Annotated in this window: 48 protein-coding genes, 3 tRNA genes and 1 pseudogene (2 of these 52 cut by a window edge); 18 read left to right on the top strand and 34 right to left on the bottom strand. The window is 56.9% G+C overall.

What is annotated here, in order from left to right; translation table 11 throughout:
* The 8 genes and pseudogenes from QP990_RS05825 to QP990_RS05790 form a co-directional block, all read right to left on the bottom strand.
* A pseudogene (locus tag QP990_RS05825) lies at positions 1–560 on the bottom strand (sulfite exporter TauE/SafE family protein); it reaches 183 nt to the left of the window's first position.
* Entirely contained in the window at positions 557–1030 is a 474-nt protein-coding gene (coaD, locus tag QP990_RS05820; RefSeq protein WP_023021668.1) for a pantetheine-phosphate adenylyltransferase, read from the bottom strand. The pseudogene QP990_RS05825 and the gene coaD overlap by 4 nt, the downstream one beginning before the upstream one ends.
* A gap of 29 nt (positions 1031–1059) precedes the next feature.
* Positions 1060–1641 (bottom strand): 16S rRNA (guanine(966)-N(2))-methyltransferase RsmD, encoded by a 582-nt coding sequence (gene rsmD / locus QP990_RS05815; RefSeq protein WP_200287598.1) that lies wholly within the window; start codon positions 1639–1641, stop codon positions 1060–1062.
* The gene (locus QP990_RS05810; RefSeq protein ID WP_200287600.1) at positions 1642–1854 is read right to left on the bottom strand and encodes an acetyl-CoA carboxylase biotin carboxyl carrier protein subunit; all 213 of its coding nucleotides are present in this window, start codon (positions 1852–1854) and stop codon (positions 1642–1644) included. It abuts the gene before it with no gap.
* A 19-nt stretch (positions 1855–1873) separates the two neighbouring features.
* Positions 1874–4006, bottom strand: coding sequence for an ATP-dependent DNA helicase RecG (locus tag QP990_RS05805; protein WP_239208466.1), 2133 nt, complete (start codon positions 4004–4006; stop codon positions 1874–1876).
* A 2-nt stretch (positions 4007–4008) separates the two neighbouring features.
* The gene (locus QP990_RS05800; RefSeq protein ID WP_284798697.1) at positions 4009–5340 is read right to left on the bottom strand and encodes a DAK2 domain-containing protein; all 1332 of its coding nucleotides are present in this window, start codon (positions 5338–5340) and stop codon (positions 4009–4011) included.
* 10 nt (positions 5341–5350) lie between these two features.
* The gene (locus QP990_RS05795) at positions 5351–5989 is read right to left on the bottom strand and encodes a uracil-DNA glycosylase (protein ID WP_023021673.1); all 639 of its coding nucleotides are present in this window, start codon (positions 5987–5989) and stop codon (positions 5351–5353) included.
* Between the two features lie 2 nt (positions 5990–5991).
* The gene (locus QP990_RS05790; RefSeq protein WP_284798696.1) at positions 5992–7029 is read right to left on the bottom strand and encodes a thiamine-phosphate kinase; all 1038 of its coding nucleotides are present in this window, start codon (positions 7027–7029) and stop codon (positions 5992–5994) included.
* On the opposite strand from QP990_RS05790, the gene QP990_RS05785 reads away from it, so the two are divergent.
* Entirely contained in the window at positions 6977–7876 is a 900-nt protein-coding gene (locus QP990_RS05785) for a DUF3515 domain-containing protein (RefSeq protein ID WP_239208460.1), read from the top strand. The genes QP990_RS05790 and QP990_RS05785 overlap by 53 nt on opposite strands.
* Positions 7877–7890: 14 nt before the next feature.
* On the opposite strand, the gene QP990_RS05780 is transcribed toward QP990_RS05785, so the two are convergent.
* Together QP990_RS05780 and QP990_RS05775 are read right to left on the bottom strand one after the other, a co-directional pair.
* A complete protein-coding gene (locus QP990_RS05780) occupies positions 7891–8952 on the bottom strand; it encodes a D-alanine--D-alanine ligase family protein (protein WP_200287609.1) in 1062 nt (353 codons plus the stop codon).
* A 22-nt stretch (positions 8953–8974) separates the two neighbouring features.
* Complete coding sequence (locus QP990_RS05775; protein ID WP_023021677.1) at positions 8975–9973, bottom strand: NAD(P)H-dependent glycerol-3-phosphate dehydrogenase; 999 nt, start codon at positions 9971–9973, stop codon at positions 8975–8977.
* A gap of 162 nt (positions 9974–10135) precedes the next feature.
* Here QP990_RS05775 and QP990_RS05770 point away from each other — a divergent pair, with 162 nt between their 5' ends.
* Complete coding sequence (locus QP990_RS05770) at positions 10136–11134, top strand: bifunctional NUDIX hydrolase/histidine phosphatase family protein (RefSeq protein WP_239208458.1); 999 nt, start codon at positions 10136–10138, stop codon at positions 11132–11134.
* Positions 11135–11238: 104 nt separating this feature from the next.
* Here QP990_RS05770 and QP990_RS05765 read toward each other — a convergent pair whose 3' ends face one another.
* From QP990_RS05765 to leuC, 3 genes are all read right to left on the bottom strand, one after another.
* On the bottom strand, positions 11239–12117 hold the full coding sequence (locus tag QP990_RS05765) for a hypothetical protein (RefSeq protein ID WP_239208456.1): 879 nt from the start codon (positions 12115–12117) through the stop codon (positions 11239–11241).
* 201 nt (positions 12118–12318) lie between these two features.
* Positions 12319–12909, bottom strand: coding sequence for a 3-isopropylmalate dehydratase small subunit (leuD, locus tag QP990_RS05760; RefSeq protein WP_239208454.1), 591 nt, complete (start codon positions 12907–12909; stop codon positions 12319–12321).
* A 21-nt stretch (positions 12910–12930) separates the two neighbouring features.
* Positions 12931–14352 carry a 3-isopropylmalate dehydratase large subunit gene (gene leuC, locus QP990_RS05755; RefSeq protein WP_239208452.1) on the bottom strand — a complete coding sequence of 474 codons (1422 nt, stop codon included), beginning with the start codon at positions 14350–14352 and terminating at the stop codon, positions 12931–12933.
* 52 nt (positions 14353–14404) lie between these two features.
* On the opposite strand from leuC, the gene QP990_RS05750 reads away from it, so the two are divergent.
* The 4 genes from QP990_RS05750 (at position 14405) to QP990_RS05735 (ending at position 20653) form a co-directional block, all read left to right on the top strand.
* On the top strand, positions 14405–15088 hold the full coding sequence (locus QP990_RS05750) for an IclR family transcriptional regulator (RefSeq protein WP_239208450.1): 684 nt from the start codon (positions 14405–14407) through the stop codon (positions 15086–15088).
* A gap of 192 nt (positions 15089–15280) precedes the next feature.
* Positions 15281–15574, top strand: a complete 294-nt coding sequence (locus QP990_RS05745) for a hypothetical protein (protein WP_023021683.1) — start codon at positions 15281–15283, stop codon at positions 15572–15574.
* A 216-nt stretch (positions 15575–15790) separates the two neighbouring features.
* Positions 15791–18442: a YhgE/Pip domain-containing protein gene (locus tag QP990_RS05740; RefSeq protein WP_284798691.1), complete on the top strand. Its 2652-nt coding sequence runs from the start codon at positions 15791–15793 to the stop codon at positions 18440–18442.
* A 3-nt stretch (positions 18443–18445) separates the two neighbouring features.
* On the top strand, positions 18446–20653 hold the full coding sequence (locus QP990_RS05735) for a YhgE/Pip domain-containing protein (protein ID WP_239208446.1): 2208 nt from the start codon (positions 18446–18448) through the stop codon (positions 20651–20653).
* 287 nt (positions 20654–20940) lie between these two features.
* Here the strand turns inward: QP990_RS05735 and QP990_RS05730 are convergent.
* The 4 genes from QP990_RS05730 to gltX form a co-directional block, all read right to left on the bottom strand.
* Positions 20941–21016 (bottom strand) — tRNA-Glu (locus QP990_RS05730).
* A 690-nt stretch (positions 21017–21706) separates the two neighbouring features.
* A tRNA-Glu gene (locus tag QP990_RS05725) sits at positions 21707–21779 on the bottom strand.
* Positions 21780–21818: 39 nt separating this feature from the next.
* Positions 21819–21890: transfer RNA gene (locus QP990_RS05720), tRNA-Gln, on the bottom strand.
* 246 nt (positions 21891–22136) lie between these two features.
* A complete protein-coding gene (gene gltX, locus QP990_RS05715) occupies positions 22137–23630 on the bottom strand; it encodes a glutamate--tRNA ligase (protein WP_284798709.1) in 1494 nt (497 codons plus the stop codon).
* 232 nt (positions 23631–23862) lie between these two features.
* Here gltX and QP990_RS05710 point away from each other — a divergent pair, with 232 nt between their 5' ends.
* Genes QP990_RS05710 through QP990_RS05680 form a run of 7 tightly spaced genes read left to right on the top strand, consistent with a single transcriptional unit; the run spans position 23863 to position 33428 of the window.
* The gene (locus QP990_RS05710; RefSeq protein WP_239208444.1) at positions 23863–26304 is read left to right on the top strand and encodes a choice-of-anchor M domain-containing protein; all 2442 of its coding nucleotides are present in this window, start codon (positions 23863–23865) and stop codon (positions 26302–26304) included.
* Positions 26305–26340: 36 nt separating this feature from the next.
* The gene (locus tag QP990_RS05705; protein WP_239208442.1) at positions 26341–27942 is read left to right on the top strand and encodes a choice-of-anchor M domain-containing protein; all 1602 of its coding nucleotides are present in this window, start codon (positions 26341–26343) and stop codon (positions 27940–27942) included.
* A complete protein-coding gene (locus QP990_RS05700) occupies positions 27942–29453 on the top strand; it encodes an anchored repeat ABC transporter, substrate-binding protein (protein ID WP_239208440.1) in 1512 nt (503 codons plus the stop codon). The genes QP990_RS05705 and QP990_RS05700 overlap by 1 nt, the downstream gene beginning before the upstream one ends.
* Positions 29446–30324: a choice-of-anchor M domain-containing protein gene (locus QP990_RS05695; RefSeq protein WP_284798687.1), complete on the top strand. Its 879-nt coding sequence runs from the start codon at positions 29446–29448 to the stop codon at positions 30322–30324. Before QP990_RS05700 ends, QP990_RS05695 begins: the two co-directional genes overlap by 8 nt.
* A complete protein-coding gene (locus QP990_RS05690) occupies positions 30317–31045 on the top strand; it encodes an anchored repeat-type ABC transporter ATP-binding subunit (protein WP_239208436.1) in 729 nt (242 codons plus the stop codon). Before QP990_RS05695 ends, QP990_RS05690 begins: the two co-directional genes overlap by 8 nt.
* Positions 31042–31950, top strand: a complete 909-nt coding sequence (locus QP990_RS05685; protein ID WP_239208435.1) for an anchored repeat-type ABC transporter permease subunit — start codon at positions 31042–31044, stop codon at positions 31948–31950. Before QP990_RS05690 ends, QP990_RS05685 begins: the two co-directional genes overlap by 4 nt.
* A complete protein-coding gene (locus QP990_RS05680; RefSeq protein WP_239208434.1) occupies positions 31947–33428 on the top strand; it encodes a choice-of-anchor M domain-containing protein in 1482 nt (493 codons plus the stop codon). The genes QP990_RS05685 and QP990_RS05680 overlap by 4 nt, the downstream gene beginning before the upstream one ends.
* Positions 33429–33513: 85 nt before the next feature.
* On the opposite strand, the gene QP990_RS05675 is transcribed toward QP990_RS05680, so the two are convergent.
* Positions 33514–34677: a PHB depolymerase family esterase gene (locus tag QP990_RS05675; RefSeq protein WP_284798685.1), complete on the bottom strand. Its 1164-nt coding sequence runs from the start codon at positions 34675–34677 to the stop codon at positions 33514–33516.
* A gap of 100 nt (positions 34678–34777) precedes the next feature.
* Here QP990_RS05675 and QP990_RS05670 point away from each other — a divergent pair, with 100 nt between their 5' ends.
* Positions 34778–35881, top strand: coding sequence for an isochorismate synthase MenF (locus tag QP990_RS05670; RefSeq protein WP_239208432.1), 1104 nt, complete (start codon positions 34778–34780; stop codon positions 35879–35881).
* On the opposite strand, the gene QP990_RS05665 is transcribed toward QP990_RS05670, so the two are convergent.
* From QP990_RS05665 to QP990_RS05625, 9 genes are all read right to left on the bottom strand, one after another.
* A complete protein-coding gene (locus tag QP990_RS05665; protein ID WP_396127275.1) occupies positions 35878–36243 on the bottom strand; it encodes a hypothetical protein in 366 nt (121 codons plus the stop codon). The genes QP990_RS05670 and QP990_RS05665 overlap by 4 nt on opposite strands.
* 201 nt (positions 36244–36444) lie before the next feature.
* Positions 36445–37254, bottom strand: coding sequence for a fumarylacetoacetate hydrolase family protein (locus QP990_RS05660; protein WP_284798684.1), 810 nt, complete (start codon positions 37252–37254; stop codon positions 36445–36447).
* Between the two features lie 181 nt (positions 37255–37435).
* Complete coding sequence (locus QP990_RS05655) at positions 37436–38455, bottom strand: 3-isopropylmalate dehydrogenase (protein WP_239208431.1); 1020 nt, start codon at positions 38453–38455, stop codon at positions 37436–37438.
* 120 nt (positions 38456–38575) lie between these two features.
* Positions 38576–40162, bottom strand: a complete 1587-nt coding sequence (gene serA, locus QP990_RS05650; protein ID WP_239208430.1) for a phosphoglycerate dehydrogenase — start codon at positions 40160–40162, stop codon at positions 38576–38578.
* 63 nt (positions 40163–40225) lie between these two features.
* The gene (locus QP990_RS05645; RefSeq protein WP_239208429.1) at positions 40226–41026 is read right to left on the bottom strand and encodes a hypothetical protein; all 801 of its coding nucleotides are present in this window, start codon (positions 41024–41026) and stop codon (positions 40226–40228) included.
* Between the two features lie 94 nt (positions 41027–41120).
* Positions 41121–42911 carry a DUF262 domain-containing protein gene (locus tag QP990_RS05640; protein ID WP_284798682.1) on the bottom strand — a complete coding sequence of 597 codons (1791 nt, stop codon included), beginning with the start codon at positions 42909–42911 and terminating at the stop codon, positions 41121–41123.
* A gap of 112 nt (positions 42912–43023) precedes the next feature.
* Positions 43024–44037 carry a ketol-acid reductoisomerase gene (gene ilvC, locus QP990_RS05635; protein WP_200287638.1) on the bottom strand — a complete coding sequence of 338 codons (1014 nt, stop codon included), beginning with the start codon at positions 44035–44037 and terminating at the stop codon, positions 43024–43026.
* Positions 44038–44137: 100 nt separating this feature from the next.
* Positions 44138–44656 (bottom strand): acetolactate synthase small subunit, encoded by a 519-nt coding sequence (ilvN, locus tag QP990_RS05630; RefSeq protein ID WP_086589129.1) that lies wholly within the window; start codon positions 44654–44656, stop codon positions 44138–44140.
* A gap of 2 nt (positions 44657–44658) precedes the next feature.
* Entirely contained in the window at positions 44659–46509 is a 1851-nt protein-coding gene (locus tag QP990_RS05625; protein WP_284798679.1) for an acetolactate synthase large subunit, read from the bottom strand.
* Positions 46510–46815: 306 nt separating this feature from the next.
* Between QP990_RS05625 and QP990_RS05620 the strand changes: the two genes are divergently transcribed.
* From QP990_RS05620 to QP990_RS05610, 3 genes are all read left to right on the top strand, one after another.
* Entirely contained in the window at positions 46816–47358 is a 543-nt protein-coding gene (locus tag QP990_RS05620) for a PH domain-containing protein (protein WP_239208426.1), read from the top strand.
* A gap of 54 nt (positions 47359–47412) precedes the next feature.
* Positions 47413–49266: a dihydroxy-acid dehydratase gene (gene ilvD / locus QP990_RS05615; protein ID WP_239208425.1), complete on the top strand. Its 1854-nt coding sequence runs from the start codon at positions 47413–47415 to the stop codon at positions 49264–49266.
* Positions 49267–49343: 77 nt separating this feature from the next.
* On the top strand, positions 49344–50615 hold the full coding sequence (locus QP990_RS05610) for a glycosyltransferase family 87 protein (RefSeq protein WP_239208424.1): 1272 nt from the start codon (positions 49344–49346) through the stop codon (positions 50613–50615).
* On the opposite strand, the gene QP990_RS05605 is transcribed toward QP990_RS05610, so the two are convergent.
* The 4 genes from QP990_RS05605 to QP990_RS05590 all read right to left on the bottom strand — a co-directional run bounded on the left by QP990_RS05605 (position 50590) and on the right by QP990_RS05590 (position 53378).
* Positions 50590–50904 (bottom strand): transcriptional regulator, encoded by a 315-nt coding sequence (locus tag QP990_RS05605; RefSeq protein WP_239208423.1) that lies wholly within the window; start codon positions 50902–50904, stop codon positions 50590–50592. The two genes, QP990_RS05610 and QP990_RS05605, sit on opposite strands and share 26 nt — an antisense overlap.
* Positions 50897–51361 (bottom strand): hypothetical protein, encoded by a 465-nt coding sequence (locus QP990_RS05600; RefSeq protein WP_239208422.1) that lies wholly within the window; start codon positions 51359–51361, stop codon positions 50897–50899. Before QP990_RS05600 ends, QP990_RS05605 begins: the two co-directional genes overlap by 8 nt.
* A 127-nt stretch (positions 51362–51488) precedes the next feature.
* On the bottom strand, positions 51489–52436 hold the full coding sequence (locus tag QP990_RS05595; RefSeq protein WP_239208421.1) for a DoxX family membrane protein: 948 nt from the start codon (positions 52434–52436) through the stop codon (positions 51489–51491).
* Positions 52437–52505: 69 nt separating this feature from the next.
* Complete coding sequence (locus QP990_RS05590; protein WP_239208420.1) at positions 52506–53378, bottom strand: LysR family transcriptional regulator ArgP; 873 nt, start codon at positions 53376–53378, stop codon at positions 52506–52508.
* 70 nt (positions 53379–53448) lie between these two features.
* Here QP990_RS05590 and QP990_RS05585 point away from each other — a divergent pair, with 70 nt between their 5' ends.
* Complete coding sequence (locus tag QP990_RS05585) at positions 53449–54141, top strand: LysE/ArgO family amino acid transporter (RefSeq protein ID WP_239208419.1); 693 nt, start codon at positions 53449–53451, stop codon at positions 54139–54141.
* Positions 54142–54162: 21 nt separating this feature from the next.
* Here the strand turns inward: QP990_RS05585 and QP990_RS05580 are convergent, their stop codons facing one another.
* From QP990_RS05580 to QP990_RS05570, 3 genes are all read right to left on the bottom strand, one after another.
* Positions 54163–55233: an aldo/keto reductase gene (locus QP990_RS05580; protein ID WP_239208418.1), complete on the bottom strand. Its 1071-nt coding sequence runs from the start codon at positions 55231–55233 to the stop codon at positions 54163–54165.
* Between the two features lie 16 nt (positions 55234–55249).
* Positions 55250–56677, bottom strand: coding sequence for a hypothetical protein (locus tag QP990_RS05575; protein WP_239208417.1), 1428 nt, complete (start codon positions 56675–56677; stop codon positions 55250–55252).
* Between the two features lie 203 nt (positions 56678–56880).
* A protein-coding gene (locus QP990_RS05570) for an NAD(P)-dependent alcohol dehydrogenase (RefSeq protein WP_284798674.1) crosses the window boundary here: on the bottom strand, positions 56881–57671 show its 3' portion. It continues 262 nt past the right edge of the window; only the last 791 of its 1053 coding nucleotides appear in the window; its start codon lies off the right edge, out of view; it ends in the stop codon at positions 56881–56883.

Here is a 57671-nt window from a genome sequence, read left to right as displayed (position 1 = left end):
TGCCGCCCCCGTAAGCGTCTTTGTCATGACAGAAAAGAATCCGCCTACGACAAAAATGGGTTGCAGCGTAGCTGCGTACACTTGCTGAGGCCACTTTGCCGCTTGCGCGTAGACGGTAATAACTGGGCCTGCCACACCGGCCAAGGTATTGTAAAGCCGCCGAGGATGCCCGCGGAAATAGCTGGGCCTTTGCCTTCCATTGCCGGGACAAACTTCTTGCCAAAGGTCACTACCGTCAGCGCGGCCAGAAGCGCAAGGCCCACAACGATCATAAGACCTGCTGTATCCATGCGCCTAATGAGCAGCGCCGCGGCCAAGGAACCAATCACCATGACCGGGGCTATGAGTCCAAATTTCTTCCAGCTCACATTCTCGCGCACGGAATAAGTGGTCAGCACCGCATTAATGCAGGCTAAAACGTTGATGACCAAGATTCCTTCTACCGGCCCCATAATCAGCATGAGAATAGGACCGCCGATGAGACCGAGGCCCATTCCAGATACTCGCTGGAGGGTCGAACCTACGACCACAACGAGAAAAATGACCAGTGCTAGGCTCACTTTCGGTATTTCTCCTTTACCGCACGGCCTACGGCTTCAGGAAACATGCCGGTCACGTCCCCGCCAAACTTCGCCACCTGCTTACACAGTGAGGAACTGATATAGCCGTATTTTTCGTCCGTGAGCAAAAAGACGGTATCAATGCCGGAAAGGCGCCGATTCATCTGCGCCATAGGCAGCTCATATTCATAATCTAGGGAGCTGCGCAGCCCTTTCACCAAAACATCCACCCCATGCTCAGTGGTGTAGTCCACCAAAAGCCCAGAGCAGTAGTCCACCTTGATGGAAGAATCCACGCTCTGGCGAATTAGTTCCATACGCTCATCCACGCTAAAGAGCCCGGAGGGTTTGTCAGGATTACCGGTTACCAATACGGTGACCTCATCAAACATTTGCTTAGCGCGGTTAATGATGTCGACGTGACCTAAGGTCACGGGGTCGAATGATCCTGGGCACACGGCCTTAGTCATGCTTTTGTCGCTTCCTTTTCTTCAGGGGTTTAGTCTTCGGTTTCCTCGCTGCCAGGGCGGGTATAGACCGCCATATCCATGCGCGCGATGCCAAAGGTACGCTTCTTCAGTTTCTGACCAGTGGGCTCAAAACCTGCAGGCCACGCAGTTGCTGCGGAATCAACGTGGCGCTCAATGACTACCATGGCGTTATCACTTAACACCGGTTCAATGGCGGCGATGAGTTCATCTACCTCATCAAAAGCATAGGGCGGGTCCGCCAACACCAGATCGAAGTGCCGCCGCGGGGCACTTGCCAGGTAGGTGCCTACCTTCATCTCTTGCACGCGCACGCCGGGGTGCTTGACGACGCCCATGTTATGCCGAATGATCTTCACCGCATCCGCCGAAGATTCCACTAGTACAATTTCTTCTGCTCCACGGCTAGCTGCCTCAAGGCCGAGTGCACCGGAACCAGCAAATAGGTCGAGAACCGAAGAACCGGCAAAGCCCCACCGTGCCGCGAGGGATGAAAAAAGCCCTTCACGGGCACGGTCTGCAGTAGGCCGGGTTCCTTCGGCAGGCACCTTAATGGTGCGGCCGCGGGCCTCGCCGGCAATAATGCGCGTCATTTATATTTCTCCAATCTCCATCAAAAGGTCTCCGGCTACCACGTCCCTCAAGCCAGCGACTACAATGCGGTATGCCTTGCTTAGTCTTGGGCTCGCTACGGAAGCGACTAGTTCCGTGGCGTCGACGATCGCGGGCGCGACGCCGATATCAACGGTGCCTCCCCCATTCACCTGGCAGCGGAAGATGCCTGCAAAGGGGACAAGGACGTTCATGCTTCTAGGTTAACCTGTCTTAGTTCTTCTCCAAGTATTCCTGTTCGCTTTCACTCAAGTTGCGCGTGAGTTCCTCGGCCAACTCGGGATTGCGCATCACCATTGCGCGGGCATCCGTATGGGTGCGTTCCACAATGTCTTGGTCATCCGCCAGATTTAATAGCCGCAGCGTACGGTGTGTTCCGGACTGCATGGTGCCCAAAATGTCTCCCTCTTGGCGCTGACGCAAGTCGAGCTCGGCCAGCTCAAATCCGGACGAGGTTTGGGCAATCTGATTGATGCGGCGGAAGGACGGAGTGTTATCGCCTGCCATAGTGTGCAGAAGACAAATAGAGGCATTGCCGCCTCGTCCCACACGCCCACGCAGCTGATGCAACTGGGAGACGCCGAAATGCTCGGCCTCACGGATGAGCATCACCGTAGCATTGGGAACATCCACACCCACCTCGATGACCGTGGTAGAGACCAAGACATCGATCTCTCCCCTAGCAAATGACGTCATAACCTCGTCTTTATTGGGCATCTTTCCATGCAAGATTGCTATGCGCAGCCCTTTAAACGGCCCGTTTTCTAGCTGCTCCGCAAGCTCTAGCACTCCGCCTTTTCCTTCAATGCGCGGGCAGACGATATAGGCTTGGTGGCCGTGGGCCACTTCCTCGCGAATCCGCTCAAGGGCGCGCAATACCCAGGTAGGGCGCCACTCAGCTACCACCGCTGACTGAATAGGTTTGCGGCCACCAGGCAGCTCAGTAAGGGTCGATACGGCAAGGTCGCCGAAGACGGTCATCGCGATGGTGCGAGGAATCGGCGTAGCCGTCATCACCAGTACGTGAGGACTTAGCCCCTCGTTAGCCTTCAGTCTCAGGCTATCGCGCTGCTCTACGCCGAACCGGTGCTGCTCATCTACTACCACTAGTCCAAGGTTGAAGAACTCCACTGTGTCTTGGATGATGGCATGGGTTCCAATAATGATGTCCGCATCTCCGGAAACGATATCCAGCAATGCCTGCCGTTTATCCGCAGTGCGCATCGAGCCGGTGAGAAGTACCACCGTGACGCCTTCAGGAACAGCGGTTCCGATGGAGGCAGCGTGCTGGGAAGCCAGCACCTCAGTAGGCGCTAGAAACGCCGCCTGAGTTCCTGCGTCAACAGCCTGCAGCATAGCGCAGGTAGCCACCATGGTTTTGCCCGAGCCGACCTCGCCTTGCAGCAAACGCATCATGGGCAATGGGCGGGCTAGGTCATCTTCAATCTCACTGATAACACGCCGCTGCCCTTGGGTGAGCTCGAAAGGCAAATGGCTTAGCAGTTCTTCGCGGAAGCCGCCTAAGGTTGCCGGCATGGTCGGAGCGGTTCGAGCTTCCGCATCGCGCTGGCGCAATGCCATCACCAAGCCAATTGACAAAGCCTCGTTATATTTAAGCCTTTGGATAGCACGATAAGGCCCTGCCTTACCAGGCTCGTGAATTTCCCGCACCGCGTTATCCAGGCTGATTATCATTTGATAATCCAGTGGCTCTTCGATGGGCGGGGTCTTAGATAGGACGTAGTGAATAGCCCCCATGATGTACCAGGAGGTCACCTTGGACGTGGCTGGGTACACCGGGATCCATTCTCGTTCCAAAAGGAGCTGGTCGAGCCTCCCAAACTGCGAGAGGTTCCGCAATGAGCCGGTGGCCTTGGGCCGATTCTTCTTTCCAGATTCGGCCGCCGGCTGGCGGTAGTCATCCACTTCACCATCGGGACGGCCGAACGCATCGATTTCCACAAAGTCTGGCTGTTGCAGCTGCGGTTGGTTGCGGAAGAATTTGAGCTTGCCGCTCATCATGACGCGCTGTCCGCGATGCAGCATGCGCATGACGTAATTGGCATTGAAAAAAGTCGCCATAATGCTGTCATCGAGCTGGACATTGATGATGGTGGTCTTGCCCCTGTCATGCCGGTTGAAGCCGGTAATAGTCCCGGTAACGGTGACGATATCGCCCTCCGCAGCGTCTCCTAGGCCCACGTCCTTGTTGTGGCGAATATAGTCTCGCGGATAGTGAGCCAAAAGCTCACCGCAGGTCTCATACCCCAACGCCTTGGTAATCTTCGCGGCGTCTTTCGCCGCAAGAACCTCCGTCAACGGTCGGTTGTCCTGCCAGCCGAGCATTGCTACTCCACTCCGATTTCGGTTGCAATATCCGGAACGTTAAGCGCCACCACATCCACATGTAGCTGTTGGCCCAAATCCTCCTCATCTACGTCAAGGGCGCTTAAGATGGTGACCTGCTCCCCGCCTTCTGCCAAGAGATCGCGACAGGTGGCGCTGATTGACGCAAGGGTTTCCTGGCTGGGATAAGCTACGCGCATGGAATTGGCTGCATCGCGCATAGCAGCGACCACAGCACCGGTATCTGGGTTATTAGGTTCATTGACAGAGATAGCGGCCAAGGCAGCAACTAGCGACTGTGCAGGCACTACTCGCCCGGCACCAGTCTGCGAGCTCAGCCCCGTAACTAGGACAATATCCTCCTCTTCGGCCGCAATGGGTTTCTCCGGTGGCACAACGGTAACGCCCGCAGATTCCAAAAGATCGGTAATAGGCCCGGCCGGCGCGGCTGCGTATACCCGGCGAACAACTGATTCTTCGGCGGCGGGTTCGGTGGGAGCCGGCAGCACCTCAAGGTGCAAGTTGGTCACTTTTCCCTTAGCAAAAGCTGTCTCAATGACGGCGCCCGCCTGCGGAGAGTGGATATGCACATTAGCCCTGTCCTCGGTAGCGCGAGCGATGACCAAGCTATCTCCCATCGGTGCAATTGCCGCCTGCAGCGCGTCGATATCTCCTTCATAGAAAAAGACCACTTCCAGCACGGTGACCTCCTCTGGGGCGGGTAGACCTGCATGCCCAGTAGAGCCCTCAATCTCCGCGAGAAGGGACTCTAAGAGAATCACGAGGCCGGCTCCGCCAGCATCCACTACTCCAGCCTCCTGCAGGGCTGGCAATTGCGATGGGGTGCGCTCTAGAGCAGTCCGAGCGGCCGAGATTGCGCCGCTGACGATGCCGTGCAAGGTCGCGCCAGGACGCGCTGCGGAGTCGTCGGCGGCTTCCGCTGCTGCACGCAAAACCGTAATAACCGTGCCTTCCACTGGCTCGGCGATGGCTCGGTCCACCAACTCCACGGCCTGCTGCAAAGAACGGGCAAAAACGGAACCGTCAATAACTGAGTCCACCGTGGACTCCGCTACGCCGCGCAGAACCTGAGACAACACCATGCCCGAATTTCCGCGTGCCCCACGCGCGAGGGAATCAGCTACATCGCCACCTTTGTCGAGCTCCGCAACCGCTGCTTCCATGGTGTGCGCCATATTTGAACCAGTATCCGAATCCGGTACGGGAAACACATTGAGGGCGTTAATTTCCTCGCGGCGATGGGCTAATTCCCCCACGGCGCGGGTAGCCCAATTGCGCAGACCGCAGGAATCCAGCGTGCTGGGATATGACATGCGCAATAGTTTACAAGCGCCAGTCTATTTCCTGCGCGCCTTGGTCCCGCAAAAGGGCGTTTGCCCGGGAAAAGGGCCTAGAACCGAAAAAGCCACGGCTGGCAGAAAGCGGTGAGGGGTGTGGAGACTTGATGCACGGGACGTCGGGAAGAAAGCGCTCACACGCTTGCGCATCGCGGCCCCAGAGGATCGCCACCATGGGGCTGCGGTTGAGCGCGCGGATGGCAGCCTCGGTGATTTCTTCCCATCCGATGCGACGGTGCGAGCCTGCTTGGCCTGGGGCTACGGTCAGCACCCTGTTAAGTAGCAATACGCCTTGGTCAGCCCAAGCACTCAAATCGCCGTCCTCTCGGCCGTTGATCCCCACATCATCGTGAAGTTCACGGTAAATATTGACCAAAGAACGCGGGGGCTTCACGCCGGGGCGAGTAGAAAAGGCCATGCCCATGGCATGCCCTGGGGTGGGATACGGGTCTTGGCCCACGATGAGCACACGGACCTCATCCAGTGGCATGCGCAGCGCGCGACAAACATCCTCAGCTGGGGGCAGATATTCCTGGCCCTCAAGGGCGTGAGAAATCCGTGGCCATTGCTCTTCTATTACCGGCGCCAGCACCGGCTCCCATGAAGGGTGATAGGTGGGGTGCATATTTAAAAGCTTCGCCAGCCTTTCTGATAGCTCGGTGTCTTTCCTCCCACCGTAACCCCGCAGCCCCGAGTTACGGTGCCAATTTTCCGGAATCCGGAGGGGGTGTCTTTCGCGGTCGTGCCTATTAATGTGTGGTCTTCACCGCCGCTTAGCACCCATTCCCACGGGTCACGGTCCACAAGGTCTGCGGCCTGGCACAGCAAATCTTCCGGCTGCAAAGCCTGCGGATCCAAATCCATATGTACGCAAGAGTGTTCAGACATCGTGGTGCAGTCTTGGATCAAGCCGTCGGAGTTATCCGTCATGGCGGTAACCCCAGCGGCGCGGGCAATGACACCGCGGCCGGGATTGAGCCAGGGTGCGCAATGGGCGTCAATAAGCGGCTGGAGGTGCTCGTACCCAGCGGGGAGCTGTCGGCCGAAGCGCTCTAACAAGGCCAAGCCGGCGGCCGAGTGGCCAATCTTGCCATGCGCTACCACGTGCTGGCCTGCCCGCGCACCCTCCAAGGTCAGGGCAGGAAGGCTGCCGCCGAGGAAACCCACGGCCGAAATGTTGATGACCAAAAGATCAGACTTCGTGAGGTCACCGCCCACCAACTCGGCATTATAGAAAGAGCTATGCTCCGCAATGCCCTCAGCGATGCCCCGCACGAAGGACACTGGGGTATCACCTGGCGCGGCGATGGCTAAAAGGGCAGCAACGGGTCGCGCCCCCATGGCTTCAACATCGGCGAAGTTGCGCAAGATAGCTTTCTTACCAATCTCGCGCGGGGTAGACCACTCGCGCAGGAAATGACGCCCCTCCACCATCAAATCCGTGGCTGCCACGGTGCGGGAATTCGGTGGTGTGCTAGGCAATACCGCCGCGTCATCTCCGTTGAGCCTGCTCGAGGCCACAGAGGTAATTTCCCGAATGGCGTTGCGTTCTCCCACCTCTGCGAGAGTCTGAGTTAAGTTCACCAGCGTCCTTTCGATACTATGAGCCCTTATGACATCCCAATTTAACCGCACCGCGATCTTCATTTCACTTGGGTTGTCCATAGTGATGGTTCTGGCGGTCCTCTTCGGCGCAAAGTACGTATTCAATAACATCGCCAAAGCACCCGTGGCGGTCTCCCCCGTGGAATCCAAGGAAGCAGATTCACAAGCCTGCCATAGCTTTATCGACTCCCTGCCGGATGAGGTCATGGATAAGCCGCGCGCAGACATTGCCGAGCCTGTGCCCTCCGGTGTCGCTGCGTGGGCAGCTAACTCTGAGGATAAGGTCACCGTGCGCTGCGGCGTGGACATGCCTTTCCAGTACACCGAGTATGCCCAGACCCAAGACCTAGAGGGAGAAAAGTGGTACAAGGTGCGCGATGCCACGCCGGGATCCAACCTAACCACCTGGTATGCGGCGCAGCGCTTCCCTATCGTCGCCGTTACTGCCCCCACCGACGCCGAGCCGGGCGAGCTTAACGACGCCCTCTCAGAACTCAAAGAAAAGCCTGCCCCCGCTCATAAGGCCCCGCTCAAGGAGCTCAAGGCGGGCGATGAGCAAAGGTGCGCCGATATCGCAAAGGCCCTGCCTGATTCGGTGGCCGAGGGCTACCACCGCCGCGAGGTTGCGGAGAAGAATACCTTTGTGTGGAGCGCCGATGGCCGCGAAGACATCGTGGCCCGTTGCGGTGTGGCCAAGCCCGAAAACTATCGTGCTGGGGTAAAGCTGCAGCAAGTCAACGAGATTCCGTGGTTCGAGGACACCACCTTGGCCCACGGCACCACAGCCGGCACGTGGTTCGCCTTCGGCCGCGAAAACTACCTAGCCCTGCACGCCCCACAGGATGCCGCGCAAGCGGCACTGGTGGAGATTGGCGATGTACTCGCCAAGCACACCGCTGAAAAGTAGAAAGTACTCCGTCCCTACTTTGCTAGCGCCTGCTCAATGAGGGCCTCAAGCAAAGCGGGGTACTCCACACCCGAAGCGGCGAGCACCTGGGGATACATCGAAATCGGGGTAAAGCCCGGCAGAGTATTGATTTCATTGATGTACACGGAATCTTCGGTAACGAAGAAATCCACCCGGGATAGGCCCTCACAATTTAGGGCCTCGAATGCGCGAACAGCCATGTCGCGCAGCTTCTCGGTCAACTCAGGCGTGAAAGGCGCAGGGATTTCCGCGGTAACCACATTATCGAGGTACTTTGTGTCAAAGCCATAAAAGCCCTCGTCAGAATCATCAATGCCCGCCAGCAGTGCTGGAACAGACGCCAACAGTGTGCCGTCGGCATAGTGCAAAACACCGATTTCTACCTCTTGGCCTACGATTTCTGGCTCCACCAGGATTTTCTCGTCGTCTTCTAGAGCAAGGTCAACGGCTGCGGGGAATTCTTCCCAGCTATTCACTTTGGATACGCCGATTGATGATCCGCCCCGGGCGGGCTTTACAAAGACGGGCAACCCTAGGTGCTGCTTTTCTTCCTCGCTGAGCTCGGTGCGACCTTTGGGGATTACCTCGGGCGCGACCGGCAGGCCTGCCGCTGCCAGCACCTTCTTGGTAAATTCCTTATCCATCCCCACCGAGGAAGCCAATACGCCCGGCCCGACATAGGGCAGGCCGGAGAGCTCAAAGAGACCTTGGACGGTGCCGTCTTCACCAAAGGGCCCGTGCAGGATGGGAAATACCACATCAACCTCAGCAAAGAGCGTGCCATCGGTGACGTTATGGAACTGGCCCCTGGCATTAGGATCCAGGGAAAGCGTTAGTTCCGCCCCTCGCCTGACTTCTGGCATGACACCATTGACAATCTCTAGTCCCTCAGTGGTGCCGGGCGTCCACGTGCCCTCGCGGGTGATGCCGATAGGCACCACCTCGAATTTTTCAGGATCGAGGTGATTCATGATCGCACCTGCAGAGACGCAGGATACGGAGTGCTCGGTGCTACGGCCGCCATAGATAACGGCCACGCGGGTCTTTTCAGTCATGCCCGCAGATTTTACCCTTGACCTACTCCGACTTCTTGGACCGACCCATCAGAGCGATGATCATATCTTCCACCGCCATGCCCTCGTAGCAGACACCATAAACCGCGTGGGTAATCGGCATCTCTACGTCTGCCTGCTGGGCTAGGCGGTAGATAGAATCACAGGAGTAGACGCCCTCCGCAACCTGCCCGTTGGTGGCGGCCTTGGCCTCTTCAATGGTGCCGCCTTGGCCCAGGCGATAGCCAAAAGTACGGTTGCGCGACAATGTCGAGGTACATGTTGCCACCAAGTCACCCAAGCCAGCCAAGCCGGAGAAGGTAAATGGATCCGCCCCCAACTCCACGCCGAGGCGGGTAATTTCTGCCAAACCGCGGGTAATGATGGTGGCCATGGTGTTATTGCCTAGTCCCTTGCCAGAGGCTATACCGCAGGCTAATGCGATGACGTTTTTGCAGGCGCCGCCGATTTCCGCACCAATAACATCGGTGTTGGTATACGGGCGCAAGTACGGCGCGGCCACCGCCGCCTGGACGCGCTTTGCGCGTTCCTCATCTGGGCAGGCGATTACTGTGGCGGCCACTTGGCCTGCGGCAATCTCTTTAGCCAGGTTCGGGCCAGAAAGTACCGCCACGCGGTCTGCTGGCACTCCCGCCGCATCCATGATGACCTCGCTCATGCGCTTGAGCGTGGTGGTCTCCACACCCTTGGAAATGGAGACCAAGGTTGCGTTTTGAGGCAGATGCGGGGCCCACTTTTCCACGTTGCCGCGCAAGGTTTGGGAGGGAACGCCGAATACGACGACCTCGGCACATGACAATGCTTCCACTTCATCATGAGTCGCCCGCACAGCCGCCGGTAGGCGGGTATCCGGCAAGTAGTCCGGATTAGTGTGGGTCTCGTTGATAGCTTGTGCCAACTCTGCGCGGCGGGCCCACAGGCGAACGTCATTTCCGGCATCCGCAAAGACCTTGGCCAAGGTAGTGCCCCAAGAACCGGCACCCATCACCGCAACATTAACCATGGTGTCTCCTCCAAACGTGCAAAGCAATAACCTCAACTTTAAAGCATGTCTGTCCGACCGTGTGGCAGGGATGCACACCGCGCCTAACCCGTGGGACAATGGGCGCTTAGACGTTGTTTAAATGAAGCCAGTTACTGTGGAAAGGCCCCGTGGAGGCAGACGATGCCCAATATTAAAAAGATGCACGAAACCGACAAGGATCAACAGCACGAGGAATTCATTTCCGGTCGCCATCAAGAAATCCCGGTGGATCCAGGCAAAGAATTCCACCGCACTACCCTTGCCGCCGGCGCCGTTATCTGGCGTGGTTCTCCGCAGGAACCGGAAATCGCGCTAATCCACCGTCCCCATTACGATGATTGGTCCCTGCCCAAAGGCAAGGTCGATCCCGGCGAGTCACTGCCCACCACAGCAGCACGGGAAATCCTGGAAGAGACCGGATTCAGCGTCCGGCTAGGCAAACTCATTGGCAAGGTAACCTATCCGGTCCAGGGGCGGACCAAGGTCGTCTACTACTGGGTCGCTAAGTATTTGGGCGGCACCTATTCCGCCAATAGTGAGACCGATGAGTTGCGCTGGCTGCCTATCGACGAGGCGCAAAATCTCTTGTCCTACGACGTAGATACCGCAGTGGTGGCTAAAGCCGCCAAACGCCTGCGCATCGCGCCGGCCACGCGCGTTCTTTATGTCCGCCACGCCCACGCGCATGAAAGCGGCAGCTGGGAAGGCGATGATAACCTGCGGCCGCTTGATAAGAAGGGGCGTCGCCAAGCGGAAATGCTGGTCCCGATGCTCAGCGCTTATCAGCCCACTGCCATTTACTCTGCGCTGCCCCAACGTTGCCAGCAGACAGCTGCCCCGCTTGCCGACGAACTGGGCAAGGACATCTCCATCAATAAGAACTTTGGCGACGAGGCTTGGGAAAACGACCCAGAAGCAGCCAAGAAAGCCTTCCGCCGCGTGGTAAACGAAGGCGGGGTGCCCGTTATTGTCAGCCAAGGCGGCACCATCCCCGGCATCATCGAGGACCTCGCCCCAAAGTTCCTTAAAAAGCCGGTGGACAAGCTGAAGTTCAAGAAGTCTTCTGTGTGGGTCTTGTCTTTCAACAACGGCGAGCTCACCGGCGCCGATTACCTGGCTAGCCCACTGCCGGTGCGCTAGTTTCCTAGTTCCTCCCCGACCAACAATTAAGGCCCTGCCTTCCATCTCATGCGGTGGACGAGCAGGGCCTTACTTGCGCAATTATCGTGCGGCTGCGGGGTTTTCTAACCGCGCAAGCCGAGCGTGCGACGGACGAAGAGGACCAAAATGAGGGTGTTCAGTGCTGGGAACAGAAGCATGCCGACGAAGGTAAAGCTCAACACTGCGTACAGGACGGCAATCAAGACGGCTACTAGGATGGTCACTCCGACATTCTTCTTCGCTACTTCGATGGAAGCCCCGAAAGTTTCGCCAACGGATAGCTCAGGGCGTGCGGCCTTAACAGCCGGCATCCAAGTAAAGAAGAAGGTGGCGAAAAGTCCCGGAATAATCAGGAGAACGAAGCCCAGGGAAATAACCAGCCACGAAAGCACATTCACCGCCATGAGACCGGCGACATTTTTAAAGCTCAGAAAGTCCATTATTTCCAGCGTCCCGGTATCAACCTGTTTATTAGCAGCCTTGTACCAGGTGCTAATGGACCAAATAAACACTAGGAACATGGCGATAATAGCTAAGAACATTACCGCAATTAACCCACCAGTAAGTGCGGCATCGGAACCCGAGCCACTATTGGCTAGGGCATCAATGGATGTACCGCTGCCTGCTAGGACGAGGGTCAACAGCAAATAGAGAATGGAGACAATTACGATCTGCACCAGTGGACCGAAAATCCACTGCGCCCAATTGCGGCCGAAGTAGCGGAAGCTATCCGCGATGACCTGAATGGCGTCTACGTCACGACCAATAGGGGAATCTTCTCCTTGGTAGGTGCTTCCAGCGTATCCGGGTTGCCCGAACTGTTGCTGACCGTACTGCTGCCCGTAGCCTGGTTGGCCGTTCGCGCCGTTTCCGTAGGGCGCAGATTCACTCGCAGGTCCGGGAGTACCTGGACCATTGTTTCCTGAATTAAAGGAATCATTATTCGAATAGGGATTGCTCATAGATTTAAAGCTAGGGGCATACTTTGTTATAGGAAACTGGAGCAGGTGATTGTTACCCTTACGTTACCAATTTTTACCCCCGCAGCTCCCCCAAGGTTTGTACTCAAGACTCATAGCCAAAAGCAAAGCACCCCCACCGCCCCTTCTTTAGAGAGGACTTTAGGGGTGTTGGCGCAAGTTCATCCCCAACCGCGCTCCCATCTATGGGGCGATAACAGAGGGCTTAAAGCCGGGGCGTCGCTTTTCATAGTCAGCGATATCGCCCTCGTTACGGAGGGTGATATCAATGTCATCGAGGCCCTCCACCAACCGCCAACGGGTGTAATCATCGATGTCAAAGCGGTAGGTATTTTCTCCCACCGTGACCGTTCGCGCTTCCAAGTCAACGGTGACCTGGGCTTCTCCTGATTCCAGCTGCTTCCAGATAAGCTCGATGTCCTCTTGTTCCATCAAACCGGTAAGAAGGCCGGACTTTCCTGCGTTACCGCGGAAGATATCTGCAAAGCGGGAAGAAAACACGGCACGGAACCCGTATTCACTCAACGCCCATACTGCATGCTCCCGGGAGGAACCGGTGCCAAAGTCTCTTCCTGCAAAAAGCACCGACCCATTTTTAAATTGCTCTTGGTTAAGCACGAAGCTTTCTTCGGGGCGCCAATTAGAAAACAGCCCTTCAGAAAAGCCTGTACGCTTAACCGACTTCAGGTAGCGCGCCGGAATGATTTGATCAGTATCCACGTTAGTAACGCGCAGCGGTACGCCAGTTCCGGTATGGGTTATAAATTTCTCCATTATCAATGCCTTTCTAAGCGCTTAATTCAGGTCAGCAGGACTAGACAGGTATCCGGTCACGGCTGTAGCGGCAGCCACCTGGGGCGAGACTAGGTGTGTGCGCCCACCTGGGCCTTGTCGGCCTTCGAAATTGCGGTTGGAGGTTGAAGCTGAGCGCTCTCCCGGCGCTAGTTGGTCTGGATTCATTCCTAGGCACATCGAGCAACCAGCGGTACGCCATTCGGCTCCAAACTGGCGGAAGATCTCATCTAAGCCTTCTTCCTCTGCTTGGGCCTTGACAGCTGCTGAAGACGGCACTACCAGCATCCGCGTATCTTCGGCGATGGTGCGGCCCTTGACCACACCGGCAGCGGCGCGCAAATCTTCAATGCGAGCGTTGGTGCATGAGCCGACGAATACGGTATCTATTTTGATATCGCGCAGCGGAGTCCCCGGCTGCAGGTCCATATATTGGAGGGCCTTTTCTACAGTGGCCGTTTCATTGTCGTCACCGCAGTCTTCTGGATCTGGAACACTCTCCCCTAATGGCAGACCTTGTCCAGGATTGGTTCCCCACGTAACAAACGGGGTCAAGGCAGAACCATCAATCTCAACGACGGTATCGAATTCCGCCCCCTCGTCGGTGGGAAGCGTCTTCCAATAGTCAACCGCAGCATCCCAGTCCGCCCCGCTGGGAGCAAACTCGCGTCCCTTCACATATTCAAAGGTGGTCTCATCTGGGGCGACCATGCCGGCGCGGGCTCCTGCCTCAATAGACATATTGCAGATAGTCATGCGCTCTTCCATGGACATCCTGCGGATCGCCTCACCACGGTACTCAATGATGTGACCTTGTCCGCCGCCGGTACCGATTTTGGCGATTATGGCCAGGATGAGATCTTTGGCGGAGACTCCCTCTTGCAATTCGCCCGTCACCTCAATCGCCATCGTTTTAAAAGGCTTCAAGGAAAGCGTCTGCGTGGCCATGACGTGCTCCACCTCAGAGGTGCCGATGCCCATTGCGATTGAGCCAAAGGCACCATGGGTGGAGGTATGCGAGTCGCCGCAGACAATGGTCATACCTGGCTGGGTGATACCCAATTGTGGGCCAACTGTATGGACAATGCCTTGCTGTGCATCTCCCATGGAATGCAAGCGCACACCAAATTCCTCGCAGTTCTTACGCAGGGTCGATACCTGGGTGCGAGAAACCTCATCCTTGATTTCCAAGAGGTTGCCAGACTTAATGCCTTGCGTGGGAACGTTATGGTCCTCGGTTGCCAAGTGCAGTTCAGGGTGGCGCAGTGTGCGCCCAGCCAGCCGCAGACCATCAAAGGCCTGTGGACTGGTAACTTCATGTAGTAGCTGAAAGTCAATAAAGATGAGGTCTGGTGCCCCAGCATCACCGGGTTGGACGACGTGATCGCGCCACACTTTTTCCGCCAATGTCAGCTTCTGGTTCATAAACATCTCTCCACACTTGAAATCTCATAATTTGGGACGTAGATTTCATTGTATGGGAGAGTATAGCGCAGTTTCCGGAATTAAAGTGTTGGATCGAGCAATGGCCATCATGATGGCCGCCGCCAACCACCCCTCCACCCTCAACGAACTATGTGAAACCACGGGCCTACCTCGGGCGACGGCACACCGGCTAGCCACCGCACTGGAAGCGCACCGCATCCTCGTTCGCACCCCCGAAGGAAAGTGGAAGGCCGGTCCAGCCCTCCCTGGCAACCGTGACCACCTACTGGAAGTGGCGGGTCCAATTATGGAGAAGCTGCGCGAAAACACCGGCGAGTCCATCCAGCTTTACGAGGTCACTGGAAATACCCGCACCTGTATTGCCACTAGGGAACCCGAGTCTGGCCTTCATAATGTCGTCCCCGTCGGACGCCAGCTACCACTTAGCTCCGGATCCGCAGCGCGCATCATTGCCGCCTATGTAGAGGTCAATATCGAAGACGCCTCGTTTACTCTCCAGGACATCGAAGCGGCAAGGAGCCAAGGGTATTCGGAGTCCATTGAAGAACGCGAAGCCGGGCTAGCCTCTATTTCTGCACCGGTTTTCGACGAAGCCGGAACTTTCCTGGCAGTCTTGTCCATTTCCGGATCTGTCGAGCGCTTCCAGCCATCACCCGCCCAAAAGTACGCGGATACCCTCACGGCAGCCGCTCGCGAATTGAGCAGCCAGCTTTAAGCTTCCCCTCGCCCCCCCACCATGCCCGTCTCTGCCCAATCCTTGCAGAGACGGGCAATGCCTTTTTCTACTCATTTAAAAAAAATTTGAGGAAACTCGCCGCCAGCTATTGAAACCAAACTGAAAATACGATTTAATGAAAATACGTTGAAAACAACGGGGACTAATCCCCGCCAGAAAGGACCAGTCATCATGACCCACACCACCCACGAGAACCACACCCACACCCACGGCACCGATTGCGGCCACGTATCCTTCCCACACGGCGACCACACCGACTACCTCCACGAAGGTCATATCCACCGTGAGCACGATGGCCACTGGGACGAGTGCGAGACCACCGAGCACGTAGAAGCCGAGGCTCACACCGACCACACTCATGGTGAAGGCTGCGGCCACGTAGCTATCCCGCACGGCGACCATGTGGACTATCTGCACGACGGCCACCGCCACGCCGCACACGGCGATCACTACGACGAGCACTAGTTGCAGCTCGGGGCTTAGCCCCTCATTATGCGCCGCCTCGGCCCTTCACCTTGTGGGTCCCGGCGGCCATTTCTATGTCTACCCTTCCGCTAAAGAGCGCCCCGAAATTCACACCAGAAACATATCTGCGAGCTCGACAGGACACACTCTCTCATTTCTGTTAAAACTGACAGTCAGACTATTAGTTCTTTCCGGTTGGGTGCTACGGTTCTTCGAGTGATTACTAGTTGGAAGATTTTTCTCCAAGATTTTGTCCGCTTGTGGCGGACCCCGCAGGTCTGGGTGATCCTTATTGGTTTGATGATCACCCCAGCCCTGTATTCCTGGGTAAACATCTCCGGTTTCTGGGATCCCTACGGAAACACAGAACACCTCAAGGTCGCCGTTGTAAATGAGGACAAGGGCGCCACCTCGGAGATGACCGGCCACTTAGACGTCGGCGGACAAATGATTGACAAGCTGCATGATAACGACAGGCTTGGCTGGCAATTCATGGACAGGCAAGAAGCCGAGGACGCCGTTAAGAAGGGCGACGTGTTCGCCTCGGTAATAGTGCCCGAGGACTTCTCGGCCGATTTCGTCAGCCTGTTTAAAGGTACGTATTCTCAGCCCACGCTCGAATACCACGTTAACGAAAAGCTCAATGCAATCGCGCCGAAGATTACTGATACCGGCGCTTCGACTCTGGATACCACTATTAGCACTACTTTCAATGAGCAGGTGGCAGATTCAGTGGCGACGGAGCTTAAAAATTCCGGTGGTGATTTAAGCCAGAAGATTAACCGTTCCGCGGGCGATACCGCGGATTCTTTTTCGGAAACCGCAGACACTGTAGCCAACTCGCGCAGCCAGTTGGCCGACGTTCACGCCACCATCGATGACGCACGCCCGACTATCGCGCAAGCCCGCGAATCACTCGGTACGGTCCAACAGACCGTCGATGACGCGCAGGCCGCGTTGAACGAAGTTAATTCCATTACCGCTGAGGTCCAGCGCGAGGTCACTTCTTTCTCCGATGACGCCACGGCCGCTTATGTGGAAGGAACGACCGCGTTGGCAGACGGCACTGCTTCTGCCAACGCTACCGTGGGCTCGGTATCTGGCAAGCTACGCGGTGCCCTCACTCGCGTCGATGCCGCTTCTGCTGGCGCAGCAGGCATCGTTGGTGAAGCGGATCGGGCTATTGACCAGCTCGATAAGCTCGCCTCATCTCCAGCCCTGCCCCCGCAGGTTTCCCAGCAGATTAAAGATCAGGTGGGAGATTTGCGTGAACGCAATAATCAGAACCGCGCAGTCCTCGGTGACCTGGACTCTCTCAACGGCGATACCAACGACACCATCGATTCGCTCAATAAGACAACGAGCTTGCTGGATAAGATGGCTGCCCAAACGCGCGATGACTCCCACGCGCTGCGCGATAATGTGGCCGAAGGCTTGCCCAAGCTCAATGCCGCGCTTTCCGACGTCACAGCTACCACCGGAAAACTTTCCGCCTCGCTCGAAAGCCAAAAGGCACTGGTGGGCCAGACCGATGGGCTCTTAGGCGGCGTCGACAAGCAGCTCAACCAAGCCCAACAGGTGGTCGAGCGCTTTTCTGTAGACCTCGATGGCATTGAACAGGGACTCCGGGCCTCCCGCAGCGATGTGCTGGCGTTGAGTAATACCGCCAATAACAATTCCATCCTGCAGTCAGTCAAGGGCCTCAATACCGACGAGGTTTCCTCCTTCCTTGCCTCCCCTGCGGAGATGGAAAGCCACGCCGTCTTCCCGGTGAAGCACTATGGCTCGGGCATGTCCTCCCTATTTATCAACCTCACGTTGTGGATCGGCGCTTTCATGCTGCTCATCATCTTCCGCGCTGAGGTAGACCCGCAGGGCCGCAAGAACCTCACCATCACCAAGGCGTACCTTGCCCGCTTCCTTCTACTCTCCTTCTTTGCCATCGCCCAGGCGCTCATCGTGTCCATCGGCAACCTTGCCATTGGAGTGGAGCATGCCAATGCAGTGGCTTATGTCGGTACCGCAGTCATCGTCGGCCTGTGCTATCTGAGCATTACCTATAGCTTGGTGTCTACGTTTGGCCACGTGGGCCGAGGCATCGCGGTGGTCTTTGCCTTCATCCAGATTCCTGGCGCTTCCGGCCTCTACCCGATTGAGATGACGCCAGATTTCTTCCGTGCGGTACACCCGTTCCTCCCCTTTACCTACGGCATTGACGCCATGCGAGAAACCGTCGGAGGTTTCTACGGTAACCATTACGCACGTGATCTCTGCGCCCTCATCGGCATGGCGGCGATTGCTTACCTCATCGGTTCGGTGATGCGCCGTGGCTTGTCCAACGTCAATATGTTGGTCAACGACGAACTGCGCAAGGGTGGATTGGTTATCAATGAACAGGTCCACCTTGTAGGAAGCCGCTACCGTTTCACCGATCTCCTCTATGCCTTGAACGACCGCGAGGCTTATCAACAAAGCCTTGAGAATAAGTGGGGCATGGCGCGCAGGAACTACTCTCAGTTGATGAAAATCACCGTGGCGGTGGGCATGGCGCTGGTTGTCGCTTTGGGTATCTACTCACGCATTAACCCTGGAGAAAAGGCCATCATCTTCGGCCTGGCCTGCCTGGTTACGCTCATCGCGGTGGGTGTTATCTGTTCCCTCGAGTACGTCAAGCAGAGCATCGCACATGATAACCGCCTGGCGGATCTTAGCGACGAGGAAATCCAGGAGCACCTCGAGCACCAGCAGGAACATCCAAACCGCTACCTCCTGGAAGATTTGGACGAGGAATCCGCACCTGCTGATACCACCGAGACCAAAGAAATACCCGCCGTTGAAGGCGATGACTCCGGAAAGGGCGGCGAGTAAGTCATGAAAAACATTCTGACCATCCTCCGCGATGACCTCCACGCCATTCGCACCAATGTAATGACCGCAGTCATTATCTTCGGTCTTGCTATCATTCCGTTGCTTTTTACCTCCTTCAACGTGCTGGCCAGCTGGGATCCTTTTGCCAATACCAACCAGCTCAAGATTGCTGTTGCCAGCGAAGATGAGGGACACGAAAGCGACCTAGCCTCATTGAAGCTTAATTTGGGCGATGAGGTGCTCTCGCAGCTCAGCCGCAATCACGATATTGATTGGGTCATTACCGACAGCGCCGATGCGGTCGAGGGAACAAAATCCGGTGAATACTATGCTGGCATCGTCCTGCCAAAGGACTTCAGCGCAGATCTGCTTACCTTTTATGTAGAAGGAACCGAGCCCAGCAAGCTCAATCTCTATACCAATGAGAAGAAGAACGCGCTGTCTACCAACATCACACAAAAGAGTGCGGACGGCGTCATTCAAAAAATCGACGAGTCCTTCACCCGCGTGGTATCTAACGTTGGTCTCGGCGTCGTATCCGATTTAGATAAATACCTCAACGAGGACGACACCCAGACGGCACTCAATAACCTTCACAACCGCATCAATAACGTCAGCACTCGCCTCGATGCGGCTTCAGGCACTGTAGGTGCCCTAAGCAATCTTGTCGATTCCACCCTCCCGCTTACGCAGGCAGCGGATAATATCCTCGCCGAGGCCGGCCGCCAGGCCACGGAGACGGACAATGCCCAAGGCGAGAACCCCATCGACATTCTGCGCTCCACCCTCAATGACTCTGCAGGTTCACTAGACGCTTCCTTGGCGGCTACAACACAAAGCTACGATGCGCTTTCTGCCCAGGTGGATGAGTTGCTCAATAACGCAAGTAACGCCACCGCACAAACGGCGCAGACCTACCGCAGCGCAGCTGAACGTGTAGATGAGCAAACGAGCGCCTTTGAGGGCGTACGCGCTTCCATCAAGGAGCAAGCCGATAAAGCGGCGCTGCCGGCTCCAGTCGCTGGCGGCTATAAGGCGTTGATGGGCCAGATTGATGCTTCTATCGCCCAGAGCAACGCGCTACATGATTCGTTGGTTTCGACCGCCGATGATATTGAGCAGGGCCGTGGTACCTCGCAAGAATCGCGCCAGCGCACCAAGGATGCCATCGCCAATGCGAAGCACGCCGCAGAGAAGGCGCGCACTTCCTATAACGAGAACCTCAAGCCCCAGCTGGATCAGCTCAACCAAAGCGTCTCTGTAGTGGCCGGCGATATTGATGCTGTTAAGCAGGACATAGCTGGTATTCGCGACTCGGTTTCTCAAGATAACGAGTCCCCACAGCAAAGCCTAGCCCGCGCCCGCGATACTACTGCTAGCCTTGCCGGCACCCTGCGAGAGCAAAGCGGCCGTTTCGCGGACATGGGACGCAAGATCGACGAGGTTCGCCATGGCGGCGACCTAAGCAAACTGGCCGATATCGTTGGCTCTGACCCAGAGCTACTCGCCTCCCGCATTGCTGCTCCTGTGGCTGTGGACCGTGAACCGGTCTATCCTGTGGCCGCCTTCGGCGTAGGCATGACACCGTTCTACCTCACCTTGTCGCTGTGGGTAGGTGCCCTCCTAGCGTGCGTGCTGGTCCATACCAACGCCGAACGCAAGTACTTGCGAAAAGACGAGAACGGCAAGTACGACGAAAGCGATTTCACCCGTGGCCAGGCATTCTTCGGTCGCTTTGCCACGCTCGCGTTGGTCGGTCTGGCTCAAGCCACCTTGGTGGTGCTTAGCCTCATTTTCTTCGTCCAAATCGAGCCTGCACACCCGTTCATGCTCATGTTCGCAGCATGGGTAGTCTCGCTAGTATTCATGTTGATCATTTACTCACTGGTCATCACACTCGATAGTGCCGGCAAGGCCTTGGCGGTATTGTTGCTTGTGATACAAGTGTCTGGTTCCGGCGGCGCCTACCCGTTGCCATTGCTGACTGAATGGTTCCAGAACGTCAGCCCTTGGCTGCCAGCTACTTATGCTATCGATGCCTTCCGCAGCGCCATTGCGGGCATCTACCATGGCGATATTTGGCGTGAGCTGGGCATGCTGCTGCTGTTTACCATCCCGGCATTGCTCGTCGGGCTCCTTATCCGCCGCGCCATGGACGCCTATCATAAGCGCCTACAAAAGGCGATTAAGAAGACGAAGGTGATGGCATAGCCAGCGCTTGGCGACGCCCTCCTTACACAGCCCAGCGAGCCGTTTCACGGCCCGTTGGGCTTCTTCCTTGCTGCGGTCTAGCGCAGGGCGCAGCTGACCACTCAGAACTCACTGTAGGGAGGTGCAACGCCGCCTGCTGCACTGTTTAGGGCGCTCGACGAGAATCGAGCGAGAATTGAAGAATACAGGCGCCTGAGGGCCGAGAGATTTATGGGCCACCAACCGCAAAAAATGCGCCTGGAACTAAAAACAAAAAGCTGCGAGCCATTAAGCTCGCAGCTTGCTATTGGTACCCCGTACGGGATTTGAACCCGTGTTACCGGCGTGAGAGGCCGGCGTCCTAGGCCGCTAGACGAACGGGGCGCGTTCGCAGCAAGCACACACTGTGCGTTGCGGACTCGTTAAGAGTAAACGATGGGTTAACTGAGCACAAATCGCACGCTTAGGGGCGGTTTTGAGGGCGGAGGCTAGGAAAACGAAAAGGGTCCCGAGTCTTCTACTGCAGTGAGGTTTCTTCATGGCCGAGGTGCGGATCGAATCAGTGGTTATTCCGCATGCAATCTGTGGATAGTCCGTGGCCGAGAACGCTGTGCTAGTAGGACTCGGGATGGCGCTGTGCGTCGAAGTGCATATACTGCAGGCTCCTATACTTCGTACAAATGTTGGTGGGAAGGAAGTTGTGGATTATAGCGTTACTACCTGGCTATGCTTTCGGCCTGTGCGCCTTCGCTGTGGTGCGTTTCGATTTCTGTCACCCGCTCTCCTTTCTGTCTGTTTTCTGCTGTACTTGCAGTCTATGCCTGTACTTGCAGGACTGGAAGGGGTTTGCACAACTTCGCGGTGGTCTTAACCCTGGTCTTATCGGCGGCGCGTCGCTGCCTGCGCGAAAGCTACCAATGGTCCGGGGTTAGGTTATAACCAGTCCCCCATGCTTGACCACATCTCCACGTGGCCTTTAGACGACACCTCACAATCGATACCTTCCCCTTTAAGCCCCGAAAGGATACCGACTCGGATATGAAAAATCCTCCAGCGCTAAGCTGGAGGTCTTTGTACCCCGTACGGGATTTGAACCCGTGTTACCGGCGTGAGAGGCCGGCGTCCTAGGCCGCTAGACGAACGGGGCATAGAACTAGTGAGCCTGCCGTTTAAAGCATTTTCACTGCTGGCCTACCAGGACTCGAACCTAGAATGGCGGTACCAGAAACCGCTGTGTTGCCAATTACACCATAGGCCATTTGCTAACTCGCTAGGGAAGCTAACTGCCTTTCAGCCGTTCTCCCTTGCTCGCTGCAACGTGTAATAACTATAATGATCTTCGCGTAAACTGCCAAATCGCCAGCGCATAACGCTTTTTCAGCCCATAAAGACGGCATTAAAAATGCGGTGAATGACAGTGCTGTAGTTCAGCCGTCATCCACCGCGCTAACGCGAGAGGAGTTCTTAATCCCAGCGTTGACTGCAGCGCTTGCCGCAGCGTTACCTACTGCACCGCCGGGACGTAGGGAGTCACCTCGCGTGCGGCACGCAGGCGGGCCAAGGTAGATTCCTTACCCAGCAGCTCCATGGACTCAAAGAGCGGTGGGGAAACCTGGGCACCAGAAATAGCTACGCGCAGCGCACCATAAGCCTTACGAGGCTTCAGCTCTAGGTCTTCAATAAGCGCCTGGGAAAGGGCCGCCTCGATATTCTCGGTCTTCCACTCGGCAACGCCTTCGAGGGTTTCAATACCTACCTCCAGAGGCTGCACGGCCTCTTCCTTGAGGTTCTTCTTCGCTGCCTTCTCATCGAGTTGAAGTTCCGCATCTGGGGTAACCAAGAAGCTCATGAGGCCATAAGCATCGGAAAGCGTCTTGATACGGGTCTGTACCAGATCTGCCGCGAAGGCAAATTTCTCGCCGTCATAGTCGGCCGGAAAGTCGGTGTATTCCGTCAGGTAGTTGCGCAGACGGAAGGCAAACTCTTCTGGTTCCAGCTGGCGGATATGGTCGGCATTGATAGCCTCGAGCTTCTTCTGATCAAAGCGGGCCGGATTCCCCAGCACATCGTGGACATCAAAGTTCTTCACCAAATCTTCCATGCTGAAAATATCCTGGTCTGCAGACAGCGACCACCCTAGCAGGGAGAGATAGTTAAGCATGCCCTCCGGGATAATGCCATTATCACGGTGGTTGAACAGGTTGGACTGCGGATCACGCTTAGAGAGCTTCTTATTACCCTCGCCCATCACGAACGGTAGGTGACCAAACTCTGGAGTGAACTCGGCAATGCCGATCTTCTGCAGGGCGTCGTAAAGCGCGAGCTGCCGCGGAGTAGAAGACAGCAGATCTTCACCGCGCAGCACATGGGTGATGCGCATTAGGGCATCATCCACCGGGTTAACCAGGGTGTAGAGCGGCGCACCGTTGGAACGAGCAACCACGTAATCCGGCTGGGTTTCAGACTTGAAGGTCATTTCCCCGCGGACCAAGTCAATCCAGGTCCAGTCCTGATCCGGCATGCGTAGGCGCCACACCGGCTTGCGGCCTTCGGCCTCAAAAGCGTCGATCTGCTCCTGGGTGAGATCACGGTCAAAGTTGTCATAGCCCAACTTCGGGTCACGGCCAGCCGCCTTGTGGCGCTCCTCTACCTCTTGGGCGGTGGAATATGCCGGGTAGACAAAGCCACCTTCGATGAGCTTGTCTAGGACTTCCTTGTAGATGTCCATGCGCTGGGACTGACGGTAAGGCTCGTGCGGGCCACCGACATTGATGCCCTCATCCCAGCCCAGCCCAAGCCAGGTCAGGGAATCAATGATGGCCTGGTAGGACTCTTCAGAGTCACGGGCGGCATCGGTGTCCTCGATGCGAAATACCAGCTTTCCGCCGGTATGACGGGCGTAGGCCCAGTTGAATAGTGCGGTGCGCACCATGCCTACGTGCGGTGTGCCGGTTGGGGATGGACAGAATCTAACGCGTACTTCAGTCATGCCCACCATCGTAGTGGAGCCGCCGATTCCAGTCCGCACCAGCCCAGGCGCCCCTGAAACCTGCCCGGCGCGTAGCGGTTTGCAGTTTATTCCTACACGCAAATTGGGGTAATTGGAAACAGGTTTCACTACAAAACCACAGGTCAATGAAACTGACTTCCATTAGGGCTAACAGGTTATGGGAATCATTTTCTATAGTTTCTGGTGAACTTGTGAGAACTGTAGAAAGGCCTTCCCAACTGTGGCTTCCCCACGCACCCGTTTCCTTGCCACGCTGAGCACGTTGGCGCTAATCACTCCCGCCACGGCTGTCGCGGGCCCGGATGATGGCAAGCACATCGCTACCAATACCCACGTTGACTCCCCCAAGTCTTTCTGGGAGAACAACGATTTCGTCCTGAAATCCGAGTTTGGCGGTCAAGAGCCCCCGATAGCCGACACCGTTGCCTGGGTGGGCAAGGGCTACAGCGCCACGGATAACAGCAACCAGTATCTCTATACGCTTCCGGCAAACGGGACCCAAGACTACATTGGGGCACCTGGTACAACCTACTACACAGCGCCGCACCAAGTATCCGGCAATACTTCACCCATTTGGCTGGGCTTTGGCGCCGATACCTCCTTGCCCACGGACAAATTCCGTGACGGGGTCGCGTTCCTTGATTTGCTCAGCGTCGATGGCCCCGGCGAGGTAGAGCTTTTTACCAATAAAGATGATGAGGCCGGCACCCAGCTGCACCGCATGCTCGGTTCCTTCCCGGATTCGCCGCACTCTGCTTACCTTGTTGCCGGCACGCATACGCACAACTCCACGCTGTTTACCAAGCCCGGACGATACCGCCTGACCTACCGCACTAGTGCGCGCGGAAAGGACGGCCAGCTCATAGCCAATGAGCCACAGACCACCACCATCCAAGTGGGCGGGCAGAAACCCAAAGAAGAAAAGACGCCGAGCCTCAAGGAACGCTTCGCACAGTCCGCAGCCGGTAACGCCGCTGCTGCAGGCTACAGCCTGCGCATGGCGCCCAAGTCCAAACCCGAAAAAGACGGTGATGACAAGCTCACCACCATCTCCTTCGATGCCAAGAACAAGGCGCAAGGCACCCTTACGCTGCTTATCGACGGCTACTTCCTCACCGACCTTCCCGTTAAGGATGGGCATGCTCAGTGGGACGAATACATGGGCCCCGACCCTTCCCAAGTACAGGCCGTATTTACCCCAGAGGGCGATGCCCCACGCTGGATATCCCAACCCCTTGACTTCCAACCCGGTAAATCCAGCCACACCGATTCTTCTGCCGCCGCAGATACGTGGCAGGAAACCTCCCAACCACGCCAGCTTGCCCCCACCCAGGAAACCGAGCTAAAGGAGTTGGGCTACACCATCCGCATGCGCAAGCAGGGCGATGGCGGCACCAAGATCGTGGTGGATACCGAGGATAAAAACTTCAACGGCCTACTCACCGGCGGGCTCTATGACACCAAAGGGGCGAAATACCCCACCGTGGATCTGGAAACCCCTATTACTAATGGCCACGGCGAGGTCTCCTTTGATGAGGGCGAGTACTTCAAGGGCTATTTTGCCAAGGTTAACCTCTTCCCCCATTCCACTCTGAAGGCCGGACATGCCAGCAGCGTAATCACCGAGTCCTTTGCTTTCGGCGAAAATTATGAAGTCAATGGGAAATTTTCTACTTCCACTGACGAACCGGAGACTACTCCCGGCGAGCAAGATACTCCGTCTTCAGCGCCGCAGCCAGGCACCGAAAAACCGCAAACCGGCAATGCACAATGCAGCGACAAGTACCTATTAGACCGTGGGCATGTAGATATCAAGGCCCAGCCTGCCGAGGGAGGCTTTGCAACGGTTCTGCGCGATGACACGGCGCAGGTAGACAAGAAATCTGTTGACCGCAAACTCGATGATGTTGTACTCGGCGTACACGATAATGCTCTTACCCCACGCAATAAGAAGCTCGCGGGCAAAGAGTTCGACTTCCTAGGAAAGCCCGGTGAGCGCTTCTATCACCTGCCGCAAACCCAGGACCAAAACATCATTTGGCCCGGCTATAACACCCAGGATCTGGACTATTCCTTAACCAAGGACAATGCCGTCAACCTCAACTTGAAGCCCACCTCCACGCCGGACGGCGCCGAGTGGGGCGCATTCATCGATGGCACCCATGGCAAGGGCTTTTCGGTCCTCGCCAATTCTGCGGCTAAAGACTACACCATCGAAACCAACTTTTCGGCCCATACCCATACGCACTGGGCCTTTTCCAAGCCTGGCTTGTACACCTTTGAGGCCACCTATACGGCCACGGGCACAGACGGCAAGGAGCTAAAGTCCGCGCCCCAAACCCTCACCTTTGCCGTGGGCGATAAGACGTTGGATTCCTGTTCCTTCCGCGCGCCGGGCACGGCCGGAAGCGGAGAGCCCAGCGAAAATCCAACGGATAAGCCTTCCGCGGAGCCTTCCCAGAAGCCTTCCACCCAACCATCCACCCCAGATACGCCGGACAAGCCAGCTCACCCCGGTAGGCCAGAAGAGCCCACAGGGTCCTCGTTTAGCCCGTGGAGCCTGGTCCTCCCAGCGGTTCTCGTGGTGGTTTTCAAGGCCTTTTATAACTTCTTCCGCGATAACGAGGACCTCATCCGCAAACGCTTCGGCCTCAACTTCTAAGCCTCTTCTACCCCACCAACTAGACGGGAAACCACAATGCATCATTCACCATCCTTTGCCCCTCGGCGCGTCCCGCTGCGGCGCCGATTCATTCACGTATTCGCCGCCGTCTTTGCCACAGCATTGGCCTTCTTCTCCCCTGCCGCGGCACTTGCCTTTGATGAGGTCTTCGACTCTGGCCACGTAGACGCCTTTTATGTCACAGCCCCAGATGGTCAGCTCCACCTATCGATGAAGGAAGACATCACTGGATCGGGCGTTCCACGCTCCGGCGATGATGTGGCGCTCAAGGTTGTGGAGGACGCTTGGTCCGATGCCACCGAGGCCGTGCCGGAGATCGGCCAGCCCACCTATTTCCTGCCGCAGACCCAGGATCAACGCATCATTTGGCCCGGCTGGGATACCCAGCCTGCACGCGATGGCGGCTTTGACAACGTTGACCTAGAATTCGCCGAAGTCTCTGGACCTGGTTCAGTGTATGTTTTTGAAACGAGCGGCTTTGGCGATGTGAAGACGGTGACCGATTCCGGCTCAATGGAGCTCACCAGCGGCGAGGTCATCAACCAGCCCAATCCTGCTCACCGGCACGTCAACTGGGCCTTTAGCGAGGCCGGCACGTACACCATGACGGTGCAAGCCCATTCCAACGGTGAATCCAGCAATGCTGTGACCTACACCTGGGAGGTGGGCGACGGCGGCGATGCATCCGCAGCGGATCGATCGGCTGATACTGGCGAGGTTAGCAATGACCAAGAAGCTACGAGCACCCCGCGTTCAGCAGACAAGGGCGGCGCTGCAGCCGCAGATAAATCCGGTGCAGCTACGGATAAAGAGTGCACCCCGGGTATGACGCCGCAAATCAAGGACGATACTGTCTCTCCTTCCCAGTGGCGCGATGCTGATGACGCTACCTTTTATCTCTCCGATAAATCCAGCGTCGATCTGCCCCAAGAGGTAGGCCCAGTGCCAGCTGGTCAGGCGTGGATGATTGGTTCTACCCAGGTCGATGGCGTGCCGTGGCTCGGTGCTAATACCCAAAGTCCAACCATGCGCGAGAATATCCCTGGCGATGTCACCTGGGAGTTAGCAGGCTTCAAGGGCCCTGGCCCGATGATGGTCTACTCCCAGGGCGGACTGGGAAAGATTGTGGGCGATGAGTGGTTCCGAGGCAATGCCGATGCGGCGGAGGGCACCTATTCGATTGCCCCCAATACGCACGTGCACCCCAACTGGGTCTTTGGTGCGCAGGGCACCTACGACGTCACCATCCGCCAGGTGGCCAAGACCGGTGAGGGCAAGCAAGTCGCCGGCGAAGCGACACTTCACTTCGTGGTCGGCGGCGACAAGCCGGCGGAAGCCTTTGACAACGGGCACTTCGACCTAGGCGCTGCGGTAAATCCGGAGGGCGGAGACTGCGGGGATGGTGCTGCGGCAGGTGGGGCGTCGGCAAGCGCTGGTGGCTCTACCACAAGCACCGGAACAAGCACTGGCCAGGCCGCGCAGGCCCCTAGCAAGGGCGGTTCTTTAGCCAATACGGGGACTCCCATTGTTCCCTTTGGCATCGGAGCACTGGGCTTGGGCATGCTTTTCCTCGGCCTAGGCATTGCCCGCCTAGCTGTAGCTAAGGCAGCGGACTAATGGCGCGTGCGCTTTCCCATAGAGGCAGGCTTCGGACCATAGGCGCGCTGCTGGGCTCCTGCCTGCTAGCCACTGGTTGTGCCCCCTCGGCCGCGTTGGATGCTGGAGACGGAGAGAAATTCACCGTGGTGGCCACCACCCCGATCCTCGCGGATCTCGCGCGCAACATTGCGGGAGAAGATGCCCGCGTACAAAACCTTATCCCCAGTGGAAAAGATCCGCATACCTTTGAGCCAACGCTGCGCACGGTCCGCGATGTTGCCAATGCCGATTTGGCGCTGAGCAATGGCTACTTGCTGGAGCCGCAGTCTCTCATCGATACACTGCACGAATCCACCGATGCCCCCGTGGTGGAAGTCGCCGATGCTGCCTCCACCCGCGGTGCCACTCTCGTGCCGCTGGTAGAAGATGTCTCGCTCGAGGCAATTTGGCTGGGCCTGCGTATCAGCGGCGCACAACAGCGCTCTTCCGGAGTGGACTTCCGCATGGTCTCTGCCGACGGACCAGGTAACGTCGCCGCCTATGTGGTCTCTACCTTCGGCACCCCGGAGGTCCTTTTTAACTCGGCCGATGGCATCGATGAAAAAGAAGACTCAGTGACCCTGCCGGCCAACGCTCACACGCATGTCTCTTGGGGATTTTCCCAGCCAGGGATCTATCACCTCGGGTTCCAAGCAGAGGGCACCGACGTCCAACACCTCACTGTGGCCGTCGGAGTAAACCCACCTAAAGGCATGCAAGTGATAGATTCCGGACACCTGGATATTGCAGGTGACCTAGCCAAACACAGCATTGACTTGCGCGATCAGGACAAGCGTTTCGACCCTGCCACCACCGTGATGTCCATCCCCTCTTCAGTGCTGCAGCCCATTCCGCCTGATCCTGCCTACCGCTTCCTGGGCAGGCCGGGCGCGGATACCTACCTATTGCCGCAAGCGGTCCTAGGAAAACACATCCACGGCGAGGTGGACCCGCACCTATGGCACAACGTGGACAACGCCATCGCCTACGTCGATGTCATTGCCGAGGAAATGGCGCAAGCAGATCCTTCTCACGGGGCGTCCTACCGCCAACGGGCGGAGGCCTACACCCAGCGCCTGCGGAATACGGATACCTATGTTGACCGCGCCATTTCTTCTATCCCTAAAGAAAACCGGCACCTCGTGACCACCCACCACGGCTACGCCTATCTGGAGCAAGGATATGACATGTCGGTGGCCGGCTTCGTCACTCCCAATCCGGCCATCGAGCCTTCCCCGCGCGAGGTCATTTCCTTGCGTCGCACGCTGGAGAACCTACATCTGCCAGCCGTGTTTGTAGAACCCGTGCAGCAGGCAAGCGCCGAGACATTGAAGCAGGCTGCAGCGGAGCAAGGCGTGGAGCTGTGCCCCATCTACGGCGACACGTTCGATGACACCGTCAGCTCCTACATCGACCTTATGAAATTTAACGCTGATTCCCTTCAGCGCTGCCTCACCCCCAACCCCACCGATGGAGATAAAAATGCTTAAATTCGCTACTCGTACCGCCACCCGCACCGCCGCCTGCGTCCTTACTGCAGGCCTGGCATTTTCTACCAGTCCTGCTTGGGCGGGCGACCTCGCCCAGGTGGTCGGCGCCGATGAACACGTTGCCCCACAGGGCGAGGAAAAGGTCATCGATACCGGTCACGTAGACGTTGGTGCCCTGCTTAATGGCACGGATTCTGAGCTTATGGCCCGCGATGATGCCGGCGATAAGCCAGTCTGGCGTCACCTGGATGACCTCGTGTTTTCCGTGGGCGATAAGGCACAGCAAACCCTTCCCGATACAGATGACTTTGGCTTCGTTGGCGCTGAATCCGGCGATAAGGTCTGGGTAGTTCCCCAAACCGAACAAGTCGGTGTTCCCTGGCTGGGGTGGAATACCCAGGCTCCCTCACTTGTCGACGCCGCCGATCGTGGAGTCACCATGGAATTCCTCGGCCATTCCGGGCCAGGCGATTTCTCCCTCTTCCTGCAAAACGGCGGCTTCGAAGCGCCACAGCTCTTGTGGTCCACCGCGCAGAATAGCGACGAGGACTTCTGGGTAGACCTCAATACCCACACCCACGCCAACTGGACGTTTACGGAGCCAGGCACCCATCAGGTAGGCATCAGGGTAAAGGGCAAGACCAAGGACGGTGCTGATTTCAGCACCGATGGCGTACTCACCTTCGCCGTGGGTGATGATGCCGACGTCCAAGCGGCCCAGGACACCACCTGGAATCCAGACGATGCCCAGACCGCGGGCTCCTCTATTCCCACCTGGGTTTTTGTCCTCGCCGGTGTCGGCGCCGTAGTACTGCTACTGGCCCTGGGACTCGCCCTGCGTTCAGCCAAGCGGGGCGATAACCGTGGCTAAACCGCTTATTTCCGTTGCTGATCTCAACGTCTCGCTCTCGCATCGCAGCGTCATCACCGATGCCAACCTCACCGTCTGCCCGGGCGAATTCATCGGGCTCCTCGGGCCCAATGGTGCTGGTAAGACCACTCTCATGCGCGCGATTTTAAGGCTTATTCCTTCCTCCGGAACTCGCAGCATCTCCGGCACTGTGGGGTATGTTCCCCAGCGCCACGAGGTGGAATGGGGCTTTCCCATCAATGTCTATCGCACCGTTCTCAGCGGCCGCACCGGCCTTATCGGCTGGCTCAAGCGACCGCGCGCCACGGACCACGCCGCGGCGGCAGAGGCGCTTCGTTTGGTTCACATGGAAGAATTTTCTACCCGCCCCATCGAAGAACTCTCCGGTGGTCAACGCCAGCGCGTGCTCATCGCCCGGGCCCTCGCCACACAACCACACGTGCTGCTGCTCGATGAGCCCTTTACCGGGCTAGATGCGCCCAATACCGAATCGCTTCTCGAGCTTTTTGAAGAGCTTTCCCACCGCGGCACCTCCATCATTATGTCCACTCATAACCTTTCTGAAGCCGCACATTCCTGCCACCGCCTCATTCTTTTTAACGGCACCGTGGTAGCCGATGATTCCGCTTCGCGCCTTCTTCGCCAGACGGATCCGTGGACGCACACCTTTGGCGTGCGTGCCGGTTCGCCTTTGCTTTCTGCCATTGGAGTCTCCGCATGATAGAAATTTCCTTCCTCGATTTCCTGCGCGACCTGGTCAATCCCCACCTTGACTTCCTCGCTCGCGCGGTAGGCATCTCCTTGCTGGCGGCCATCGTGTGCGGCGTCATCGGCTGCTATGTCGTGCTGCGCGGCATGGCCTTTATTGGCGATGCCGTCTCCCACGCGGTATTTCCTGGCCTAGCCATTGCCTTCTCCCTGCAAGCCTCGGTGCTCGTGGGTGGCGCAGTCGCCGGTGCGGTTGTGGCCTTGCTCATCGCCGCCTTTTCGCAGCGTCGCCACGTACGAGCGGATTCCATCATCGGTATCTTCTTCGCCGCGGCCTTCGCCTTGGGCATGGTGATCATCTCGCGCACCGATGGCTATAGTGCCTCGTTGACAAACTTCCTCTTCGGCTCACTCACCGGCGTATCCCGCACCGATATCATCATCGCGGCCTGCGTATGTGCCGTGGTTATCGCCATCGTTATAGCCTTTGGCCCCCAGCTCAACGCCACGTGCTTGGACCGGGAAACCGCTCGCGCGATGGGCTTGCCCGTCTTTGTGCTGGATATCATTTTGTACCTGTGCGTCACGGCCGCAGTGGTCATTTCCGTAAGCACGATCGGCAATATCTTGGTCCTCGCACTGCTTATCACTCCGGCCGCGACGGCACGCCTACTTAGCGCAAACCTCACGACCATGATGTGGCTATCCGCCCTCATTGGCGCGCTATCTAGCTTCCTCGGTATCTACCTAGCATGGGCCATTGACCTGCCAGCCGGCGCCTCCATCGTGCTCACCCTTACCGTAATTTTCTTGGGCGTTTGGGCCATCCACCCACTGCTCGGCGCCCGCAAGCACGCAGGTGCCTCGCTTTCCGACGCCCCACACCCCACCCCACGAAAGGAATCCGTCTCCTCATGAAACCTGTCTGCCGCACCGCGGTGGCCCTTGGCGCCGCCGGACTTATTAGCCTCGGCGCCCTTCCGGGAGCGGGAGTAGAACCCTTCGAGCCCGCCACCGCATATGCCGAAGAATCCACCGAGGAATGCTCTTCCAGCGACTTCGACCTCATCACCAAGGGCCACCAGGACATGGCGCTCAGCGGCGATTCCGGTGATCTCAGCTTCACGGTGAAAGATGATGACAAGGGCGTCGAGCATGACTCTGAGTCCTTCGCCATTGAGGTATCTGATGACCTTAAACAACCGCTATCAGAGCTCGGTGATTCTTCCCTGCCCGATGAAGGTTGGATTCTGCCGCAAACGCAAGACCCCGATGCTCCTTGGCTAGGTTTTAATACCCAAGAGCTGTCTCAGGATCTCCTCGCCACTGGAGACACCGCTAACTTGAGCATGGCTATCGCACAGGGCCCCGAAGATGGCCGCATCCTGGCCTACCAGGTGAATCTTGGTGACCCCAAGGTGCTTATGGACACTGCCGATGGCTCTGCCTGGGACTACCCCGGCAACTCCCATTCCCACCCGGCCTTTGCCTTTACCGAGCCGGGTACTTACGCGGTGAGTTTTACCTTCGAGCTTCCCGACGGCACCCGACACCACTTGCATGCTGGCTTCCTCGTCGGAAAGCAGGCAGATGCGAAAGATCTATGCGGCGTGGACTATACCGATGCGGACGCTGCTACCGGCAACGGTGGCGACTCAAATAGCCGCCCCAAGCAACTGGAAAAAGACGTCAAAGACGTAGACAAAGCCATCGCCGGGCTAGACAAAGAACTCGACAATACCCTGCAGGAGGGCCAGAAATTCCTAGACGGTGGCAAGCCACAAGAAGACAAGAAGGGTTCTGACGAGGACAGCGCGGGCAAGCGCAAGCAGCCCTCCCGCACCAAGGAAAAAGACGCTGGGAAGGATGGAGCGCCACATAAGACGCCGTCCACGGGTTCGGCTCACGCCTCTGGTACTACGCGAAAGTCTGGTGCTGGTTCTGGGGCTACGACCCACCATTCGACTAGCCGTGTCAATGATTCTGCCTCCACTGCGAAATCCGGAAAAAGCGGAGGCGCTGGCACGGGCTCGCACCGTTCTGCTTCCACCAGCGGTTCTTCCCACTCGACGGCCAAAAAGTCCACCGGCTCTCGGGACGCAAAGTCCGCAAAGCGTACCAAGGGCAAGGCCGCAGGCACCGCTGGTGCAGAGAGGGTGCCGGATGCCGGCGCTGCGGAAGGCAAAAACACTGGAAATGTACTGACTAATGCCGCTGCGTATACCGCCACCCTGGCTAAAAGCAGCTTCTGGGCGGGCCTTTTAGCCGGACTAGGCGCATTCGCTCTGGTGCTCGGAATCGGCCTGTTGGTCTATGTCCAGTTCTTCCGCAAGAAGAAGGCCCCAGCCCAGCAGCCGGCCGATAATGCCACGGCTCACTTGCCGCGCGTCGACTAGCGCAGTGCTGATTGTCGGCCAACAATAGAACGAGGCCCAGAGGATCTCTCCTCTGGGCCTCATCCGTGGCTAAGCGCCGCTGTTTTTATACCCTGGTCTTGGACGAGAGGAAGTCCCAGACCACCTTTGGAGTATCTGGCTGCCAGAACCAGGTGTGGTCTTCTGGAACCTTGACCAGCTGTACGTCCTTTTGGCAACCGTTGAAGTTCAGGCGTTCGGAACCGCCAGCCTCTGGAGTCGCCTGGAAGGTCATATCGCATCGATTGCGTTTCAGGTAGCCGCCAAGCACGGTGCGCACCGGCAAGTAGCCAGCCTCGTGCCGGTCACCGCCTTCATAGGTCATCATCTTGTCATTGACGCCATGCATGATGAGGGTACTCATCGGCGCATCGGCACAGTTGACCTCGACCGGGTTATAAAAAGCACCCGAGACCATGGCTACAGCGGCGAAGGTATCTTGGGCGTGGCAGCCCAGCACTGAGGTAAAGCCGCCGCCATTGGACATACCCATGGCGTACACGCGGTTGCGGTCAACGTGGTAGTCCTTGTCCACAGAGTCAAGAATGCGTTTGATGAAGCGGATGTCCTCACCATCGCGCGTCTTGGCATAAGGTGCTGCCTCCCAAGCACGCTCAAAACCCTCCGGGTAGACGATGATTGCCTCGTTATTGGCTTCAGTGGTCTGCATGCGTGCGTAGCTGGAATAGTTTTCCGGGGAATCTCCCCATCCACCGAAGCCGAAAAGTACAGGCGCAGCCTTTTCCGGCGAATAGTTATTGGGAATGCGCAATAGATACCTGCGGGTCTTTCCCTCGTGCTCCATAGTGAGCGACTGTATGGAGCCCGGCTTAAATGGCGGGTTGGGGTTGATGCTGGCATCTACCATCGCTGGCCGCGGCGCCGGCTCCGGAAGCGATGATCCCTCTAGAGCAGGTGCCGGGTTGTCTTGGTCAGCACCTTTATCTGCTGGTGCCGGGGTGGATTCTTTCACGCCTTCTGGAACGAGGTGGGATCCATCTGGCTGCGGGATAACCGGCTTCGCGTTTTCGGGTGCCGGCCCCGGTGCCGGTGCTGGTGCCGGTGCTGGTGCCGGTGCTGGCTGTGGTGCGTTTGCTGGGGCCGGCGCAGGTGCAGGTGCAGGCGCTTCTTGCGCGTGGGCAGGAGACACGCTCAGCAGCGCCCCGCAAGCCAGCACACCAACAACAATCAGGTAAAGGAAATAGCGAAGAAAATTAGTAACATTAGCCACAAGGTTAAAACTAACCACATTTTTCACTAGAGACACTGTTTACACGCCCAGTGCACACTCAATTCTGTAAGAAAAGCCCAAGGCATTAAGCTATATTTTCATGCACGAAGACAGACCAAGCACCGCCCCCGATTTTTTGCTCTCACGGGCAACGGGGTCTGTCCGTACCCAAGGGGCGCGCCACACTTTTAATGACGCCGATGCGGCAATTTCCGCTCTCCGCAGCAAGGATGTAGAGATGGTCGTCGGTGCGATCCCCTTCGATTCGGACACCCCCGCGGCACTAACCGTACCGGAGGCCATCATCCGCGAAGAGGGCCCGCTGGAACCGCACGCTTATTATCGCAACCAGAGTTTAAGCTCCCGCGTAGTTGGCTTCGATCCAGAGCCTGAGGAACACCTTCGCCGCGTGGAGGCAGCCATCGGCACGATTGAAACCTCCAAACTAGAAAAGGTAGTTCTAGCCCGCGCGGTAGACATCGAATTCCCTGAAGCCATCGATCCGCGCCTCGTAGCGGCGCGCCTTATCGATCTCTCCGCCAACCGTGACGGGTTCATTGCTGATCTCTCTCCCGCTGGAAGGCCGGGCGCGATGCTTGTCGGCTCCTCCCCGGAGGTTCTAGTCAAGCGTCAAGGCTCGACTGTGTCAGCCTTTCCCTTGGCGGGTTCGTCTCCGCGCCGCGCCTCGGCGGCCGAGGATCACCTCGCAGGACAGGACCTCTTGCATTCTTCCAAGGATCTCCACGAACACGCTTTTGTGGTCGACCACCTGCGCCGGGCGCTCACCCCATTGTGCGAGCGACTAGATATTCCGGACGTCCCACAACTGATAAGCACAAATGAAATGTGGCACCTTGGCACGCCGATTTCCGGAACGCTCAAGGATAAAGACTTGACTGCGCTCGAGCTTGCCCTAGCGGTCCATCCCACACCGGCTATCTGTGGCACCCCGGCCGAAGCCGCCCAAGCCCTTATTGAGACTGCGGAGACTGACCGTGGTTTCTATGCCGGCGCGGTCGGCTGGTGCGATAGTTCAGGTGACGGCGAATTTATGGTAGCCATTCGCTGCGCAGAGGTTGCCGGCGATGGACTCTCCGCACGCGCTTGGGCTGGTGGAGGCATCGTCGGCGATTCTGATGCCCAAGCGGAGTTGGAAGAAACCACCGCTAAGCTGCGCACCATTTTGAAGGCGCTAAGCCTCTAGCCCACGCGCTTGGCGACGAGCACGACGTCGGTGCGGTGGTGCGCACCTGCACCTTCAGCCAGGTGGCGCTCCTGGCGAGTTAGGGTAATAGTTTTTAATTCCTGCAGGTTGTGCGCCAACCATTCCGGCATCGCCAGTTCTGTGGACTCCATATCGTGGTGAACAAAAAGCAGTGTTCCCCCTGGAGCTACCAAGTGCTCAAGCTTTTCGACCTCTTCCGACGTTGCGCGTATCCCACCGTAGTGGACGCTTACCAAGTCAAAGGGCTCATGGCTAAAGCCACTAAACATAGCAACCTGTGCGGCAACGCCGAGGGCGCGAGTGCGGGCTACGGCCGTCGGGGCGAAGTCAATGCCCAACACATCCTAGCCGTGGTTTTAAGCCAGAGCGCGTCCGCGCCTTCTCCGCAGCCAATGTCCAGGGCAGAGCCAGGCGCAAGCTCCGCAGCATAATCGACAAGGGTGGAGTTCGGCTTTCCTGACCACACGCGATCAGTGCTGCGGTACCGCTCCTCCATTTCCGCGGGAGTGGGAACGTAGGGGCGATGCTCGCTCTGGTGGGAGTTATGCACGGTCGATGGAATTGCGTAGGGTACCCAGGCCTGGGATCTCGATTTCGATGGTATCCCCCGGGACCATCGGAGCGGTGCCCGCCGGTGAACCAGTAGTAATGACATCGCCGGGAAGCAAGGTATAGGCGGCGGAAATCTCTTCTAAGATGCCGCCCATCTTCACAATCATCTGGTCCGAATTGGAATCCTGCTTTTGCTCACGAGAGCCCTCGTGTGTCAGGTAGGCATTAATCTTCTGGTCATCCAGATTCAAGCTGTCCAGATCCGTCTCAATCCATGGGCCGAGCGGGCAGAAAGTGTCGATCCCCTTGGCACGAGCCCATTGTCCGTCCTTGAACTGCAGGTCACGGGAGGAAACATCATTGCAAATGGTGTAGCCCAGTACGTGGTCTTGCCAGTTCTCGGCCTTGATATTCTTCGACGGTTTGGAAATGACTACGGCAAGCTCGCCCTCAAACTCTACATTGGTGGCATAGTCTGGGATCTTGATCGCGGCATCCGGGCCGATGACCGCGGTGGACGGCTTGATAAAGATGGTGGGCGGCAAGCTATCGGCAGACTTCTTGAAGACTTCCGCAACATGGTCCGCATAGTTGCGGCCCAGCGCCACAACCTTGGTAGGCAGGGTCGGTGCCAAGAGGCGAACCTCGTTAAGCTTCCACTCGCGTCCGGTTGGCTCCGGCGGAGTGAAAGGCGTGCCAGCAATTTCTTTTGCTACTAGCTCTTGCATCGGGGCGTCTTTCGGCCCATCGATAATGGCGAAACAGATTCCTTCTGGGTGTGCAATTCGTCCTAAACGCATAGCGGTAATCCTACTCAATCGCTCCCTTTACATGTGTGCAAAGGTTACGGTGTTAATTAGTTAATTTGAGTAAATTGCGGTGTCCTTGCAAACGCCATTGCAAGCCCCTGGAAGAGGGGATGAAAGCAACCGTTCGGATCCGGGGGCGTCGGCAAGCGCATCGTGCAGGGCAGGTTTGCTCCTATGTAGCTAGGGCGCGCGAAATTCGGTCGCCGACGTCAGTGGTCTTCACCGGCCCATCGCCGCGTTGGGCAACGTCTTGCGCTACCGCATCCTCTACCCTTTGCGCATTGGCTTCATCGCCTACGTGTCGAAGGAGCATGGCCGCCGACAAAATAGCAGCCGTCGGATCCGCGATCCCCTTCCCAGCGATATCCGGTGCAGAACCATGGACCGGCTCGAACATCGAGGGATTCGCTCCTGAAGCATCAATATTTCCGGAGGCAGCAAGGCCAATGCCACCCACTACGGCACCGGCAAGATCGGTAAGAATGTCTCCAAAAAGGTTATCGGTAACTATTACGTCATATCGCGCCGGATCCGAAACCATATAAATGGTCGCAGCATCGATATGTTGGTAGTCCACCTGAACCTCTGGAAACTCAGCGGCGATGTCATCGACAGTGCGCTGCCACAGCCCACCCGCATTGACCAATACATTGGTTTTGTGCACCAAGGTCAGGTGCTTGCGGCGCTGCTCAGCCCGCGCAAAGGCATCGCGCACTACGCGCTCCACGCCAAAGCGGGTGTTTTGTGATACCTCACTAGCCACCTCATGCTCAGTGCCCTCGCGCAAGGTACCACCGTTTCCGCAGTACAGCCCCTCGGTGCCCTCGCGCACCACCACAAAATCAATGTCTCCAGGATCGGCCAACGGCGAAGAAGCAGTGGGATACAGCTTGGAAGGACGGAGGTTTACGTAGTGATCCAGCGCAAATCGCATCTTGAGCAATAGCCCTCGCTCCAATACGCCTGGAGGCACTTTACCCGGGGCACCAATAGCCCCCAATAAGATGGCATCGTGTTCGCGGAGACTAGCTAAATCCGCATCCGTGAGAAGCTCCCCGTTGCGTAGGTAGCGCCGGGCACCAAGGTCATACTCGGTGGTGTCAATATCGGAGCGAACGGCATGCAGCACCTTGAGAGCCTCAGCCGTTACCTCGGGCCCAATACCATCCCCACCAATTACCGCAAGTTTCATTATGTAGGATTCCTTTCTCATAGAGTGGATTTAACCAACTCTATCAAAAAGGACCCGCGCAGCGCAGGAAGTTACCTGTCACTACGCGGGATATGCTCCACGGATTCTGCACCAGCAGCTTTATGCGTCCATATCCAGCTGTTCACACTGCGCACCTAATGCCGCATTGACCTCAGCAATGAGAGACTCCGGAACCTCGGCTTCCACACGCAGAATAAGAACCGCATCAGATTCCTGCTTGCCATACGTAAGCGCCGCCGCCACGATATTGATTCCAGCAGCACCTAGCTTGGTACCCACCGTTCCCAACGCGCCCGGAGCATCTGCATAGCGGAAGAAAAGATTGCGACCAGTAGCGCGCATATCGACGCCGCGGCCGTTAATACGAATAAACTTCTCGGTTCCATCGATGCCAATAAGCGCACCGGTCAGCGAGGAAGTTTCTCCATCAGCACCGATAACTTTCACCTGCAAGGAGGAGCGGTGCCCCTTGGATTCCGCGTTGGTAGATACCTCCACCTCTACCCCACGGCTCTGCGCAATCTGCATGGCATTAACAAATGTCACCGGCTCCGATGTCACGCCACTAAACAGACCCCGGACAGCAGAAAGACCTAAAACTTCTACATCCTCGGTAGACAGCTCACCGCAAGCTTCTACTTCAACGGCAACGGGTGCCTGCCCCAGCAGACGTCCAGCCGTAAGTCCTAGCTTGCGCGCGAGATCCAACCAACCAGCAACTTCTTCTCCTACAGCACCACCGGAGACATTTACCGCATCCGGGACAAACTCACCAGCGAGAGCCTTGAGCACCGAAGCCGCCACATCGGTTCCTGCTCGGTCCTGGGCCTCTACAGTGGAGGCTCCCAAGTGTGGGGAAACGGTGACCTGCGGCAGCTTAAAGAGCGGAGAATCAGTACATGGTTCCGTAGCAAAGACATCGAAACCCGCGCCCCGGTGATGGCCCTGTTCGATAGACTCAGCCAAGGCCTCCTCATCCACCAATCCGCCGCGAGCCGCATTAATGAGAATCTGCCCCTTCTTCGCCTTATCCAAAAGCTCCTTATCAAACATTCCGGCAGTCTCTGGGGTCTTCGGAAGGTGAATGGTCACAAAATCGGAACGAGACATGAGCTCTTCCAATCCGACCAGTTCCACGCCCAGTGTCGCCGCACGAGCCGGGTTGGCATAGGGGTCGTGGGCAATGATGGTCGTTTCAAAAGACTTCAGACGCTGTGCGAAGAGCTGACCAATGTGTCCAAAACCAACAATACCGATGGTCTTTCCATATACCTCCACGCCCTTGAAAGAAGAACGCTTCCATTCCCCCTCGCGCAGCGACTGGTCGGCTGCTGGTACCTGACGCGCCGTCGCCAAGAGCAATGCAATGGCCTGTTCGCACGCCGAGTGAATATTAGACGTAGGTGCATTTACCACCATGACGCCCTTTTCCGTTGCCGCCGGAATATCAACGTTATCTAGGCCTACTCCTGCGCGGCCCACAATTTTTAGCTTTGGAGCTGCTTCTAAAACCTCTGCATCAACAGTAGTTGCAGAACGCACCAGCAAAGCCTCTGCATCCGGAACTGCGGCGAGCAACTCCGCACGGTTTGGACCGTCCACCCAACGAACCTCAACTGAATCCCCCAAGGCCGTAACTGTGGATTGAGCTAATTTATCGGCAATAAGGACTACCGGCTTCGACATATCTTCCTTCGCTTAAGTGTGATGCGGTGCACGCGGAATTCCCGCGTGTCAAGGAAGTGTAGTTCAGGAAGGAGCGCCCTGCTTGATTTTTGCCTTAAATTCTTTCACTCGACCGAATTCCGGTCCAAGGGCTACTAAGGCACCATCTTCAAGGCCTGCAACAGCGGCCATGCTGTGCTTATCCTCCAATGGATCAACAGTCGGCACTACCAACACCTTGCCGCCATAGGCTGCCGCCGTAATGACGTTCGCGATGGGACTATCTTTTGTCGCGATGATATTCGGCGCCATCTGGGCATCCCTGCGGGACTGTGCTGGGACAGGTTTTTTCTTTTTCCCATCAGCCTCAGGCTCGCCTTCATACGGCACCCATGCGGGCCGCAGCTCCACTTGGGGAGTCTTGTCCAATCGCGCAATATCTTTGACCATTTGCTCAGGGGAAGCTACCACCTTGGAGCCGTATTGGAATGCCGTAAACTCTCCCAGCGCTTTGTGCGTACCTGGATCCTTAATCACCTCGAAGTCCCCAGATGTTTGTGTCCACGGCACATCGCCGACAATCACCAAGCGTCGTACTCCCAGGTCCGTGAGTAGCTTATGGATTTCCAATCGCCTAGCGTCGTCATACTGCACCGCAGGCAAATGCTGGTTTACCGCCAACGTTGCTGCACGCAGAATAGATTTATCATCCGCGGTAAAGAGGACGAGCGAATCGGAATCTTCAAAAAATAGGCGGCTAGCCTCGATGCCTATGGGGTCATTGACAATGACGAATCTGCCGTCAAATTTCGGGTCAATCAGCCGGTTTTGGTTCTCCGCTTTGGCCTTATTGAGGTCAATTTCAGACTCATCCAAATCAGACAATCCCCGCCTGACCAGTTTGGTTTCAGTAACTGGCGTGCCACAGGCAGCTAATGCGAGCGATGCGACAAGCACTGTGGCAGTCAGGCGCACAGATTTAGCGATCAAAAGCTTGCGGGCCTTCCTCTCCACCAAACAGGTTTGCTTCATCCACATCACGGATGACAGGTTTACCTAAAGCATATTCCACGATGTCAAGGAACCGTTGACGACGGTCTGCTAGGAATTCTCGCGGCTGTGACGCCCGCAGGTAATTCAAATTCATATCGTGGGACGCTAGTACCTCATCAAATTGCCTGTCTTCCATGATGGACTTGGACTGAACGCGCGGCAGGTAGCGATCGGGAGCGAAGCCATCGAGTACTACCTCAGTTCGCTTGCCCATTGGGGTGTAGTTCATCACGGACTCCGCCAAAACGGGGTCCACTCCGTGGCGCTTGCACCAATTCAGCGGGAACACCGGGAAAAAGCCCGGCTTGAGCTCTTCAAATGTGCGCCTATTAAACGCCTTTCCTGTGCGCCAATCCTTTGCGCCGCGCGCCATAAGGAGGGCATAGAGACCATGCCATACACCGTCATTATCATCCACAGAGAGCAAACGGGATTCCCGGAAGGTGGCATCGGTGACAGTCTTCGGGGCCTCATCCGTTGCGCCCGCTACCCACTCGGTGACCTCATCCACGTCGCGAGCGGCGCGCAGCTGCACTGCAGACGAGCCATAAAGCTCGCCGAAGACGCCGCACCAGAACCATTGGTTCATGCGGTCCCACGATTGCTGGGTGGACAGCGCTCCCCCGCGTTTAGCCAGGCGGGCAATGATGACGGCTAGAGGAACAATCTGTTCATTAAACGGAACCTGATCCGTATTAAGGATGCATCGTTCCGCCAAAAACTCAGATACCTCACGGAAAGTAATGCGTAAATCATTGGCCGCCGCCTTATACTCCGTTAGGGACAGCTTTAAGATGTCCTCGCGCTGCCCACCAGCACGGCCCTTTTCTCCGGAGACTAAAAGCGATACTGCAGAAAGAAATTCTGTGCGCCCAATTCCGTCCAAAGCTGGGGACGTACGCAGATCCTTTTCCACTTCTTGCCAATCAGTGGCCAGGTGGAACGTGGGATCCTCGGAAGCAAATACTGCGGTGAGTAAATCGAATACGTCCATTTGCAGGCCTGCCGAATTTGCCTGCGCGAAAATTGACCCGATGCCGGCTCGCTCTGTTTCTCGGGAAAGCCGAATCATCGGCAGGTCATAGCCGGACAATGGTCTAACGATGCGGTTATTAAACGCTGCTAGCTCCGCGCTGTATTCCTGTTTGGTCGATGCAAGCTCAAAGAGCATGCCAACGCCATCTTCACTCAATAGTGAAGCAACAGGAATGCACATATTCTCTAGGGCGTCTTCCCGTGAAAGAATGTCCCCCTCAATCGTCGGTGCGAAGTGCGATCGAATTTTTCCTTTGTGATCGACTGCAAAGATGGCGTCATCCGGCATAATCTCGCCCCGCACGGCAGCTCGAATATCAATGAAGAAACGGCGATGAATTTTCTTCTTGCGGAAGTCAGTTGTGTCTACAAAGCCCTCGCCGTTGAAGCAGTGATACAGCGTGGTCAAACGCTGCTGTCCATCTAAAAGGAGCAAGCCGGGGTCAACGCCGGTATCCGGCGCGCCGGCGAGGGCGCGGGGGCGAAAGCGCATCTTTTCGTTTCGAGTATCAAGTGCCATAAGCGCCCCGATGGGATAGCCGCGAAGCACAGAAACAATGAGTGAACGGATGCGATCTTCGTCCCATGCATAGCTGCGTTGGAAATCAGGTAGCTGGATGTCCCCGCGATTAATCCGTGCAAAGAGGTCTCTGAGATCATAACTTGGCGTCGTAAAGCCCATGCCCGACATCCTACCCCCAAGGATTAATTCTTTCCTGCCGATAATTCAGAAAACCCACGGTGAACACCCCTAATTCACCGTGGGTTTGGCGCTATTCGCGTGGCCTTATGTGCTAGGCCGTAGCATCCAGTGGGTTCTTGACCCAGCTCATCAAATCGCGCAGCTTAGCGCCGGTCTTTTCAATCTCGTGCTGTGCAAATTCCTCGCGCAGGTCCTCCAATTCCTTGTTGCCGCCCTCAATATTGGCCAGCAGGCGCTTGGTGAAGGTGCCATCCTGAATATCAGACAAGATGTCTTTCATGCGCTGCTTGGTATCGGCATTGATAACGCGGGGACCGGAAATGTAGCCGCCAAACTCTGCGGTATCAGATACCGAGTAGTTCATATTGGCGACGCCGCCTTCAAACATCAGGTCCACAATCAGCTTCATCTCATGGAGAACCTCAAAGTAGGCCATTTCTGGCTCGTATCCAGCCTCAGTCAGAACCTCAAAGCCGGTACGAATCAGGTATTCCACACCGCCACACAAGACAGCCTGCTCCCCGAAGAGGTCAGTAACCGTCTCTGCTTCGAAGGTAGTCGGGATAACGCCGGCACGCGCACCACCGATGGCTGCGGCATAGGACAAGGTCAAATCATGGCCTTCACCCTTCGGATCCTGCTCAGTAGCAATGAGGCACGGAACTCCCTTGCCATCTACAAACTGTCGGCGAACCAAGTGACCAGGCCCCTTAGGAGCAACCATTCCGACGGTGACACTGGCCTGCGGCTCAATCAGCTTGAAGTGAATATTCAAACCGTGACCAAACAGCAGTGCATTGCCATCTTCCAGGTTAGGGGCGATTTCCTCTTCAAAGATCTGCTTCTGAGAGGTATCTGGCGCCAGCAGCATAATGACGTCTGCCCACTTAGCAGCCTCTGCCACGGTCTTAACCTCAAAACCTGCTTCCTCAGCCTTATCCGCCGACTTGGAACCCTCGCGCAGGCCGATAACAACCTCAACGCCGGAGTCACGCAGGTTTTGCGAGTGTGCATGACCTTGGGAACCGTAGCCGATGACGGCTACCTTGCGGTTTTGAATGATGGACAGATCCGCATCATCGTCATAAAAGGTCTCAATTGCCATGTCCTAATCCTCAATTCTGTAGTGATTGAAAGTTCAATGAATCAACGTCCCACCCACTATTGTATCAGTGTATGGGATTTAATGCCCACCTAGTGAGACATTAATTTCGGGGCGGAGCCAATGCTTTGGGCCCACGCCCTAAGGCCACGTCGCCCGACTGCACCAGCTCGAGTACACCAAAAGGTTCTAATACATCCAGTAGCGCCGCCAGCTTTCCCGGGGTACCAGTCGCTTCTACTACCACGGATTCTTGCGCCACATCTACCACGCGAGCGCGGAAGATATTGACGGCATCGACAACCTGGGGCCGGTTGGTATTATTTGCAGCCACCTTGACCATCATCAGAGCTCGCGCCACGGTTGCGTCAGCCTCAAGCTCAACTATCTTGATGACCGGAACAATTTTATTGAGCTGCTTAGTTACCTGCTCCATAATTGTCTCGGATGCATCAACCACGATAGTCAGCCGGTTGATACCCGGATTTTCCGTTTGGGCGGAAACTAAGGAAATGATGCTGTAACCGCGCCGCGAAAACATTCCGGTCACCCGCGACAGGATTCCCTCTACGTCTTCCACCAGGACCGACAAGGTATGCCGGGAAACGTCAGTGGGTGCCATGCCTATACCTCCTGGATGGTCTCGTCGATATCGGCTGGACTTTCTGCTGCCGATTCAGTTTCATCGAATAGCGGGCGCAAACCGCGGGCGTATTGAATCTCTTCGTTAGACGCCCCACCGCCAATCATCGGCCACACCTGGGCATCTTCTCCAACGATGAAGTCAATAACCACAGGGCGGTCATTGATTGCACGGGCCCGTTCAATCGCTGGCACCACTTCTTCCTCGCAGGTGACCCGGATGGCTTCACACCCCAGCGCTTCTGCCAAGCGGACAAAGTCCGGGGTATAGACATCGCGCTCTCGCAGCTTGGTATGGGAGTAGTTCTCATTAAAGAACAGGGTTTGCCACTGGCGGACCATACCTAGGTTGCCGTTATTAATAACGGCAACCTTGAATGGAAAGCCCTCCAAAGCTGCGGTGGTTAGCTCCTGGTTGGTCATCTGGAAGCAGCCATCACCGTCAATCGCCCATACCTCTTTATCTGGGCATGCTGCTTTGGCGCCAAGGGCTGCTGGTACCGCGTAGCCCATGGTTCCAGCTCCGCCGGAGTTAATCCAGGAACGCGGCTGTTCAAAGTCAATAAACTGTGCCGACCACATCTGGTGCTGCCCCACTCCGGCACAATAAATTGCCTCGGGGCCTACGGTTTCACTGAGCTTCTCCAAGACAAATTGAGGATTTAGCTGCCCATCCGGAGTGGGATCATAACCACGGGGAAACCGCTCTTTGAGTCCGTCAAGGTAGTCCCGCCATGGACCTGTCTGCGGCAGATCCAGAGAGGAGTCTTTACGGTATTCCTTTAAAAGTCCCGCTAGTACTTTTTCCGCATCACCCACGATAGGCACGTCCACCTCACGGATTTTGCCGATTTCAGCAGGATCGATATCCGCATGAATCACCTGGGCCTCAGGGGCAAAGGTTGAGGTATCCCCAGTTACTCGATCATCGAAGCGCGCGCCGATGGCAATGAGCAGATCCGCACGTTGCATCGCCGCGACCGCCGGAACGGTGCCGTGCATGCCCGGCATGCCCATATGCAGCGGATGAGACTCTGGAAAGGACCCCAAGGCCATGAATGTGGTCACGACTGGAATTCCGGTACATTCCGCAAATGCACGCAGCTCCCGTGCCGCCTCTGCCTTGATGACACCACCTCCGGCATAAATAACCGGCTTTTCTGCTTGCGCGATGAGTTCAACCGCTTGCGCGATTTGACGGTGGTGTGGCTTGGTCGTTGGCTTATATCCAGGCAAATCGAATTCGGTTGGGAAAGAGTAGTCCAAGTGGCCATTTTGAACGTCTTTCGGAATATCCACTAGGACCGGTCCTGGGCGCCCTGTAGAAGCCAAATGGAATGCTGCAGCAATAGCAGCGGGAATCTGCCTAGGCTCCGTCACGATGTAGTTATGCTTGGTAATCGGCATTGTCACACCACGGATATCGGCCTCCTGGAAGGCATCGGTTCCCAAAAGATTGCTTCCCACTTGGCCGGTGATAGCGACGATGGGGACGGAATCCAGGTTGGCGTCGGCAAGCGCTGTCACCAAGTTAGTCGCACCCGGCCCCGAGGTGGCAATGCACACCCCCACCTTGCCAGAAGCCTGCGCATAGCCTTCCGCAGCATGTCCAGCTCCCTGTTCATGACGGGTGAGCACATGCCGCAGCTTGGTCGAGGTATGCAAAGCATCGTAGAGCGGAAGCACGGCACCGCCTGGAATGCCGAAGACAAGATCGGTTCCCAAATCTTCAAGAGTGCGGACAATGGCGTGGGCACCACTCATCCGCTCCGGAGCGTGGGCGCGTGAGGCTGCAGCCACCGAAGCGGGCGTGGGCGAAGTTGTCGTAACCACGGTTAATGTGCTCCTTGGATTGCTCTAATACTGGTCGTGATCATCATCGTTAACGCCTTTAGATATGAACAAAGCCCCCGCGGGCTGGTGTGTCTGCGGGGGCGAAAAGCGTCGACGTCATGAGCGCCGCGGTCACCGCCGCATTGGTACTACCTGAAGTCGAATAATGATCATGAGCATGACTATACACCGATAGGTATTACGGTTATGACAGTTACCCCCATTTGGGATCGGCTTCCCACATGGTGAGACATACCTGAAAATAGGTTAGCCCTCACCCACCCCTGTGAATTAGGCTTGCACACTATGACTCCACCACCTAAGGACAATAAACCTCATCAGTCCACCACCCAGGCAGAGGTTTTCAAGCCATCCCGTGACCACATCTTGGGCATCCTTATTCTGTCCACCATTGCGCTATTGAGCATTGGGTGGGCCCCCAAATACCTCGCATGGCTGTTCATCATCCCCATCCTCGGATTGTGGTGGGTCATAAAATCCCGCACCAAGGTCTCAGAATCCGGGATCGACATTTCCTATGCTTTCCGGAAAAAGGTACAGATCCCTTGGGACGATTTTGCCGGTATCGGGTTCCAACGCTCCCGCACCTTTGCTCGTACGAGAAGCGGCGTGGAGCACAACCTGCCTGGTATCACCTTTAACTCGCTCCCACGCCTTTCGGAGGCCTCCCGCGGCCGCATCCCGGACGCCCTTACCCAGGGCCGTGAAGCGGCAGATGAAAAGGTGGTTATCGTCCACCGCGACGGCCAGCAAGTCCTCCTCAGCAAAGAAGAGTATGCGGACTACCTTGAGCGCCACCCCGAGCTCAAGCCCTCGGCCGAAAACTAAATACGCCACCGACGCTCTCCCCCACATCCCTTGAAGGAATGGTGACTTTAAACCATGTTCCCGCTGCGCTCAAAAGTAACTACCGTCGGCCGCCAGGCCTCTGGCGCCCGGGCCCTGTGGCGCGCAACCGGCACCAAGGAAAATGACTTTGGTAAACCGATCGTGGCCATCGCCAACTCCTATACCCAATTCGTCCCCGGCCACGTGCACCTTAAAAACGTCGGCGATATTGTCGCCGATGTCGTACGTGAGGCCGGCGGAGTGCCCAAGGAATTCAACACCATCGCAGTCGATGATGGCATTGCCATGGGCCATAGCGGCATGCTGTACTCGCTTCCCTCCCGCGAAATCATCTCCGATTCCATCGAGTACATGGCCAATGCCCACACTGCCGACGCCCTGGTATGCATCTCCAACTGCGATAAAATCACCCCCGGCATGCTCAATGCTGCCCTGCGCTTGAATATCCCCACCATCTTTGTCTCCGGTGGGCCAATGGAGGCAGGAAAGGCGGTCGTTGTAGACGGCGTAGCCCACGCCCCAACCGACCTCATTACGGCGATTACGGCCTCCGCCAATGATGAGGTCTCGGATGAAGGACTGACCCAGGTCGAAGCATCTGCCTGCCCCACCTGTGGTTCCTGCTCCGGCATGTTTACCGCCAACTCTATGAACTGCCTGACCGAGGCCCTTGGCCTAGCGCTGCCCGGCAACGGTACTACCTTGGCCACCCACACGGCCCGCCGCGGCCTATTCGAAAAGGCCGGCACCACCATCGTCGATATGTGCCGTCGCTATTACGGCGAAGAAGACGAATCGGTGCTTCCGCGCAACATCGCTACCAAGGAAGCTTTCACTAACGCCATGGCCCTAGACATGGCCATGGGCGGCTCCACCAATACCATCCTGCACACCTTGGCGGCCGCGCAGGAAGGCGAGGTGGACTTCACCCTGGATGACATCAACGACATCTCCTACCGCGTACCCTGCCTGTCCAAGGTAGCGCCCAACGGGACCTACCACATTGAAGATGTTCACCGCGCCGGCGGCATTCCCGCCATCTTGGGCGAGCTTCGCCGCGCCGGGCACCTCAACCTCAAGGTACATACAGCGCTATATGACAACGCCGAACAGTGGCTCGATGACTGGGATATCCGCAACCCTCACGCCACCGAGGAGGCCCGCGAACTCTACTACGCCGCCCCCGGCGGCGTGCGCACCACGGAGCCCTTCTCCCAATCCAACCGCTGGGACGAGCTCGATACCGACGCCGCCAATGGCTGCATCCACGACGCCGAGCATGCCTTTTCTTCCGACGGTGGCCTCGTTGTCCTGCGCGGCAACCTCGCTCCCGACGGGGCCATCGTCAAGGCAGCGGGCGTCGAAGAGGAGCTGTGGACCTTCTCCGGCCCTGCACGAATCGTAGAGTCCCAGGAGGAAGCGGTATCTATCATCCTCAATAAGGAGGTTCAGCCGGGCGATGTCGTGGTCATCCGCTATGAAGGCCCGGCCGGTGGCCCTGGCATGCAAGAGATGCTCCACCCGACTTCCTTCCTCAAGGGCGCCGGTTTGGGCAAGGCATGTGCCTTGATTACCGACGGCCGCTTCTCCGGCGGTACTTCCGGCCTATCCATTGGCCACATCTCCCCCGAGGCTGCTCACCAAGGACTTATCGGGCTCATCGAAAACGGCGACACCATCTCTATTAATATCCACGAGCGCGAGCTCACCCTAGACGTGGATGAGGAAGTACTGAAGCGCCGCCGCGCCGCCCAAGAACAGCGCGAATCCCCTTGGACCCCAGTAAGCCGCAACCGCCCGATCACTAAGGCACTGCGTGCATATGCGGCAATGGCAACCTCAGCTGACCGCGGCGCGGTTCGCGTGGTTGACGGTTATGTGAATTAGCAGGAGATAGCTGCTAAATTGCTGTGCTTCGGTGGGGTGCGCGCCTTTTGCCTGCAAATCGCATAAGATATCCTGCGATGAGATTCGCGCGTACCCCGTTATTCCGCTATGCCCTGACCTTACTGGGGCTCATTCTTGGCGCTCGGAAGATCGTCCAAGATATCCACATTACGGACTTCCCCATCGATATGGTGGTCTACCGCGAAGGCGTCAAGGCCTTCCTTGAACACCGCTCTGTCTACAGCGAACCCATGCTGGCCGGCGATATTCAATTGCCCTTTATTTATCCACCCTTTGGCGCGTTGGTCATGGTCCCCTTGACGGCCTTCGACGGTATTGACCACGATATGGCAGGCGACATCGTGGTCGTCCTCTCTGATCTTCTCGTGCTCCTATGCCTCTACCTTGTATTCAAGGCAGTGCTGAAAAAGCCAGAGTTCCTCCTGCCCGTCACCGCCATTACTTGGGCAATTGTATTGCGCTTTGAGCCGGTTGACCTCAATAACGGCTTTGCCCAGATCAACATCGTGGTCATGACGCTCGTTGTCCTCGACCTCGTTCCGCGCCGGCGCTTCCTACCGCAAGGAATCCTGATCGGTCTGGCGGCCGCCATCAAAATAACCCCGCTGGCCATGCTGCTTTATTTCCTCGTGCGCAAGGAGTGGAAGCAGATTGCCACAGCGCTCCTTTCCGCTGTTGCGGCCACCCTCCTTGCCGCAGCCTTCCGCTGGGACGCGTTCGTGGAGTTCTTCAGTTCCAAATTGCTCGATATGGGCTCTGGCGGCGACTTCGGCGTAGGCACTGATTACCAGTCCAATAGCTCTATCAAGGGCGCCATTCAGCGCATGTATTCTTCTTCCGAGGCCATGGATGCCAATGGTCTGGCTATCAACATTGCGTGGATCACCTCCTCCCTCGTGGTCATTGCATTCGCGGCGTGGCTTATTAAGCGCCTGTGCGAAGAGCATTTGCTTGTCGACGCCCAATTGGTCACCGCCCTCACCCTCCTGCTCATCTCCCCCGTTTCCTGGTCACACCACTGGGTCTGGCTCACGCTCATCATCCCAGTCTTTCTTTACCGCGCCTGGACCTGGCTGCCATCTGGATGGGCCGCGGGCAGCCTGCTTACCGTTCTCATCGCCTGGGCAGCCATGCTTCTGACCGTCCCGCCCAAGTGGTGGTGGGGCGACCAGGTCGATGTCCACGCCATGGAGCGCTACCAAAAGTTTTGGGTAGATGACTTCGTCTGGCTAACCATACTGTCCGTCGCGCTTTATACGGCCGCGCTATACGCCGCCCGGCGCAACCAAACTGCGCGCACCGCTACTCCTGCCCCGCTAGCGTCTTAAGCGCCGAAAGGTGCGAATCGAATGCCGTCTTACCTTTGGCCGTGAGCATCACCCACACCGTGTCCTTGCCACGCGAGGATCCATACTCGCGAAAGCGGCTGATATAACCCTCTTTTTCCAAGGCGCTTAATTGCTTAGAAAGCGTGGCATCGGATTGATTCACCTTGTCCCGGATCGCCGCGAAGCGCATCTCCTTATTAATGGCGCCTTCCACTGCCCCGGCAGCATTAAGTACCGCACAAATCTTAAACCGATTGAGCGGGTGAATTACTGGATCAAGCTCACTCATCACCGCTCGCCTGCTTGTCGTTTCCATGGTCACGCGTGGACATATCCATCGCCCCTGAGTTGAGGACCCAAAATACAGCACAACCCCACAGCGTAAAAACGATGGCCGCAATTACCAAGTGCCCTTCGAGAAAGTTCGGGAAAAATACCGGAGCAAAAAACGCTATAGAACTGGTGTAGAACATTTTATCTGGCTTCGGCTGGTTGAAAGGATCTTGCCTATAGCTCGGGCGCACATCGCTCTGATGGGTACCAATCCAAAAAAGAACTGCCATCCAGGCAACGAAGAAGCCGACAAACACCCACGGAGAAATATCCTTTCCCCACTGGCTAATGATGAAATAGCCCCCTGCAAGCACCACTGCTGCCAGAGCATTGAGCGCGGTTTTTCGCCACCCCCTAGGCTTCCTTTGTATTTCCCTGTTGAACGCCAGTGCCTCGTGCACACTGTCATCCATATTCGTCGCTTCCTTTCACCCTCGACCCTGCGTTGTTTTCCACTTTAGAAAGTATCATACTTTCCCTCCTGGAAAGCAAGGGGTAAAAGAAAATCCGCCGCGTGCGCGACGGATTATTTTTTGGCGATTATTTCAGCGGATTAACTCCCGCACCGAAGAACCACAGTGCTACGAGAATCGCTACGCCGATAAGCACAAAGACCCAGGAGGTGCCCAGCGGGCGGCGTGCCCAGGAGCGCTTGAAGTCTACGGAAATAAAGCCCGGGCCAGTAAACTGCAGGCCCACAGCAATAACGAAGAGGACCAAAGAAAGCCAGACGGAATCTGGCCAGCTAAAGACGTCCAAACCGGCATCGGTCTGCGCTAGCTCGTGGACAGCGCTAAAGCCGGTCACCACCAAGCCCAGCATGGCAGCCAGAGGCGTAATGAGTCCCAGCAACAGGAATACACCAGCGATAAGCTGCATGGTCGGAACCGCAATCGACAGCGCGGTATCCCAAGCATAGTTGGCAAAATCACCCTCTAGACCGGACAAGCCCTGGCTATCGCCGAGCTCGAAGAAGGTTTTTGCACCGGCAATGATTAGGTAGGCGCTCAGTGCGATGCGAATGAATAGCAGACCAAAGTCGATAGTGCCGCGGCGCCCATAGCGGTGGTAGCCTTCTTTTTCTTCCTGTTCCGCCTGCAAGCGGGCCTCGCGCTCCTCTGCGGTTTCTGCGCTGGCGGCACCTTCTTCAGGGGCGTCGGCAGTAGCAAGTGCCGATTCCTCCTCGGCACTAACCGGCGTGGCCGACTCCGGTTGCGCAAACGCTACAGTTTCCTCGCTGGCGCCGCTTTGCTGACGCGCGGCTTCATTCGCGCTGGAGTAGGACATTACCTCAGTTTCAGGGTGGTCTTGCCGCGCCTGGAAAGGCTTGATCTCCTGCGGCTCAGCGCGGCCGGCGCGCTCGAAGAGGCCAGGCTTCGAGTTCTTCTCGCTGGAAACGGAATCTTTGCTCGCGGGCTTGGCGTTGTAGGTAGGCACGCCCATGTCTTCATCTAACGGTGTGGCTTTATCCGGCTGTTTATCGCTCATAGCTCCAATTTAAGGCACGGGCCTGCGCTTTTGTGGTACCCGCCACGGCGCGCCGTTGCAGCAAACTGGCTAGAGTGCTTCCAAGCCGCTTGCGGCCTCAATCACCGAACGCGTGAGCTCACCCAAAACCTCCGATTCCAAACGCCAACGCTGCCAATAGAGGTCGATATCGAGCGGGGAGCCGTCGAGAAGCACCAGCTCTTTCGCCTCCAAAAGCGGCAGTGCCTGGGCTTGGGGCAGCAATCCCCACCCTAGGCCGACCCGAACCGCCTCGAGGTAGCCCTCGGAAGAGGGAATCTGCGACACCCGGGCACGCACCACGGCCGAATCAATGAAGCGCTCGCGCATGGCATCATCCAATACCTGATCGTTGGGACCATATCCCACCAAAGGCATGGTTTCCCAGGTCAGCCGACCGCTATGGAAGCTTTCTGCAATATGTGGCGCCGCGACTGGAAAGTAGCGCATAGTGCCCAAAAAGCTAGACTCGCAACCCGAAACTGGTGTGGCCTCCCTCGTTACTGCGCCCAGCACATCGCCACGCCGCAACATGGCTAAGGTGCGTGCTTCATCCTCAATCCGGATGCGCAAGGCGACGTCACCCCGCCGCGCGGTATCGCTTAGAACCCTCCTAAACCACGTCGCCAAAGAATCCGAATTTACTGCGACAGACAGCGGGACCCGAGCTAGGCGATGGCCGAGGCGGGCATCCGTTTCTGCCTGCACTAACGCCATGCGGCGCGCGGACTGAACAAGGATCTCGCCCGCTTCCGTGGCGGTTACCGGGGTGGCACGGCGAAGGAGTACTCGTCCGGTGCTCGATTCCAAGGCCTTGATACGCTGACTCACCGCAGACGGCGATATACCGAGCACGGCTGCGGCAACATCGAAGCTGCCTTCGTCCACGATCGCAAGCAAGGTTTCTAGGTGCACCGGATTCATGAAGCCATTCTAAACCAACTGAAGAAGCATTAACTGGACTAATCCAGCCTAAGAAATCACACTAGAAGGCATGTCCATCGTGCTTGCTGGTTTCTTTCTGGGATTATCGCTCATCGTGGCCGTCGGCCCGCAAAATGCCATGCTGCTTAAATTCGGCATCCGCCGTGATCACATCGGTTTAATCATTGCCGTCTGCGCGCTTTCCGACGTCATCCTGATTACCTCCGGCACAGCCGGCGTGGGCTACCTGGTCGAAAAGTTTCCCAACGCCCTGCAAGTCCTGAAATACGTTGGCGCGGCTTACCTGGCCTATTTTACTTTTACCTGCTTCCGCGATGCGTTAAAGACGAAGGGCGAGGCCATTGAGGTCGAATCCACACAGCCTAAGGTCCCGCAGGAAGTAGCCACCTTCGATGGTTCCACGTCACGCAGCACGACGAAGACTAAAACTCGGGTGGAGATAAAGCGCTCCCCCTCCTGGGTTAAGCCACTATTGACCGCCCTGGCCTTAACGTGGCTGAACCCAGGCGCCTACGTAGACGTGGTGGTCATGCTCGGCAGCATCGCCAACCAATACGGCGAATCAGGGCGCTGGCTTTTCGCCGTGGGTGCTATCTGCGCCAGCTTCACTTGGTTCCCCTTCATCGGCTTTGGCGCTGCACGTTTTTCCCATGTGTTGTCCCGACCCACGGTATGGCGTTGGATCAACTTCGGTATCGGCGTCATCATGATTGGCCTAACGCTCAAGTTGCTCCTGCTCTAGGGGCCGGGTTCAAAGGGCCGCCTAATTGCCGCGAACGCGCGACGCGGTCGCACCGGCCCACCGGTTGATTCCGGCGTCGTGGGCGACGTCGTCAATCGCGCCCAGCTCCTCTGCACTGAAGTCGAGGTTGTCCAGTGCCCCTAGGTTATGCTCGAGCTGCTCCACCGAAGAAGCGCCCAACAGCGCCGAGGTTAGCGTGCGATCGCCTTGGTCGCGCAGTACCCACGAAATAGCCATCTGAGCTAGAGACTGTCCACGCTTACGCGCAATATCGTTGAGGTCGCGAATCATGGACAGGTTCTCCTCGTTGAGCCAGCCCTTTTCCAAGGTCTTATCTTGTGCCGCGCGAGAGTCTGCGGGAATGCCATCGATATAGCGATCGGTCAGCATGCCCTGTGCCAGCGGCCCGAAGCCGATGACTCCCAATCCGCTACGCCCGGTGACGTCAAGCAACGACTCGCCATCTTCGCCCGGACGCTCAATCCAGCGGTTGAGAATGGAATAGCTTGGCTGATGAATCAGCAATGGGCAGCCTTCGTCTTCCATGAATTCCACGGCCTCCGCGGTAAGCTCCGGACCGTAGGAAGAAATGCCCACGTAGAGGGCCTTGCCGGAAGCTACGATATCGCGCAGTGCATAAAGGGTTTCTTCCAGCGGGGTATCTGGATCCGGGCGGTGGTGATAAAAAATGTCCACGTAGTCCAAGCCCATTCGCTTGAGGGACGCGTCCAAGGAGCTCACCAGGTACTTGCGGGAGCCACCAAAGCCGTAGGGGGAATCATTCATCACCCAGCCGGCCTTGGAAGAGATGATCATTTCATCACGGAAGGGACGGAAATCGCGGGCGAAGATGCGGCCGAAGTTGTCTTCGGCGGCGCCAGGTTCTGGGCCATAGTTATTGGCCAAATCGAAATGAGTAATCCCCCGGTCATACGCTGCACGTAGAATCTCGCGCTGCGTGGCCAGGGGACGATCGTCACCGAAGTTCTGCCATAGGCCAAGGGAAATGGCCGGCAGCTTCAGCCCAGAGTTGCCTACTCGGCGGTACTCCATCGAATCATAACGGTCAGATGCGGGTGCATAGATACTCATGGCACCCATTGTCCGCTTAATTCTTCGGTTTGTCAGTCTGCGGAAGCTCCTCATCTTCCTCGGGGTCGCCGGATGCCCCGGTTTCTTCGACCCACTTTTCAATTTCCTCCGGGGTGCGGTCGGTTTCTACCGCATCGCGCTCGGTGTAGTAGGAGTAATCGTGGCGCTTTTCTTCGTACTTTTCCTTGTCAAAGTCCACGTCATCGTCGCCGTCGAGCTCTTCGGTGACTTCCTCCACCAGCTCATCGTAGAGGGCCTCGTTGTCCATATTGGAGTCCTCGATGTGCTGGCCAATTTCATCGTCGTAACGCTCGGCGTCGTAATCCTTGTCTGGGTGCAGCTTCAGGTGCATGAGGGCTCGTACGCGCTCGCGACGCACTGCCTCGTCCTGGATCTGGGACTGGCTACGGAACCACGCAAAAACCAAGATGGCGACCATGAGGATTCCCATGTAGCCAATGATTGGATAGATGTAGTTCATCAAGGTCTTAAAGCCGGCAAAGGAAACAGCGAAACCAGCCAAGCAGCCGATGACGAAGATGACCGGGTAGCGCTTCTCATGGCCGGCAGACAGGCGCTTACCCAGCGCGTAGAACATGCCGATGGCGGTATTGAAGATCATCAAGTAAATGATGACCGCCATGACAGCGCCCAATGTGGGATTGACGTCATCGACCAGAGACAACATCGGAATATCGGAGCCTTGTGCCTTATCCGAGTTCATCAGCAAAGAGAAACCGGCAAGACCCATCATGACGGAGTAGATAATGCCGCCCACGACGCCGCCCCAGCCGGCCTCGCGCGGGCTAATATTATCGCCGCCGATAACCAGGGACATAGATACGGCTAGCATCAGAGCAAGGCCGTTGTAGTTCAGTGCGGAAATCAGCCAGTTGCCAATCGGAGTATCGATCTGACTCGAAGCGTCTAGGGCCGCCCCAATGTCATCCGGCATATTGAGTCCGGTGTAGATGGCTACGCCAATGACCGCAATGATGATGGACGGTGTGACCGTACCGATAACCTTGGAAACCTTATCCACGTCGAGCATGCCGACGAGCAAGACCAAGACCAGCATGAGCGTGGAACCAATCCACGTCTTCCAGCCAAATTGCTGTTCCATGTTGGAGCCGGCACCGGCCAGCATCACAAAACCAATGGCAAAGAGGGTGATGATGACCGCCACATCCAGCAATTTGGAGACGATCGGGTGGGTGACATTGCGGAAAACAGTATTGTGTTCCGAGGCGTGGAAATAGCTTCCCAGCTGCAAGAACACTGTACCCGCGAGGGTCATGACGAGTGCGGCGATAATGATGCCAGGAATGCCCCAGGTGCCAAAGGCAGTGAAGTACTGCACCACCTCTTGTCCCGTGGCAAAGCCTGCGCCGACCAACAAGCCCACGAAGGACATTGCAATGGCGATAATGTTTTTAGAAGACACAGTTGCCTAACTTTTGTAGCGAATATCTCTCGCATACTGGTGCGCGCGGCCCCTTTGTCCCCCGCTCCCCAGCACGTGGGCTACGCAACACCGATATGCGTTCCTTAAGGAATGGTACGTAAGTGACCCGCCAAACACCTACTGATGCATACCGATGTTGTGCTAAATCACATATGGGGATTCAGCGAAATCAACCAAACGCCTTAGTCTTCGAAGGTCGCGGTATCAATCACAAAGCGGAATTTCACGTCCCCGGCTACCACGCGCTCATAGGCAGCATCGACATCGTTGACGCCGATCTTCTCAATGACGGCACCAATGCCGTACTCGGCACAAAAGTCCAGCATCTCCTGGGTCTCAGCGATACCGCCGATATTATTGCCCGTCAGCACCTTACCGCCGCCGACGAGGCTGCCCATATGGATTCCCAGCTCCTCTGGTGGCAGCCCTACCACGGACATGATGCCGCGCGGCTTGAGCAGCTGCAGGTAATCATCGAGAGAGTACTGGGCAGAAATGGTGGACAGGATGACATCGAATTCGCCGCGGTGGTTGGCAAAGAAGTCCTCGTCTTCACCGGTGGCCAAAATGTGCTTCGCACCAAGCTCGTAGGCCTCCTTCTCCTTGCGCAAGGAGCGGGAAATCACGGTCACTTCCGCACCCTTTGCCGCCGCGATTTGGACACCCATGTGGCCCAATCCGCCTAAGCCCACTACAGCGACCTTGTCACCTTCCTTGACCTGCCAGCGTGCCAGCGGCGAATAGGTGGTAATTCCCGCGCACAGCAGCGGGGCCGCTTCGTCAAAATCGATGCCCTCTGGGATGGTGCATACAAATCCTTCGTTGACGACTACCTTCTGAGCGTAGCCACCTTGGGTAATGGTGCCGTCCACGTCCTCGGAGTTATAGGTTCCTACATTGCCGTTAAGGCAGTTCTGCTCCTGTCCATTGCGGCATTGCTCGCACTCGCCACAGGAATTTACTAAGCATCCCA

The sequence above is a fragment of the Corynebacterium sp. MSK071 genome (genome assembly GCF_030232125.1).
GTDB lineage: Bacteria > Actinomycetota > Actinomycetes > Mycobacteriales > Mycobacteriaceae > Corynebacterium > Corynebacterium kefirresidentii.
This window is presented reverse-complemented; position numbering and strand designations above follow the sequence as displayed.

Excerpts from the sequence above, each read along its gene's own strand:
- coaD (WP_023021668.1), bottom strand. The coding sequence starts at position 1,030 with ATGACTAAGGCCGTGTGCCCAGGATCATTCGACCCCGTGACCTTAGGT.
- rsmD (WP_200287598.1), bottom strand. The coding sequence starts at position 1,641 with ATGACGCGCATTATTGCCGGCGAGGCCCGCGGCCGCACCATTAAGGTG.
- QP990_RS05810 (WP_200287600.1), bottom strand. The coding sequence starts at position 1,854 with ATGAACGTCCTTGTCCCCTTTGCAGGCATCTTCCGCTGCCAGGTGAAT.
- QP990_RS05805 (WP_239208466.1), bottom strand. The coding sequence starts at position 4,006 with ATGCTCGGCTGGCAGGACAACCGACCGTTGACGGAGGTTCTTGCGGCG.
- QP990_RS05800 (WP_284798697.1), bottom strand. The coding sequence starts at position 5,340 with ATGTCATATCCCAGCACGCTGGATTCCTGCGGTCTGCGCAATTGGGCT.
- QP990_RS05795 (WP_023021673.1), bottom strand. The coding sequence starts at position 5,989 with ATGCACCCCACCTATCACCCTTCATGGGAGCCGGTGCTGGCGCCGGTA.
- QP990_RS05785 (WP_239208460.1), top strand. The coding sequence starts at position 6,977 with ATGACATCCCAATTTAACCGCACCGCGATCTTCATTTCACTTGGGTTG.
- QP990_RS05790 (WP_284798696.1), bottom strand. The coding sequence starts at position 7,029 with ATGGACAACCCAAGTGAAATGAAGATCGCGGTGCGGTTAAATTGGGAT.
- QP990_RS05780 (WP_200287609.1), bottom strand. The coding sequence starts at position 8,952 with ATGACTGAAAAGACCCGCGTGGCCGTTATCTATGGCGGCCGTAGCACC.
- QP990_RS05775 (WP_023021677.1), bottom strand. The coding sequence starts at position 9,973 with ATGGTTAATGTTGCGGTGATGGGTGCCGGTTCTTGGGGCACTACCTTG.
- QP990_RS05770 (WP_239208458.1), top strand. The coding sequence starts at position 10,136 with ATGCCCAATATTAAAAAGATGCACGAAACCGACAAGGATCAACAGCAC.
- QP990_RS05765 (WP_239208456.1), bottom strand. The coding sequence starts at position 12,117 with ATGAGCAATCCCTATTCGAATAATGATTCCTTTAATTCAGGAAACAAT.
- leuD (WP_239208454.1), bottom strand. The coding sequence starts at position 12,909 with ATGGAGAAATTTATAACCCATACCGGAACTGGCGTACCGCTGCGCGTT.
- leuC (WP_239208452.1), bottom strand. The coding sequence starts at position 14,352 with ATGAACCAGAAGCTGACATTGGCGGAAAAAGTGTGGCGCGATCACGTC.
- QP990_RS05750 (WP_239208450.1), top strand. The coding sequence starts at position 14,405 with ATGGGAGAGTATAGCGCAGTTTCCGGAATTAAAGTGTTGGATCGAGCA.
- QP990_RS05745 (WP_023021683.1), top strand. The coding sequence starts at position 15,281 with ATGACCCACACCACCCACGAGAACCACACCCACACCCACGGCACCGAT.
- QP990_RS05735 (WP_239208446.1), top strand. The coding sequence starts at position 18,446 with ATGAAAAACATTCTGACCATCCTCCGCGATGACCTCCACGCCATTCGC.
- gltX (WP_284798709.1), bottom strand. The coding sequence starts at position 23,630 with ATGGTGGGCATGACTGAAGTACGCGTTAGATTCTGTCCATCCCCAACC.
- QP990_RS05705 (WP_239208442.1), top strand. The coding sequence starts at position 26,341 with ATGCATCATTCACCATCCTTTGCCCCTCGGCGCGTCCCGCTGCGGCGC.
- QP990_RS05700 (WP_239208440.1), top strand. The coding sequence starts at position 27,942 with ATGGCGCGTGCGCTTTCCCATAGAGGCAGGCTTCGGACCATAGGCGCG.
- QP990_RS05695 (WP_284798687.1), top strand. The coding sequence starts at position 29,446 with ATGCTTAAATTCGCTACTCGTACCGCCACCCGCACCGCCGCCTGCGTC.
- QP990_RS05685 (WP_239208435.1), top strand. The coding sequence starts at position 31,042 with ATGATAGAAATTTCCTTCCTCGATTTCCTGCGCGACCTGGTCAATCCC.
- QP990_RS05680 (WP_239208434.1), top strand. The coding sequence starts at position 31,947 with ATGAAACCTGTCTGCCGCACCGCGGTGGCCCTTGGCGCCGCCGGACTT.
- QP990_RS05670 (WP_239208432.1), top strand. The coding sequence starts at position 34,778 with ATGCACGAAGACAGACCAAGCACCGCCCCCGATTTTTTGCTCTCACGG.
- QP990_RS05660 (WP_284798684.1), bottom strand. The coding sequence starts at position 37,254 with ATGCGTTTAGGACGAATTGCACACCCAGAAGGAATCTGTTTCGCCATT.
- QP990_RS05655 (WP_239208431.1), bottom strand. The coding sequence starts at position 38,455 with ATGAAACTTGCGGTAATTGGTGGGGATGGTATTGGGCCCGAGGTAACG.
- serA (WP_239208430.1), bottom strand. The coding sequence starts at position 40,162 with ATGTCGAAGCCGGTAGTCCTTATTGCCGATAAATTAGCTCAATCCACA.
- QP990_RS05640 (WP_284798682.1), bottom strand. The coding sequence starts at position 42,911 with ATGGGCTTTACGACGCCAAGTTATGATCTCAGAGACCTCTTTGCACGG.
- ilvC (WP_200287638.1), bottom strand. The coding sequence starts at position 44,037 with ATGGCAATTGAGACCTTTTATGACGATGATGCGGATCTGTCCATCATT.
- ilvN (WP_086589129.1), bottom strand. The coding sequence starts at position 44,656 with ATGGCACCCACTGACGTTTCCCGGCATACCTTGTCGGTCCTGGTGGAA.
- QP990_RS05620 (WP_239208426.1), top strand. The coding sequence starts at position 46,816 with ATGACTCCACCACCTAAGGACAATAAACCTCATCAGTCCACCACCCAG.
- ilvD (WP_239208425.1), top strand. The coding sequence starts at position 47,413 with ATGTTCCCGCTGCGCTCAAAAGTAACTACCGTCGGCCGCCAGGCCTCT.
- QP990_RS05610 (WP_239208424.1), top strand. The coding sequence starts at position 49,344 with ATGAGATTCGCGCGTACCCCGTTATTCCGCTATGCCCTGACCTTACTG.
- QP990_RS05605 (WP_239208423.1), bottom strand. The coding sequence starts at position 50,904 with ATGAGTGAGCTTGATCCAGTAATTCACCCGCTCAATCGGTTTAAGATT.
- QP990_RS05600 (WP_239208422.1), bottom strand. The coding sequence starts at position 51,361 with ATGGATGACAGTGTGCACGAGGCACTGGCGTTCAACAGGGAAATACAA.
- QP990_RS05595 (WP_239208421.1), bottom strand. The coding sequence starts at position 52,436 with ATGAGCGATAAACAGCCGGATAAAGCCACACCGTTAGATGAAGACATG.
- QP990_RS05590 (WP_239208420.1), bottom strand. The coding sequence starts at position 53,378 with ATGAATCCGGTGCACCTAGAAACCTTGCTTGCGATCGTGGACGAAGGC.
- QP990_RS05585 (WP_239208419.1), top strand. The coding sequence starts at position 53,449 with ATGTCCATCGTGCTTGCTGGTTTCTTTCTGGGATTATCGCTCATCGTG.
- QP990_RS05580 (WP_239208418.1), bottom strand. The coding sequence starts at position 55,233 with ATGAGTATCTATGCACCCGCATCTGACCGTTATGATTCGATGGAGTAC.